Annotated in this window: 48 protein-coding genes and 1 pseudogene (2 of these 49 cut by a window edge); 17 read left to right on the forward strand and 32 right to left on the reverse strand. The window is 69.1% G+C overall.

Features of this window, described 5'->3' with window-relative positions:
• The 4 genes in view from napA to napE are tightly spaced (at most 45 nt apart) and all read right to left on the reverse strand, a layout consistent with a single transcriptional unit that may run on beyond the window.
• Positions 1-358 carry the 5' portion of a periplasmic nitrate reductase subunit alpha gene (gene napA / locus TSH58p_RS02710; RefSeq protein ID WP_109469066.1) on the reverse strand. 2,135 nt of this gene lie to the left of the window's left edge, so only the first 358 of its 2,493 coding nucleotides appear in the window; the start codon lies at positions 356-358; its stop codon lies beyond the left edge, outside the window.
• Between the two features lie 45 nt (positions 359-403).
• Positions 404-718 carry a chaperone NapD gene (locus TSH58p_RS02715; RefSeq protein WP_109469067.1) on the reverse strand — a complete coding sequence of 105 codons (315 nt, stop codon included), beginning with the start codon at positions 716-718 and terminating at the stop codon, positions 404-406.
• Positions 708-1,217 carry a ferredoxin-type protein NapF gene (gene napF / locus TSH58p_RS02720; RefSeq protein ID WP_109469068.1) on the reverse strand — a complete coding sequence of 170 codons (510 nt, stop codon included), beginning with the start codon at positions 1,215-1,217 and terminating at the stop codon, positions 708-710. The genes TSH58p_RS02715 and napF overlap by 11 nt, the downstream gene beginning before the upstream one ends.
• A 13-nt stretch (positions 1,218-1,230) precedes the next feature.
• Positions 1,231-1,464, reverse strand: a complete 234-nt coding sequence (napE, locus tag TSH58p_RS02725) for a periplasmic nitrate reductase, NapE protein (protein ID WP_109469069.1) — start codon at positions 1,462-1,464, stop codon at positions 1,231-1,233.
• Positions 1,465-2,250: 786 nt separating this feature from the next.
• On the opposite strand from napE, the gene oxlT reads away from it, so the two are divergent.
• Both oxlT and TSH58p_RS02735 read left to right on the forward strand, forming a co-directional pair.
• The gene (oxlT, locus tag TSH58p_RS02730; protein ID WP_109469070.1) at positions 2,251-3,579 is read left to right on the forward strand and encodes an oxalate/formate MFS antiporter; all 1,329 of its coding nucleotides are present in this window, start codon (positions 2,251-2,253) and stop codon (positions 3,577-3,579) included.
• 147 nt (positions 3,580-3,726) lie between these two features.
• Positions 3,727-4,218, forward strand: a complete 492-nt coding sequence (locus TSH58p_RS02735) for a hypothetical protein (protein ID WP_109469071.1) — start codon at positions 3,727-3,729, stop codon at positions 4,216-4,218.
• A gap of 72 nt (positions 4,219-4,290) precedes the next feature.
• Here TSH58p_RS02735 and TSH58p_RS02740 read toward each other — a convergent pair whose 3' ends face one another.
• Genes TSH58p_RS02740 through TSH58p_RS02750 form a run of 3 tightly spaced genes read right to left on the reverse strand, consistent with a single transcriptional unit; the run spans position 4,291 to position 6,505 of the window.
• A complete protein-coding gene (locus TSH58p_RS02740; RefSeq protein ID WP_109469072.1) occupies positions 4,291-5,013 on the reverse strand; it encodes a Bax inhibitor-1/YccA family protein in 723 nt (240 codons plus the stop codon).
• Between the two features lie 59 nt (positions 5,014-5,072).
• Positions 5,073-5,954, reverse strand: coding sequence for an anti-sigma factor (locus TSH58p_RS02745; protein ID WP_109469073.1), 882 nt, complete (start codon positions 5,952-5,954; stop codon positions 5,073-5,075).
• A gap of 2 nt (positions 5,955-5,956) precedes the next feature.
• Positions 5,957-6,505, reverse strand: a complete 549-nt coding sequence (locus TSH58p_RS02750; protein WP_109469074.1) for a sigma-70 family RNA polymerase sigma factor — start codon at positions 6,503-6,505, stop codon at positions 5,957-5,959.
• A gap of 177 nt (positions 6,506-6,682) precedes the next feature.
• Here TSH58p_RS02750 and TSH58p_RS02755 point away from each other — a divergent pair, with 177 nt between their 5' ends.
• Both TSH58p_RS02755 and TSH58p_RS02760 read left to right on the forward strand, forming a co-directional pair.
• The gene (locus TSH58p_RS02755) at positions 6,683-6,967 is read left to right on the forward strand and encodes an HU family DNA-binding protein (RefSeq protein ID WP_014241890.1); all 285 of its coding nucleotides are present in this window, start codon (positions 6,683-6,685) and stop codon (positions 6,965-6,967) included.
• Positions 6,968-7,053: 86 nt separating this feature from the next.
• The gene (locus TSH58p_RS02760; protein ID WP_109071566.1) at positions 7,054-7,236 is read left to right on the forward strand and encodes a hypothetical protein; all 183 of its coding nucleotides are present in this window, start codon (positions 7,054-7,056) and stop codon (positions 7,234-7,236) included.
• Between the two features lie 10 nt (positions 7,237-7,246).
• Here the strand turns inward: TSH58p_RS02760 and TSH58p_RS02765 are convergent, their stop codons facing one another.
• From TSH58p_RS02765 to TSH58p_RS02795, 7 genes are all read right to left on the reverse strand, one after another.
• A complete protein-coding gene (locus TSH58p_RS02765) occupies positions 7,247-7,621 on the reverse strand; it encodes a response regulator (protein ID WP_109071565.1) in 375 nt (124 codons plus the stop codon).
• A gap of 127 nt (positions 7,622-7,748) precedes the next feature.
• Complete coding sequence (locus TSH58p_RS02770) at positions 7,749-8,480, reverse strand: helix-turn-helix domain-containing protein (protein WP_109071564.1); 732 nt, start codon at positions 8,478-8,480, stop codon at positions 7,749-7,751.
• A gap of 200 nt (positions 8,481-8,680) precedes the next feature.
• Positions 8,681-9,997 carry a four-carbon acid sugar kinase family protein gene (locus tag TSH58p_RS02775; protein ID WP_109071563.1) on the reverse strand — a complete coding sequence of 439 codons (1,317 nt, stop codon included), beginning with the start codon at positions 9,995-9,997 and terminating at the stop codon, positions 8,681-8,683.
• The gene (locus tag TSH58p_RS02780; protein ID WP_109071562.1) at positions 9,994-11,265 is read right to left on the reverse strand and encodes a ribulose-bisphosphate carboxylase large subunit family protein; all 1,272 of its coding nucleotides are present in this window, start codon (positions 11,263-11,265) and stop codon (positions 9,994-9,996) included. Before TSH58p_RS02780 ends, TSH58p_RS02775 begins: the two co-directional genes overlap by 4 nt.
• Before the next feature lie 8 nt (positions 11,266-11,273).
• Positions 11,274-11,813 carry a VOC family protein gene (locus TSH58p_RS02785; protein ID WP_109071561.1) on the reverse strand — a complete coding sequence of 180 codons (540 nt, stop codon included), beginning with the start codon at positions 11,811-11,813 and terminating at the stop codon, positions 11,274-11,276.
• Between the two features lie 44 nt (positions 11,814-11,857).
• Entirely contained in the window at positions 11,858-13,708 is a 1,851-nt protein-coding gene (locus TSH58p_RS02790) for a TRAP transporter large permease subunit (RefSeq protein ID WP_109071567.1), read from the reverse strand.
• A gap of 89 nt (positions 13,709-13,797) precedes the next feature.
• Positions 13,798-14,841 (reverse strand): TRAP transporter substrate-binding protein, encoded by a 1,044-nt coding sequence (locus TSH58p_RS02795; protein WP_109071560.1) that lies wholly within the window; start codon positions 14,839-14,841, stop codon positions 13,798-13,800.
• Positions 14,842-14,975: 134 nt separating this feature from the next.
• Between TSH58p_RS02795 and TSH58p_RS02800 the strand changes: the two genes are divergently transcribed.
• Positions 14,976-16,061, forward strand: coding sequence for a LacI family DNA-binding transcriptional regulator (locus tag TSH58p_RS02800; RefSeq protein ID WP_109071559.1), 1,086 nt, complete (start codon positions 14,976-14,978; stop codon positions 16,059-16,061).
• On the opposite strand, the gene TSH58p_RS02805 is transcribed toward TSH58p_RS02800, so the two are convergent.
• The 11 genes from TSH58p_RS02805 to TSH58p_RS02855 form a co-directional block, all read right to left on the reverse strand.
• Complete coding sequence (locus tag TSH58p_RS02805; RefSeq protein ID WP_109071558.1) at positions 16,027-16,965, reverse strand: DMT family transporter; 939 nt, start codon at positions 16,963-16,965, stop codon at positions 16,027-16,029. The genes TSH58p_RS02800 and TSH58p_RS02805 overlap by 35 nt on opposite strands.
• A gap of 254 nt (positions 16,966-17,219) precedes the next feature.
• Positions 17,220-18,164 carry a 3-keto-5-aminohexanoate cleavage protein gene (locus TSH58p_RS02810; protein ID WP_109071557.1) on the reverse strand — a complete coding sequence of 315 codons (945 nt, stop codon included), beginning with the start codon at positions 18,162-18,164 and terminating at the stop codon, positions 17,220-17,222.
• 58 nt (positions 18,165-18,222) lie between these two features.
• The gene (locus TSH58p_RS02815; protein ID WP_109071556.1) at positions 18,223-19,785 is read right to left on the reverse strand and encodes an acetolactate synthase large subunit; all 1,563 of its coding nucleotides are present in this window, start codon (positions 19,783-19,785) and stop codon (positions 18,223-18,225) included.
• Positions 19,782-20,843, reverse strand: a complete 1,062-nt coding sequence (locus TSH58p_RS02820; RefSeq protein WP_109071555.1) for a histone deacetylase family protein — start codon at positions 20,841-20,843, stop codon at positions 19,782-19,784. The genes TSH58p_RS02815 and TSH58p_RS02820 overlap by 4 nt, the downstream gene beginning before the upstream one ends.
• 59 nt (positions 20,844-20,902) lie before the next feature.
• Positions 20,903-22,132, reverse strand: coding sequence for a Zn-dependent hydrolase (locus TSH58p_RS02825; protein ID WP_109071554.1), 1,230 nt, complete (start codon positions 22,130-22,132; stop codon positions 20,903-20,905).
• 27 nt (positions 22,133-22,159) lie between these two features.
• Positions 22,160-23,125, reverse strand: coding sequence for a ketopantoate reductase family protein (locus TSH58p_RS02830; RefSeq protein ID WP_109071553.1), 966 nt, complete (start codon positions 23,123-23,125; stop codon positions 22,160-22,162).
• Positions 23,126-23,135: 10 nt separating this feature from the next.
• Positions 23,136-24,800 (reverse strand): ABC transporter ATP-binding protein, encoded by a 1,665-nt coding sequence (locus TSH58p_RS02835; protein WP_109071552.1) that lies wholly within the window; start codon positions 24,798-24,800, stop codon positions 23,136-23,138.
• The gene (locus TSH58p_RS02840; RefSeq protein ID WP_109071551.1) at positions 24,800-25,672 is read right to left on the reverse strand and encodes an ABC transporter permease; all 873 of its coding nucleotides are present in this window, start codon (positions 25,670-25,672) and stop codon (positions 24,800-24,802) included. Before TSH58p_RS02840 ends, TSH58p_RS02835 begins: the two co-directional genes overlap by 1 nt.
• On the reverse strand, positions 25,669-26,649 hold the full coding sequence (locus TSH58p_RS02845; protein WP_109071550.1) for an ABC transporter permease: 981 nt from the start codon (positions 26,647-26,649) through the stop codon (positions 25,669-25,671). The genes TSH58p_RS02840 and TSH58p_RS02845 overlap by 4 nt, the downstream gene beginning before the upstream one ends.
• 124 nt (positions 26,650-26,773) lie before the next feature.
• Entirely contained in the window at positions 26,774-28,384 is a 1,611-nt protein-coding gene (locus TSH58p_RS02850; protein WP_109071549.1) for an ABC transporter substrate-binding protein, read from the reverse strand.
• A gap of 40 nt (positions 28,385-28,424) precedes the next feature.
• Positions 28,425-29,699 (reverse strand): ArgE/DapE family deacylase, encoded by a 1,275-nt coding sequence (locus TSH58p_RS02855; RefSeq protein WP_109071548.1) that lies wholly within the window; start codon positions 29,697-29,699, stop codon positions 28,425-28,427.
• A gap of 275 nt (positions 29,700-29,974) precedes the next feature.
• Here TSH58p_RS02855 and TSH58p_RS02860 point away from each other — a divergent pair, with 275 nt between their 5' ends.
• Positions 29,975-30,973 (forward strand): LysR family transcriptional regulator, encoded by a 999-nt coding sequence (locus TSH58p_RS02860; RefSeq protein ID WP_109071547.1) that lies wholly within the window; start codon positions 29,975-29,977, stop codon positions 30,971-30,973.
• Between the two features lie 24 nt (positions 30,974-30,997).
• On the opposite strand, the gene TSH58p_RS02865 is transcribed toward TSH58p_RS02860, so the two are convergent.
• Positions 30,998-31,354, reverse strand: a complete 357-nt coding sequence (locus tag TSH58p_RS02865; RefSeq protein WP_158282639.1) for a cytochrome c — start codon at positions 31,352-31,354, stop codon at positions 30,998-31,000.
• A 331-nt stretch (positions 31,355-31,685) separates the two neighbouring features.
• On the opposite strand from TSH58p_RS02865, the gene TSH58p_RS02870 reads away from it, so the two are divergent.
• Together TSH58p_RS02870 and rffA are read left to right on the forward strand one after the other, a co-directional pair.
• On the forward strand, positions 31,686-34,499 hold the full coding sequence (locus TSH58p_RS02870; RefSeq protein ID WP_109071545.1) for a carbohydrate-binding domain-containing protein: 2,814 nt from the start codon (positions 31,686-31,688) through the stop codon (positions 34,497-34,499).
• 407 nt (positions 34,500-34,906) lie between these two features.
• Positions 34,907-36,355: pseudogene (rffA, locus tag TSH58p_RS02875) on the forward strand (dTDP-4-amino-4,6-dideoxygalactose transaminase); the annotation flags it as partial.
• 268 nt (positions 36,356-36,623) lie between these two features.
• On the opposite strand, the gene TSH58p_RS02880 reads toward rffA, so the two are convergent.
• Genes TSH58p_RS02880 through TSH58p_RS02905 form a run of 6 tightly spaced genes read right to left on the reverse strand, consistent with a single transcriptional unit; the run spans position 36,624 to position 46,420 of the window.
• Complete coding sequence (locus TSH58p_RS02880) at positions 36,624-37,889, reverse strand: glycosyltransferase family 4 protein (RefSeq protein ID WP_109071543.1); 1,266 nt, start codon at positions 37,887-37,889, stop codon at positions 36,624-36,626.
• Between the two features lie 17 nt (positions 37,890-37,906).
• Positions 37,907-39,241 carry an O-antigen ligase gene (locus tag TSH58p_RS02885; RefSeq protein WP_109071542.1) on the reverse strand — a complete coding sequence of 445 codons (1,335 nt, stop codon included), beginning with the start codon at positions 39,239-39,241 and terminating at the stop codon, positions 37,907-37,909.
• Positions 39,238-40,509, reverse strand: coding sequence for a glycosyltransferase family 4 protein (locus tag TSH58p_RS02890; RefSeq protein ID WP_109071541.1), 1,272 nt, complete (start codon positions 40,507-40,509; stop codon positions 39,238-39,240). Before TSH58p_RS02890 ends, TSH58p_RS02885 begins: the two co-directional genes overlap by 4 nt.
• A complete protein-coding gene (locus tag TSH58p_RS02895; protein WP_109071540.1) occupies positions 40,496-41,761 on the reverse strand; it encodes a lipopolysaccharide biosynthesis protein in 1,266 nt (421 codons plus the stop codon). The genes TSH58p_RS02890 and TSH58p_RS02895 overlap by 14 nt, the downstream gene beginning before the upstream one ends.
• Positions 41,758-44,019: an NAD-dependent epimerase/dehydratase family protein gene (locus TSH58p_RS02900; RefSeq protein ID WP_109469075.1), complete on the reverse strand. Its 2,262-nt coding sequence runs from the start codon at positions 44,017-44,019 to the stop codon at positions 41,758-41,760. The genes TSH58p_RS02895 and TSH58p_RS02900 overlap by 4 nt, the downstream gene beginning before the upstream one ends.
• A 52-nt stretch (positions 44,020-44,071) precedes the next feature.
• Positions 44,072-46,420 (reverse strand): AAA family ATPase, encoded by a 2,349-nt coding sequence (locus tag TSH58p_RS02905; RefSeq protein WP_158282635.1) that lies wholly within the window; start codon positions 46,418-46,420, stop codon positions 44,072-44,074.
• 563 nt (positions 46,421-46,983) lie between these two features.
• Here TSH58p_RS02905 and TSH58p_RS02910 point away from each other — a divergent pair.
• The 9 genes from TSH58p_RS02910 to TSH58p_RS02950 form a co-directional block, all read left to right on the forward strand.
• Complete coding sequence (locus TSH58p_RS02910) at positions 46,984-47,931, forward strand: UDP-glucuronic acid decarboxylase family protein (RefSeq protein WP_109071281.1); 948 nt, start codon at positions 46,984-46,986, stop codon at positions 47,929-47,931.
• A gap of 76 nt (positions 47,932-48,007) precedes the next feature.
• On the forward strand, positions 48,008-49,606 hold the full coding sequence (locus TSH58p_RS02915) for an undecaprenyl-phosphate glucose phosphotransferase (RefSeq protein ID WP_109071282.1): 1,599 nt from the start codon (positions 48,008-48,010) through the stop codon (positions 49,604-49,606).
• Between the two features lie 52 nt (positions 49,607-49,658).
• The gene (locus tag TSH58p_RS02920) at positions 49,659-50,738 is read left to right on the forward strand and encodes an NAD-dependent epimerase/dehydratase family protein (protein ID WP_109071283.1); all 1,080 of its coding nucleotides are present in this window, start codon (positions 49,659-49,661) and stop codon (positions 50,736-50,738) included.
• Positions 50,735-51,541 (forward strand): WecB/TagA/CpsF family glycosyltransferase, encoded by an 807-nt coding sequence (locus TSH58p_RS02925; RefSeq protein ID WP_109071284.1) that lies wholly within the window; start codon positions 50,735-50,737, stop codon positions 51,539-51,541. Before TSH58p_RS02920 ends, TSH58p_RS02925 begins: the two co-directional genes overlap by 4 nt.
• A gap of 198 nt (positions 51,542-51,739) precedes the next feature.
• The gene (locus TSH58p_RS02930) at positions 51,740-52,984 is read left to right on the forward strand and encodes a glycosyltransferase family 4 protein (protein WP_109071285.1); all 1,245 of its coding nucleotides are present in this window, start codon (positions 51,740-51,742) and stop codon (positions 52,982-52,984) included.
• A gap of 59 nt (positions 52,985-53,043) precedes the next feature.
• On the forward strand, positions 53,044-54,123 hold the full coding sequence (locus tag TSH58p_RS02935; RefSeq protein ID WP_109071286.1) for a GDP-mannose 4,6-dehydratase: 1,080 nt from the start codon (positions 53,044-53,046) through the stop codon (positions 54,121-54,123).
• A 27-nt stretch (positions 54,124-54,150) separates the two neighbouring features.
• Positions 54,151-55,158 carry an NAD-dependent epimerase/dehydratase family protein gene (locus TSH58p_RS02940; RefSeq protein ID WP_109071287.1) on the forward strand — a complete coding sequence of 336 codons (1,008 nt, stop codon included), beginning with the start codon at positions 54,151-54,153 and terminating at the stop codon, positions 55,156-55,158.
• A gap of 64 nt (positions 55,159-55,222) precedes the next feature.
• Positions 55,223-56,659, forward strand: coding sequence for a UDP-glucose/GDP-mannose dehydrogenase family protein (locus TSH58p_RS02945; RefSeq protein WP_109071288.1), 1,437 nt, complete (start codon positions 55,223-55,225; stop codon positions 56,657-56,659).
• Between the two features lie 124 nt (positions 56,660-56,783).
• Positions 56,784-56,861, forward strand: partial view of a response regulator transcription factor gene (locus TSH58p_RS02950; RefSeq protein WP_109071289.1) — the 5' end (the start) only. 459 nt of this gene lie beyond the right edge of the window; only the first 78 of its 537 coding nucleotides appear in the window; its start codon is at positions 56,784-56,786; its stop codon lies beyond the right edge, outside the window.

Genomic DNA, 56,861 nt, shown 5'->3' on the forward strand with positions numbered 1-56,861 from the left:
AGACCGGGCGGAATTCCCCGTCCTTGTGGTATTTGCCGTCGCGCATGCGCAGCAGCGGCTGGGTCAGCCGGTCCTGCCCGTACATGATCTTGGACAGGAAATAGCCCTTCACGCAATTCAGGCCGCGGTTGACCTCCGACTGCATGTCGCCGTGGGTGGCGACGACGCGGTTGTCCTTGGTGGCGACCATGACGCTGCATCCGGTGCCGCAGAAGCGGCAGGGCGCCTTGGACCAGGTGAGCTGGGCGTCCTCGCCCGCCACCATGGATCGCTGGGCCATGGCGGGCAGGCTGATGCCCCCCGCCGTCGCGGCGGCCGCGACCGCCTGCGCCTTGATGAAATCCCGCCGGTCAAGCATGGGTTCCTCCCCCTTATTTCTTGACGAATGTGAAATTCGGACGCGTCAGCGCCGCGCCGTAGCGGCCTCCTCCGCGGTCCGGGCCGCCATCGGCTCGGCGTGGTGGAAGACCATGACCGCCGACATCACGCCGGGCATCAGGTGGATCGCGGTCATGCGGTCGGCGATGCGGCCCTCGTGGGGGCCTTCGACGGTCACCACCATCCGGCCCCGCTCCTCCGCATGGACCTCCACATCGCCCAGCGCGGCGACGGCGGCCCGCACGTCGGGGCTGCGCTCGGGCCGCAGATGGACGAGGATGGAGGCGATGTGCCATTCCGCCGGCGCTTCGTCCGGCCGGTCTTGGATGTCAGGGGGCATGGGCGGTCTCCGGTCCGGGTTGCAAGGTGACGGCGTCGGCGGGGCAGGCGGCCACACAGGCGCCGCAACCGGTGCAGGCGCCGTCCTCCACCGTGGGGACCGCGACGCCGCCCGGCGCCAGGGCGAAGCGGATGGCCGCTTCCGGGCAGGCGTCGCGGCAGCTCCGGCAGACGACGCGGTTCATGGCGAGGCAGGACGGGGCGATCCGCGCGATCAGGGTCCAGGGGCGGGCGGCGCGGTCGAAGACCGGCTCGGGGCAGGATTCGGCACAGGCCGCGCAGAAGCTGCACTCGCCCCGCCGGAAGTCGATCTCGGGGAACCCGCCGTCCCCCCGGCGGATGATGGACTCCGGGCAGGCGTCGGCGCAGGCGCCGCAGCGCGTGCACAGGTCGGTGAATTGCTTTGTCCGGGACCAGGGCGGGCGCAACGGCGCGGGCTCGGCGCGTCGCCGTCCGCGGAGAAAGCCTCGCCGTCCCAGATCGACCGACTCATCGGCCATGGCGCCGCACCCCTCAGACCGGGGGCGGACCGGGCGGACCCATGATGAGTTGCGACATCCAGACCAGGAAGCCGTAGCCGCCCACGACGGCGACGGACAGGATCGGCCAGATCACCACCGCCAGAATCAGGAACATGGCGATCTCACGCCGCTTGGCGCCGGGATCGGGCAGGGGCGGATTGGCACCGGCGCGCGACGGGAAGCGGGCTGGGTCCGGTGACGGGTCCGGGGAAAGGCGGCGGTTCATGGCGGCTCCCGTTTTTGGCGGGCAATGGCGTTGCCGACAGCCTGAGAGACGGTCGGACACCCCAACAACAGGTTGAGCGTTGCTTCTGTTCCATGTGGCCGAGCGCGCGACGGGCAGCGCGCCGGTGCGCCGCGGTTATGGCCTCCGGGATGGCCTCTGGAATGGCGTTTCAGGCGGATGATTCGCGCAGCGAACATTTTTTTGAGGGGCCTCGGGATTAAGCGGCCCGCGGGATCGTAAACTGAGTGAAGAGGGGATAAGGAGGTCGGACGGCCTTGGTGTGATTTGGGTCTCCGGATTGTTTATTTCCGATTCGTACGGAACATGCAGATTAGATCGACTATGAGGTTGCTGATGATCTGAAGTTCTGTAAGATTGGAACAGCCGTTTTTGGTGTAACGGCTTCTCCACTGTTGTGATCGTAAGTGAAGCGAACTCAATCAGAGGCCGCGCCTGCTTTGGCGCGGCCTTTTTTTCGTTTTTTCGAAGTCATAGTACGAAAGTTTTGCTCCCAGGTATCGGATTTACGTAGGGCATATCTGCGACGATAGTTGCGACAGAGGGGATTAATTGTGCTGTGATTCCTGAAACGGATGTTGTGTTCCGCTGATTGTGTGGTATACCAAGTACGGAATGCGGAACACCAAGCCTCTCCCAACGGTGGCGGTGGTGCTCCTGCCAAGATGCGAAGGGCACGCAAGCCCCAAAGAAAGGCAATGCGACAACAACCATCGGCCCCGCCCGGCTGAGTTGAGTGTTCGATCACCGCATTGGGGAGGAAGAGTAATGAGTCAGTCCATCGCTGCACCGCCTGGCGGCTCGCAGGCGCCCGTTTCCGAAGGCGCGCGTTGGATGCAGATCGTCGTCGGCATCGTCTGTATGGTGGCCGCGGCCAACATCCAGTATGCCTGGACGCTGTTCGTGCCGGAAATCCAGGCCACCCATGGCTGGACCCGCGCCTCGATCCAGACCGCCTTCACCGTCTTCGTCGTCGTCCAGACCTGGCTGACCCCCATCGAAGGCTACTTCATCGACCGCTACGGCCCCCGCGTCATCGTCGCCTTCGGCGGCGTGATGACCGGCCTCTCCTGGATCATCGACAGCTACGCCGGCTCGCTCGGCATGCTCTATGTCGGTTCGGCCATCGGCGGCGTCGGCGTCGGCTGCGTCTACGCCACCTGCGTCAACAGCGCCATCAAGTGGTTCCCGGACAAGCGCGGCCTCGCCGTCGGCCTGACCGCGGGCGGCTACGGCGCCGGTTCGGCCCTGACGATCCTGCCGATCGCCAACATGATCCACTCCTCGGGCTACCAGGCGGCCTTCTTCTGGTTCGGCCTGCTGCAGGGCACGATCATCATCATCGCCGCCTACTTCCTGCGCGCCCCGCAGAAGGATCAGGTGAAGGCCTCGACCAAGGTCCTGCAGTCCCGCCGCGACTACACGCTGAAGGAAGCGCTGCAGACGCCGGTCTTCTGGGTCATGATGGTCATGTTCATCTGCACCGTGTCCGGCGGTCTGATGGCGGTGGCCCAGCTCGGCGTGATCGCCCACGATCTGGGCGTGAAGGAAGCCCCGATCAGCCTGTTCGGCATCACCATGGCGGCTCTGCCCTTCGCGCTGATGCTCGACCGCGTGATGAACGGCATCTCCCGCCCGCTGTTCGGCTTCATCTCCGACCACATCGGCCGTGAAGCGACGATGTTCATCGCCTTCACCTTCGAAGGCATCGGCATCCTGATGCTCAGCCGCTTCGGCCACGACCCGATCATGTTCCTGATCCTGTCGGGCATGGTGTTCCTGGCCTGGGGCGAAGTGTACAGCCTGTTCAGCGCGACCTCGGCGGACACCTTCGGCACCAAGCATGCGGCGAAGATCTACGGCGTGCTCTACTGCGCCAAGGGCATCGCGGCCCTCCTGGTCCCGCTGGGCAACCTGCTGATGGAAGCCACCGGCACCTGGGCGACCGTGCTCTACATCTGCGCGACGATGGATCTGTTCGCGGCGGTCTGCGCCATCACCGTCCTGCGGCCCATGCTGCGCAAGCACCATGCCCGCAACGCCGAACTCGCCGCCCAGCAGGGCAGGGGTCCGGTCACGGCGGCGGCCAGCCCGTAACCTCCGCTTCAGCGGACCGACCGGAAGGGGACCACGCGCGTGGTCCCCTTTTCGGCGTTCCGGGCGGCCTCGCGGAGCGGGGCGGGGGTGTGGTAAGGCATGTCGGCGGCGGAGGGGGGTATGGGCAAGCGACAGCGGGGGCAGGGAATGGCAAAGGACGACGGCAGCTTCCGGCTGGTGGTCGCCTGTTCGCTGGGCGGGGTGGCGGTCAGCGTGGCCCTCGGCTCGCTGCTGCTGTCGCGATGGACGCCCCGGACGGAGAACACGGTGGTCGAACGGGCGATCCACAACATGGACCGGGAGACCTGCGAGCGGGTTCTGCACTCCTTCACGCAGCCGCAGCCGATGGGCACCCGCGTGCTGTGGCTGTGGGCGGAGGAATCGACGCCGGGCGTCTTCACCGGAGCGCCCTGGACGTCGCGGGTGACCGGACCGGGCGTGCAGACGGCGGCGGCCGGGGCCACGGCCGGGGCTGGTGCTGGAGGTGTGGCCGGCCGCTCCCCCCGTCCCTACGCCTTCGATCCGGCCTCCCAGGCGGCTCCGGAGGCGGCCTGCTCCTTCCCGAACAACTCCCTGCACATCGTGTCGGTGGAGTATCCGCCCAAGCCCGACGCCGCTCCGGGAACCGGCAGGCCGTAAAAAGGAAAAGGGCCGGCCGCTGGAAGCGGCCGGCCCTTTTCGGCAGGCGTTGCGCCGGATGGAAGCGCCGCCTTACTCCTCGCGGTTGCCCATGAGCTGGAGGAGCATCTGGAAGAGGTTGATGAAGTTGAGGTAGAGCGAGAGGGCGCCCATGACGGCGAGCTTGGTGTTGCCCTCGTGCCCGTAGCCCTCGGCGTACTCTTCCTTGATGCGCTGGGTGTCGTAGGCGGTCAGGCCGGTGAAGATCACCACGCCGATCACCGAGATGGCGAACTGCAGCGCGCTGGAGCCGACGAAGATGTTGACCAGGCTGGCGATGACGATGCCGATCAGGCCCATCATCAGGAACGAGCCCATCTTCGACAGGTCGGCCTTGGTGGTGTAGCCCCACAGGCTCATCGCCGCGAACATCGCCGCGGTGATGAAGAACACCCGCGCCACGCTGGCCCCGGTGAAGACCAGGAAGATCGACGCCATCGACACGCCCATCACCGCGCAGAAGGCCCAGAACAGCCCCTGCAGCGCGCTCGCCGACATCGCGTGGAAGCGGAAGGACAGCACCATGATGAAGGCCAGCGGCGCCAGCATCACCACCCACTTCAGCGGGGTCGTGAAGATCGGAACGTACAGCGCCGGCGTGCTCGCCACGAACAGCGCCACAAGCCCCGTCACGCCCAGGCCGAGCATCATGAAGTTGTAGACCCGCAGCATGTGCTTGCGCAGGCCCTCGTCGAACGCCGCGCCGTAGGCCGGCGCCGCGCTGCCGAATTGGTTGCCGTAGAAGGGTCCGCTCATCGTCTCACCATGTCCTTCGGATGCTTGTCGTTCAGATGCTTGTCGTTCGTGCGTCTGCTTCAGAACCACGCCATGCGGGCGTCGCGGGCGTGGGCCAGGATTTCCTTTTCCGGCTGCTCGCCGCACAGCGCGTAGACCGTCGTTCCGACCTGCCAGTAGGCGACCGAGACGTTGCCGATCCGCTCCGCCTGGGGTTCGGTGACGGCGAAGCGGTCGACCTCGCTGGCGAACAGCGTGATCAGCTGCGACCCGCCGTGGCGGTAGGCCGCCTGCACCGCGACCCCGCCGTCCCAGGCCACCGTGCGCAGCCCGTCCGGGGCCTGCCCGATGTCGAGCTGCGGGATCGGCACCGCGACTTCCGGATTGGCGGGGGCGAGCCGGTTGACCAGGGATTGGGCGGCGTCGGCGAACGGCTTGAAGTCGATCCCGCTGTGCAGCGCCTGCTGGTGGGTCTGGGCCGCGATGGTGATGTAGTGGGTGGCCGCGTGGGCCGTGGCCACCGGGTTGACCGACAGGGACGACACCGCGCTGTGCGCCGTCCAGCCGAGACCGACGAGGCAGAGCGCCGCGACGGCGCGCCGCCCGCGGCCCGAGCCGGTGGCGGCCCGTGCCCGCGCCCGGTTCATCAGCTCCGCCGCCGGGCGGCGCCACAGGGCGCCCCACTGCTTGCGGCGCGGCAGCGGCGCGCCGGCGCCGACCGCCGGCTGGGCCGGGGCGGGGGAGGCGGCCGGTTCGGGCGCGGCCAGCTCCGGCTCCGCCTTCTCAACGGCCGGACCGGCTATGAACAGGCGGATCTCGTCGCGCACCCGCATGTCGTGCATGACGCGGGCGGCCTCCTCCGGATTGGCTTCCAGATAGGCTTCCACCTCGATGCGGCGCTGCGCGTCGAGTTCGCCGTCCACATAGGCGTTCAGGTCGATGTCGCTGATCGGTTCGTTCATGGTCATTTCACCACGCGCAACGGGGGGCGCTGGACCCGGTCTGATGAGGTGCGGTCGGACTGGTCCGACGCCGGCTGGCGCCCGCCGCCCGTCTTGGCCCGCAGCGCGTCGCGCGCACGGCCCAGGCGGGACATCAGGGTGCCCACGGGGATGCCCAGGCACTCCGCGGCGTCCCGGTAGGACATGCCGTCGAGCGCCACGAGCACCAGGGCCTCCCGCTGTTCGACCGGCAGGGTCATCAGGGCCGCGATGGTCTGGCCGAGATGGACGTGGCTCAACTGCGCGGGCGGGGAGCCTTCCTCCGCCATCGAGCTGAGCTCGCCGGTCGCCTGGCGTTCGGCCTGCTGGCGCCGCCAGCGGTCCACGAATGTGTTGTGGACGATGGCGAGCAGCCACTTGCGCAGATCGCGCCCGTCCGTGAAGGACGACGCCCCCTCGATGGCCTTGACGAGCGCCTCCTGGACAAGGTCCTCCGCCTGATCGGGGTCGCGCATCAGGACCAGGGCGTAGCGCCTCAGAACGTCCAGATGCTGTCCCAGCTCGTCTCTCATCACCGTCCCGGATTGGTTCTTCACACTCGGCATACGGATCATGCCGTGGCTTAATCCGCTCCGGGGGAAAAAATCGCCACGGGATTGGCTTGCGCGCGGACGCGGGGCGGAGTAGGTCAGAAGCGCCTGGAGCCCTGGAGGATGCTGGGGTTCCGCCATGAACAAGGGGAGTAGGGAATGACGAAGGCCGATCTCATCGACGCGATCGCCGGCAAGCTGGGCGGCACCAAGGCCGACGCCGGCAAGGCGCTGGACGCGGTTCTGGAGAGCCTGCAGGACGCGCTGGTCAAGGGGGAGACGGTCAAGCTGCCGGGCTTCGGCCAGTTCGAGATCGCCGAGCGCGGCGAGCGCACGGGCCGCAACCCGCAGACCGGTGCGGAGATCAAGATCGCCGCCTCCAAGGCGCCGAAGTTCTCCGCCGGCAAGGCCCTCAAGGACGCCGTCAACGGCAAGGCCGAGTAAGCCTTCCGCAAGGACAGTCCTTGTATTGGATGAGGGGGCGGCGGCAACGCCGCCCCTTTCGTCTTTCCAAATTTCTTGGTGACGTCATGAGCAACAACAGCGTCTATCGCTGGATCAAGGTCGAAGGACGGTGGGAGCCGGCGCAGCAACTGGCCGATGGATCCTATATGCCGATCGGCGACATCGTGCCGCTGTCCGCCCGCAGCGTGAAGGTCGGCCCGGTGATCGAGCCGCCGCCCCGCAACGCCGCCCCCAAGGACGACGAGTAAACCCCGCCTCTCACTCGGAGGGCCGGGCGTGGCCGAGCATGGCGCGGACGGCGCCGATCGCGGCCTGGAAGCTGAAGGGCTTGTGCAGGACGCGCAGCCGCTCCGACTCCGGGTGCCAGAGGGCGCCGCTGTCGGCGGTCATGACGATCACCGGCAGGGTCGGCCGCCGCGCCCGGGTCCGGCGAATCAGCTCGTTTCCATCCATCACCGGCATGCGCAGGTCGGTCATCAGCAGCGACGCCGGGCCGCTTTCCAGGGCGGTGATGGCTTCCAACCCGTTGTGGGTCAGCGTGACGCGCAGCCCCTGGCCTTCCAGCGTGTCGGCAAGGGCCAGGGCTTCGAGGCGTTCATCCTCGGCGACGAGGATGTGCGGAACGGACTCCATGGTTCGGCCTGACAATGCAACGCAAAGGGAGTAAGGGGTACGTTGCGGCCGGCCGAATGGATTTCCCCTGATTGCGGAGGGTGATCGAGAAGTCGGGGATCAGGCGCAGTGGTTCAGGCGCAGTGGTTCAGGCGCAATCGGCGAGGTCGGCCAGGGCGTCGGCGTCCAGCAGCTCGACCCGGCCGCCGTCCAGGATGCGGATCAGGCGCGAGGTCTTCAGCTTGGTGAAGCCGCGGGACACCGTCTCCGTGGTCAGGCCGAGATGGTCGGCGATGTCGCAGCGGCTCATCGGCAGGGCGATGGCCCGGCCGGCACCGGCGCGGCGGCTCAGCGCCAGCAGGAAGCTGGCCAGCTTTTCCAGCGCCGACTTGCGGCCCAGCAGCAGCATCTGGTCCTGCGCCGCCACCAACTCGGAGGTGGTGACCGACAGCAGCCGGCGGGCCAGGGCGGGCTGGGAGTCCAGCAGGGAGTCGAGCTGGCAGCGCGGGATGCGCTGGACGGTGGAGGCGGTGATCGCCTCGGCCGAGTAGAGGTAGCGGTCGGCGAAGGCCAGCCCGACCATGTCGCCGGCCTGGAGGAAGCCGATGATCTGGCGGCGGCCGTCCGGCAGCAGCTTGTAGAGGCGGATCATGCCGTCCACCACGCGGAAGACGGCGTCGGCGGCCTCGCCCTCGGCGAAGATGGACTGCTCGCGGTCGAACACCCGGAACTGGGCGATGGCGGCCAGGGGGTCGGTGTCGTTGGCGGCGAAGCCGGCGGCGGGACGGGAGGGGGCGACACGCGGCATCGCCATCGCGGCGGCCTGATGGCCGGGCAGAACACGCGTCGGCTGGGCGGCGATGGCGGTGTGAGCGTGCATGTCGGGCCCCTCGGCTTTCGTGGAAGCGGCCCGTCCCCGTGGGGCAACCGCTCGATGAGCCGAAATTACGCGCTGCGGGGTACCCTGTGCAGTTCGGTCTTGTACCTAAGGGGCTTTGCGTACGTAAGACTACCTACGGGCCATTGCGGGCGCGCGGCGGGCGAGGGGCAGGCAGGGGGCAGACGGGGGCCAGACGGCCTTCACCCCCCATGCACCAGCCGTTCGAACAGGTCCTCCGACCCCATCTGTCCGCCCTTGAGCATCAGCTCGACGCCGTCGGTGGGCGGGTGCGCGCTGTGGGTCAGGCTGACCGTCACGCCGGGGCTGAGCGCCGTCCGGTAGGACAGGCCCCACAGGCCCAGCGCCTTCACCGCCTTGCTGGAGGTGTCGCCCCCGGCGATGCCCAGGCGGCGCAGCGGCACCTTGCGGGCGACCGAGGCGACGAAGTCCGCCGTCGCGTCGGCGATGGCGGCGGATTGGGCGGTGTCGGGCGCCTCGCCCTCCGCCGGGGCGGTCCACACCAGCACGTTCCGGCCCTGGCCCAGGAGGCCCGCGATCTCGCTCCGCAGCCGTTCGCGGTAGGCGTCGTCGTGGCACAGGGCGCCGGCGTCCGTCGGCATCCGGTGGAAGGAGGAGGCCGCGGCGATCTGCTTGCGCGTGACCGGCGACAGGCTGCCGGCCAGCACGAAGACCGGTCCCTCCGCCGGGGCCAGGGGCGCGTCGCCGACGGTGTCGTCGCGCTCCCATTGGGTGGCCAGAGCCTGGACCACGCCGCTCGGCCCGACCGCCAGAAGGGGGGAGCGCCGCGCCCGCTCCCAGATCAGCCGCCCGGCGGGCGCCAGATCCTCCGCCCGGGCGATGTCCAGGAGGACGGCGGGAGCACCGCCCGCCACCATCCGGTCCAGCTTTTCGTCCAGTTCCCCGGCGTCCAGCCCGTAATCCGGGTAGTGCAGGGCGCCCATCCCCTCCAGCCTCTGCGCGGCGAGATGGAGGCGCAGGTCGGCCTCCGTCATCGGGGTCACCGGATGGGCCTTCATGGTCGGGTGGCGGTCGATGCGATGGACCGTCCCGCCGGTGCCCGCCGCGGCGAACAGCGTGCTGAACAGGCAGTAGCGCCCGATGTTCGGCTGGCCGCCGACCACCGGCAGGAAGGGATTGGGGAAGAAGGGCCGCAGGGCCGCCGCCGCCGCCCCGATGCTGCCGACCCGCGGCGCGCTGTCGAAGGTGGAGCAGCATTTGTAATGCATCACCGCCACGCCGAGCCCGGCGAAGAAGCGCCCCACCGGCTCCAGCTCCGCCCGCAGGGCCTCCGGGTCCATGGTGCGCGACGCCCCGGCGATCCCCAGAGCGTCCAGCGGGCCGAGGCCGGCCAACCGCTCCGCGTCGGGGATCTCCAGCAGAAGCAGCGCCCGCTGCCCGGCCTTCGCCAGGGTGGCCAGAGTGTCCGTGGCCCCGGTGAAGTCGTCCCCGTACCAGCCCAGACGGGGGCCGGGCCGGGGCGGCGGATGCTCCGTCACTTGGCCGCTCCGAAGAACTCCAGGGCGCGCTTCAGCTCCGGCCGGGTCGCCGCGGCGTCCGGCAGGGCGACGCCCTCGCGCACCGCGGCCCAGGCCTGACGGATGCTCGCCACGCCGGCGGCGGGGCCGTCCGGATGGGCCATGATGCCGCCGCCGGACATGAACAGCAGGTCGTCCGTCCCCACCGCGTCCCAGGTGACGGGAACGGTCCCGGCCCACTGGCCGGAGGAGAAGGCCGGCATCACCACGTCGTCGCAGCCCTCGGCCAGCGGGGCGAGGCAGGACTTGGCGCCGTCGATGACCTCCGCGTCGGGCTGGGCGAACTTGCCCTGGAGACCGTGGACGTGCATGTGGTCCACCCCGGCCAGCCGCCACAGCGTCTGGTAGGCGTCGAAGCCGATGCCCAGGCTGGGGTGGCGCGACAGGGCGCCGAAGCCGTTGCGGTGCCCGTGCAGGACCAGCCCGCTGTGCCGGCGCAGCGTCTGCACGGCGGAGAAGCCGCACCAGTTCAGGCTGACCATCACGCAGCTTCCGCCCTCGCGCTCCACCAGATCGGCGTGGCGGCGCATGGCGTCCGTCTCGTCGCTGATGTTGAAGGCGACCATGACGTGCTTGCCGGTGCGGTCCTGGTGGCGGCGGACCCGGTCCATCACCGCCGGCACGCGCTGGGCCAGCGGGGCGTGGATCGGATCGGCGCAGATCTCGTCGTCCTTGATGAAGTCCAGCCCGGCGGCGCAGAGCGTGCCGACCAGCTCGCCGGTCTCCTCCGCCGACAGGCCGAGGTTCGGCTTGATGATGGAGCCGACCAGCGCCCCGCGCTCCACACCGGTCAGCCGCCGCGTGCCGGCCACGCCGTGCCGCGGCGCGTCGAACTGTTCGCGGTACGCGGCGGGCAGGCGGACGGAGTCGAGCCGCAGGCCGGTGACCTCGCCCAGGTCGAACAGGTTGCCGGCCACCGTCGCGGCCAGCGTCGGCAGGTTGGCGCCGACGTTGCCGGTGGGGAAGCTGATGGTGACACGGGCGCGCCGCCACGGTCCGGGCCGCTTCTGCCGCTCCAGCCAGCTGTTCGGCAGGCTGGGGGCGGCGGCGGGTTCCAGCTCCTCCACCCGCTCCACCACGGCGCGGGCGCGGGCGCGCAGGTCGTCCGTCTCGCCGTGGACGCGGGTGAAGGTGCCGCAGGACTGCTCCCCCGCCATGACCTCCGCCACCTTGGCGGGGTCCAGCGGGGTCTCGATCAGATAGGTCGCCTCGAAGCTGTCGGACCGCATGGCGCTGCTCACAGACGGCTGAGGTCGGGGAAGGGCCGGACCGGATCGCGGCCGTCCCAGTCGAGGGAGGCGTTGCGGATCAGGTCGAACATCTTGCCCTTCGGCCCGGCGACCTCCGACAGCTCGATCACCGTGCCGGGGTGGTACTCGGTGTCGAAATAGACGAAGCGGCCCTTCTCGCCGACCTCGCCGCTCATCACCGGCTTGAAGCCCTGGCCGGTCAGCCGCTCCAGGTCGGCGTCGTAGTCCTCGGTCCAGTAGGCGACGTGCTGGAGGCCGGTGCGGCCCGCCTTCAGGAAGTCGCGGTACATCGACGGCGCGTCGTTGCGGGTCTGGATCAGCTCCATCTGGAGCGGGCCGGAGTTGGCGAGCGCCACCGAGTTGTGAACCTCGTACCGCTCCCCGCGGTAGGTGTAGTTCCTGATCGGAACCCGCTCGTTGTAGAACCACGGGCCGATGCCCAGGGTGCGGCTCCAGTAATCCATGGCGGCCTCGATGTCGTCGACGACGTAGCCAGCCTGTCGGATCTGGCCGAAGAATCGGCTCATGAAGGAACTCCTGATTTTATCGTTATTGGGGGACCGGCAAGACTTCAGTAGGGAAGGAAGCCGGTGGAAATCCACGGAATGGCGGCGACCACGATCAGGCCCACGAGGAGGGCGGCGACGTAGCCCCAGATGTGCTTCAGACCTTCGTCCGGGCTGACCTTGCTGATGGCGCAGGCGCCGTAGTAGCCGACGCCGAAGGGCGGGGCGAACAGGCCGATGCCCATGGCGAAGATCACGACCATCGCGTAATGCACCTCGTGCACCCCGGCGTCGCGGGCGATGGGGAACAGCAGCGGGCCGAACAGGACGATGGCGGGGATGCCCTCCAGCACGCTGCCCAGGATGATGAAGGCGACGATGGAGATGGCGAGGAAGCCGTAGCCGCCGCCGGGGATGTCGGCCATCCACAGGGCCAGCGCGCGGGAGAAGCCGGACTGCGTCAGGCCCCAGGCCATGGCGGTGGCGCAGCCGACGATGAAGATGATCGCCCCGGTCAGCGACGCCGTCTCGATCAGCATCGGCTTCAGCCGCGCCCAGTCGAACTGGCGGTAGACCAGCAGGCCCATGAGGGTGGAGTAGGCGATGCCGATGGTCGACACCTCGGTCGCCGTCGCGACCCCTTCCACCACCGCGGCGCGGATGACGAAGGGCAGCAGGATGGCCGGCAGGGCGGCCACGGCCAGACGGGCGATCTCGGAGGCCGGCGGGCGGCGGATGTGGCTCAGGTCCTCGTGCCGGTAGCGCCACCAGACGACGGCGCAAAGCGCGGCACCCAGAACCACCGCCGGCAGCAGGCCGCCCGCGAACAGCGCCGCGATCGACACGCCGGTGACCGAGCCGATGGTGATGAGGACGATGGAGGGCGGGATGGTCTCGGTCTGCGCGCCGGTGGCCGACAGCAGGGCCACGAGGTCGCCCGGAGGGGCGCCGCGCTTCTTCATCTCCGGGAACAGGACCGGCGCGATGGCCGCCATGTCGGCGATCTTCGAACCGGAAATGCCCGACACCAGATACATCGCCCCGATCAGCACGTAGGACAGGCCGCCGCGCACATGGCCGAGCAGGCTGGCGAGGAACTGGATCATGGCGCGGGCCATGCCGGTCATCTCGATCAGCAGGCCGAGGAAGACGAACAGCGGCACCGCCAGCAGGATCAGGTGCGACATGCCCTCGTCCAGCCGCCCGACCATGACGAGCAGCGGGGTCGAGGTGGTCAGCGCCAGATAGCCGAAGGTGGCCAGCGCGAAGGAGAAGGCGATGGGAACGCCGCCGAACACGCAGGCGGCGACCACGCCGACGAAGAAGATGACGAGGTTGGCCTGCCCCAGCGGCTTCAGCGCCGGCCCGGCCAGCCAGAAGGCGACGGTCACCGCCGCGGTCAGGGCGACCGCCGCCAGGGTCAGCCGCAGGTTGCGCATCCGCATCAGGCGGATCAGCGCGACCACGGCCATCAGCCCCAGCCCGGTCGGCAGGGCCGCCGCGCGCCAGGCGTTGCTGATCTCCAGCGCCGGGGTGACGATGAACTGCTCCTCCATGGCGTAGTCCAGGGCGGGGTGCAGGATCATCGCCAGGAAGGCGATGGGGGCGGTGATCGCCAGCGTCTCCAGCAGGGTGCGCGCCGTCGGACCGACGCGGCTGACCAGACCGGTCATCCGCATGTGCTCCCCGCGGCGCAGCGCCACCACGGCGCCCAGCATGGACAGCCACAGGAAGAGGATGGAGGCCAGCTCGTCCGACCACACCAGCGGCGCGTGGAAGACGTAGCGCGCCGTCACCCCGGCCAGCAGGATGGCGATCTCGGCCAGAACGATGAGGGCGGCCGCGCCCTCCACCGTCGCCGCGAGGCCGCGGTCCAGCCGATCGGTCCAGGAACCGCCGGACGCGGCCCCTGGCATGGCGCCGCCCTCGTCGAGCGCCGTCGCGTGGTGAGACAAAGCCGCACCCTCCCTTCCCGTGTTGTCCACAGCTTTTCTTCAGGCCGGCGTCAGGCGAGCTTGCCGACGGCGCCTTCCAGAAGCGCCCAGGCCTCGTCGCCGAAGCGGCCCTTCCATTCGCCGTAGAAGCCGCTGTCGCGGAGCTTGGCGCGGAAGCTGTCGGGGGACGGCTGGTTGAAGGTCAGGCCCTTGGACTGGAGGTCGGTCTGCACCGACTGGTTCAGCGCCTTGATGTCCTCGCGCTGCTGGACGCCGGCGTCGTTGATCGCGGTGGAGACGATCTTCTGCAGGTCGGGGGGCAGGCCGCGCCACGCGCGCCCGTTGGCGATGAACCAGAAGCCGTCCCAGATGTGGTTGGACAGGGCGCAGTACTTCTGCACCTCGTACAGCTTGGCGACCTGGATGATCGGCAGCGGGTTCTCTTGCGCGTCGACGATGCGCGTCTGGAGCGAGGAATAGACCTCCGAGAACTGGAGGCTGGCCGGGGCGGCGGACAGCGACTTGAACATGGCGATGCTGAGCGGGCTGACCGGCACGCGGATCTTCAGCCCGTCCATGTCGGCGGCGGACTGGATCGGCTTGGCCCCGCTGGTCATCTGGCGGAAGCCGTTGTCCCACATCTTCTCGAAGGCGTGCAGGCCGACCTTGGAGATGGCGCCGCGCACATGCTCGCCCAGCTTGCCGTCCATGGCGGACCAGACCTGCCCGTAGTCGGCGAAGGCGAAGCCCACGGCGTTGATGGCGGCCACCGGAACCAGCGTGGCGATGACCAGCGCCGACGGGGTGAAGAAGGTGATGCCGCCGCTGCGCACCTGCGACAGCATGTCGGTGTCGCCGCCGAGCTGGTTGTTCGGGAAGATCTGGATATCGACGCGGCCGTTCGTCTCGCGGCGGATGCGCTCCGCCGCCTCGTGCGAGCGGACGTTCAGCGGATGGGTCAGCGGCAGGTTGTTGCCGTACTTGAAATCGAACTCGGCGGCGCGGGCGATGCGCGGCGCGCCGATCAGGGTGGCGGTGCCGGCCCCCGCGGCCAATCCGACCGCCGGGGTGGCGGCCAACGCCTTGAGCATCGTGCGGCGCGAGAGCGGGTTCATGCTTTCCTCCCAGGAAACGTTGATGTAGTTTGATGTTCGACGGTGATTGTTGGTTGGACGGTATGTGCGCGAATGGCTGGTGTCAAACGCGAATGATGATGTGATTTGATGGGATCGGAGGGTTTTGAGCCGTGATGCAGGATGATGCGGACGCCGTCGCCGCGCCCCCCGAAAATGCCCGCGGATTGCCGCGGATCGCCGACATCGCGCGGCTGTCCGGAGTCTCCACGGCCACCGTGGACCGCGTGCTGAACCACCGCCCCGGCGTGCGCCCGGCGACCGTGCAGCGCGTGATGAAGGCCGCGGCGGAACTCGATTACATCCCGGAATCGGACCTCAGCGCGGCGCTGGGACCGAAACCGGTGCGGCTGGCCTTCCTGCTGCCGGACGGGACGAACCGCTACCTGACCCGGCTCGGCCAGCTCATCCGGCAGTCGGAGGAAGCGCTGGCCCCGCTGGGCATCCGCGCGCAGGTCGAGTTCATCAAGAGCTTCAACCCCGACCTGCTGGCGCGCAGCCTGCTCCAGCACTGGCGCAAGGTCGACGGGGTCGCCTTCATGGCGCTGGAGCACCCGGCGGTGCGCGAGGCGGTGAACGAGCTGGCGGCCCGCAACGTGCCCACCGTGACGCTGATCTCCGACGTGCAGAATTGCCGGCGGGCCGCCTATGTCGGGCTCGACAACCGGGCGGCGGGGCGGACCGCGGGCTATCTGTTCGCGCGCTTCCTCGGCGGGCGGACGGGCAAGGTCGCGATGATCGCCGGCAGCCTGAGCTACCGCGCGCACGAGGACCGCGAGCTGGGATTCCTGAACGTTCTGAAGGAGATGGTCCCCGCCATCGAGGTGGTCGGGCTTCGCGAGGCCCACGACGACGAGGCCAAGAGCTACCGGCAGACGCGGACGCTGCTCAGCCACCACCCCGACCTTGCCGGAATCTACACCATCGGCGGCGGGGCGGAGGGCGTGGCCCGCGCGCTGAAGGAGGCGCGGCGGGAGCGCGAGGTGGTCTTCATCGGCCACGGCTTCACGCCGGAGACGCGCTCGCTGCTGATCGACGGCACGATGGAGGCGGTGATCACCCAGGACCCGCGCAGCGCCCTGATGAGCTGTGCGGCCGTCTTCGCCAACCTGCGCGCCGGACGCGAGGCGATGCACGGCGTGGAGCCGCCGCGCATCGAGGTCATCTTCAGGGAGAACCTGCCCTCCGCGGCTCCGCCGTGACCGGCGCCGGGGACGGGGCGGGCCGCTTGTCACGGACCATCACGACCAGCAGGACGGCGCAGAGGATCAGCGCCAGCGCGGCGTAGGTGCGCAGCGGCGGCGTCTCGCCCAGCACGACGATGGCGCCGGTCACGCCGATCACCGGCACGATCAGCGAGCTGACCGACGCCTGCGCGACGCTCAGCCGACGCACGATGGCGAACCACAGCAGATAGCCGCCGACCATCGCCACCAGGATATGGAAGACCAGCGCGACCAGCACGCGTGGCTCCAGCGCCAGCGTCGGGGCGGGGTCCAGCGCCAGCGCGAAGGGCAGCACCACCGGCAGGGAGATGGCGAACTGCCAGCCGGTGATTGCGTTCGGCCCCATGGTCCAGGCCGTCCGCTTGATGAGGACGTTGCCCAGCGCCCAACTCAGCGCGCCGGTCAACATGAAGGCGGGGCCGAGCGGCAGGGCGCCCAGCCGCAGCAGATCGGGGCCGAGCAGAACGGCCAAGCCCGTCAGCCCGCAGGCCAGCCCCATCCACTGGCGCGGGCCGGGCCGTTCGCCCAGGATCGGGATCGCCAGCAGCGTCGCCCAGGCCGGCATGGTGTAGGCGATGATGGCCGCCCCGGAGGTCGCCATGTTCATCTGCCCAAAGGCGGAGCAGATGTTGAAGCCCGCCATGTTCAGCAGGGCGACGGCGACCAGCGGCCAGCGCTGCCCGCGCGGCACGGCCAGCGACTCCCCGCGGGACCGCGCGTAGGCGAACAGCACCGCCGCGCCGACGGCGAAGCCCAGGCTGCGCAGCGTCCAGGGCTGGATCTGGGTGAGGATGATCTTGACGGCGGGCCAGTTCAGGCCCCAGCAGACGCTGATGAGGCCGACCAGCGACAGATCCAGCGCCCGAGCGCGGCTTATCATGGCATGGGATTCCGGGTGTGGGGTGGTCGGTAGCGATCGCACGTTCAGTTCCCTCTCCCCTCCGGGGAGAGGGAGGGGACCCGCCGCGAGAGCGGTGGGGAGGGTGAGGGGGCTGGTGCGCCAACGGCGCACCGCCAAGGGGCATGCTGCCCCTTGGCAATCCCCTGGCGTGGGCTTGTGGCCCACGCTGCCCCCTCACCCTAACCCTCTCCCCGGAGGGGAGAGGGAATTTCACCGAGGGGATTTCATGGGTCCTAGAACCTTACCGCGTCGCCGCCCTTCAGGGACAGCATGGCGCGGGCCTCGTCCGGCGTCGCGACCTCAAGGGCCAGCCCCTCGATCAGTTTGCGGACCATGGCGACCTGTTCGGCGTTGGAGGTGGCGAGGCGGCCCGGACCGGCCCACAGATTGTCCTCCAGCCCGACGCGCACGTTGCCGCCCAGCGCCAGCGACTGCGTGGCGATGGGCATCTGGTTGCGCCCGGCGCCCAGCACCGACCACACATACTGGTCGCCGAACAGCCGGTCGGCGGTGCGCTTCATGTGCATGACGTCTTCCGGATGCGCGCCGATGCCGCCCAGGATGCCGAACACCGACTGCACGAACAGCGGCGGCGTCACCAGCTTGCGGTCCAGGAAATGGGCCAGCGTGTAGAGGTGCGAGATGTCGTAGCACTCGAACTCGAAGCGCGTCCCGTTGCCGGAGCAGGTCTTCAGGATGTGCTCGATGTCCTTGAAGGTGTTCTTGAAGACGAGGTCCCGGCTGTTCTCCAGATAGGTGCGCTCCCAGTCGTGCTGGAATTCGCTGAAGCGGTTCAGCATGGGGAACAGACCGAAATTCATCGAGCCCATGTTGAGCGACGCGACTTCCGGCTGGAACTGAGCGGCGGGGCGCAGCCGGTCCTCCACCGTCATGGCGGCGCTGCCGCCCGTGGTGATGTTCACCACGGCCTTCGTCGCCTGCTTGATGCGCGGCAGGAAGCGCTGGAACAGATCCGGGTCCTGGGTGGGGCGGCCGGTCTCCGGGTCGCGGGCGTGCAGGTGGACGATGGCCGCCCCGGCCTCCACCGCGGCGATGGCCTCCGCCGCGATCTGGTCCGGCGTCACCGGCAGGTGCGGCGACATGCTGGGCGTGTGGATCGAGCCGGTGACCGCGCAGGTGATGATGACTTTGCGCGCGCTCTTCTTGGGCGTGGTCATGATTTCCTCCCTTGTCTCCCTCGCCCCTTGAAGGGGCGAGGGGACGATATGTTGTTCTTCAGATCACCGCTTCGATCAGGAAGGGGCCCTTGCGGGAGAAGGCGGCGGTGAGCAGGCGGTTGAAGCTCTCCGCGTCGGTGGCCTGTCCGCCCTCCACCCCCATGCCGCGGGCGAGCGCCACCCAGTCGAGGTCCGGGCGTCCCAGCTCCGTGCAGTTGCGGGCGTTCGGACCCATGTCCCGGAAGCCGAGGTTGCCCAGTTCCCATTGCAGGATGCCGTAGCGGCGGTTGGCGAAGATGATGGTCACCACGTCGGCCTGCTCGCGCGCCTGGCTCCACAGGGCCTGGAGCGTGTACATGCCGCTGCCGTCCGCCTGGACGGTCACCACCTTGCGATCCGGGCAGGCGATGGCCGCGCCGAGCGCCAGCGGCATGCCGATGCCGATGGCCCCGCCGGTGATGGTCAGCCAGTCGTGCGGACGCGCCCCGGCGCAGGCCGTGTAGACCATCGGGCTGGAGGAAATCCCCTCGTCCACCACGATGGCGCCTTCCGGCAGCAGGGCCGCCAGGGACTGCCCGACGCTGTCGGCGGTCAGTGCGCCGGTCGCCGGTTCGGGAAGGGCGAGCGGCTGCGCCGGAACGGGCGTCCCGGCGGCGTCCACCGCCTTGACCAGCCAGCGCAAGGCGGCCAGGGCGTCGCTGCCCGGCGGGGCGACGTTGTGGATCCGGCAATCCTCCGGCGCCAGACGGCTGGGCTTGTCGGGGTAGCCGAAGAAGCCGACCGGCTCCCCCGAACCGATCAGGACGACGTGCTTCGCCCCTTCCAGCGCCGCGATGCCAAGGTCGATGGGGTAGGGGAAGCGCTCCACCGTCACGCGGCCCGCCCCGCGCTCGATGCGGGTGGCGCCGGTGTGGGCGTAGAGCTTGGCGCCGGTCGCGGCGGCGATCCGGCCGGCCAGGGCCAGCCCTTCCGCCCGCGTGGCGCGGCCGTTCAGCAGGATCACCACCCGCTCCCCGCCGCGCAGGGCGTCGGCGGCGGTTTGCAGGGCGGCGGCGTCCGGAGCGGTGGGGGCGGGCGGCTCCACGACGATCGGGTCCACCGCCGCCGCGTCGTCCCAGGAGGAGTCCGAGGGCAGGATCAGCGTCGACACGCCGCCCGGCGGGGTCAGCGCGGCGCGGATGGCCTCCGCCGTGTCCGCGGCGACCGAGGCGGCGTCCGGCACCGTGCGCACCCAGGCCGACATCGGCGTCGCCAGCCCTTCCACGTCGGAGGTCAGCGGCGCGTCGACGCCGCGGTGCCACGTCGCGTGGTCGCCGACGATGTTGATCATCGGCACGCGGGCGCGCCGGGCGTTGTGCAGGTTGGCCAGCCCGTTCGCCAGCCCCGGCCCGAGATGCAGCAGGGTGGCCGCCGGGCGGTCGGTCATGCGGGCGTAGCCGTCCGCCGCCCCCGTCGCCACCCCTTCGAACAGCGTCGGCACGCAGCGCGCGCCGGGCATGGAGTCGAAGGCGGCGAGCGCGTGCAGCTCCGACGTGCCGGGGTTGGCGAAGCAGGTGTCGACGCCGTTCGCCACCAGCGTCCGGACCAGAATTTCCGCGCCTGGGATTTTTACGCCGGTCATCGTGCCGCCTCCGCGAGTCCGCCTTCGAAACCATCCAGGAAGCTGGCGAGATTCACCGCCAGCGCGTCGCAATCGTAACCGCCCTCCTGCACGACCACGGTCGGCAGGCCGGCGCCGGCGATCTTGCGGCCAAGCGTGGCGAAGCCCGGCGTCGTCACCTTGAAGAAGGCCAGCGGGTCGCCGACGTAGGTGTCGAAGCCCAGCGACAGGACCAGCGCCTCCGGCCCGAAGGCGGCGATGTGGGTCAGCGCCCCGTCCACCGCCTCAAGGAAAGTGGATTCCTCGGTGCCCATGGGCAGGGGAATGTTCAGGTTGCTGCCCAGGCCGCGGCCCTTGCCGCGCTCGTGCGCGTAGCCGGCGAACCAGGGGTAGAAGTTGTTGGGATCGCCGTGGATCGACACGACCAGCACGTCGTCGCGCTCGTAGAAGATCGCCTGCGTGCCGTTGCCGTGATGGACGTCCACGTCGAAGACGGCGACGCGCGGGGCGCGGCCCTGCTGGGCCAGCACCGGCAGCATCGCCTGGGCGGCGACGGCGGCGTTGTTGATGTAGCAGAAGCCCCCGGCCATGTCGCGGGACGCGTGGTGGCCCGGCGGGCGGCACAGCGCATAGGCCGCGCGCTCCTGTCCGCTCGCCACCATCAGCGCCGCGTGGACCGCCGTGTCGGCGCCGCCGCAGACGGCCTCCCAGGTACCGGCGCCGATCGGGCAGGCGGTGTCCGCCATGTGCCAGCCGGCCTGACCGACGATGCCCGTCGGATACTCGGCCATGTCGGTGTTGCGGTGGACGTTGGGGACGATGACCTCCGACGCGTCGGGCAGGGCCGACCAGCGGGCGTGGGCGGTTTCCAGGAAGCGCAGATAGTCGGCGGAATGGACCGCCGCGCGCGGACCGGCGCCGTAGGTTGGCGGCTCCTCCACCGTCACGCCGCGCGCCCGCAGGGAGCCGACGAGCGCCTCCGCCCGTTCCGCCTTCTCCGGCGAGGGCTTCGGCTGGCCGCGCACCAGGAAGGTCGGCGGACGATGGCGCAACTGGGCCTCGGCAAAGACGTAGCGCATGGAAAGGCTCCCGGAGTGAATTGATCCCCTCTCCCCAGAGGGGAGAGGGGGGTTATGCTTTACCCAGCCGCGGCCAGAACCGCGTCGGCCAGGACCGCGCAGCCGGACGCCGCGTGCTCGGGCTTGATGTTCTCCGCCTCGTTGTGGCTGAGGCCATTCTCGCAGGGGATGAAGATCATCGCCGTCGGCACCTTGCGGGCGACATAGACCGCGTCATGGCCCGCCCCGGACACGATGTCGCGGTGGCTCAGGCCGCGCCGCTCCACCGACCGGCGGACATGGCCGACCAGCTCCGGCGCGAAGGGCGTGGTCGGGAAGGCCCAGAAGTCGGTCAGCTCCAGCGTCAGGCCGCGCTTGTCCGCGATGGCGGCCAGCCGCTCGCGCAGCAGCGCGTCCATGCGGGCCAGCGCGTCGGGGTCCGGGTTGCGCAGGTCGATGGTGAACCAGACGCGGCCCGGAATGACGTTGCGGGAGTCCGGATGGACCTGGACGCGCCCGATGGTCGAGCAGGCGTCGCCGCCGACCTCCAGCGCGATGGCCTCCACAGCCTCCATCATCACGGCGGCACCGGCCAGCGCGTCGCGGCGCAGGCGCATGGGCGTCGGCCCGGCGTGGGATTCGCGGCCCGTCACCGTCGCCTCGTACCAGCGCTGGCCCTGCGCGCCGGTCACCACGCCGATCTCGACATTCTCGGCCTCCAGCACCGGACCCTGCTCGATGTGCGCCTCGAAATAGGCGCCCATGACGTGGCCGGTGACCGGAACCTCGCCCTTGTAGCCGATGCGCGCCAGCTCGTCGCCGAGGCGGACGCCGTCGGTGTCGCGGATGTCCAGCACATGGTCGAGCGTGAAGACGCCCATCGCCACGCCGGACCCCAGCATCGGCGGGGAGAAGCGCGCACCCTCCTCGTTGGTCCAGACGATCAGGTCGATGGGGGCGTCCGTCTCGATGCCCTGGTCGTTGAAGCTGCGGATGACCTCCAGCCCGGCCAGCACGCCGTAGATGCCGTCGAAGCGGCCGCCGGTCGGCTGGGTGTCCAGGTGGCTGCCCATGCAGACGGCGGGGCGGTCGGGGTTGCGGCCCGGACGGCGGGCGAAGATGTTGCCAACCTCGTCCACCGTCACGGTGCAGCCGGCCTCCTCGCACCAGCGCACGAAGAGGTCGCGGCCCTCCTTGTCAAGGTCGGTCAGCGCCAGCCGGCACAGGCCGCCCTTCGGCGTCGCGCCGATCGTCGCGAGGTCCATCAGGGTCCGCCACAGGCGGTCGCCGTCGATGCGCAGGTCAGACATGGTCCCTATCCCGATCCCAATTCCGAATTATTGTTGAGTGTCGGCGCGGACGGCGGTCAGCAGCCCGGTCACCGTGGGCAGGCTCAGCCCCGCCCGTTTTGCCAGTTCCAGCGGCGCGTCCAGCACCGCCTCGATCTCCGCCCGCCGGCCCGCCGCCACGTCGGCGCGCAGCGCCGGGCGGATGCGGCCCGGATGCTGGGCCATGGTCCACACATCCTCGACCTTCGCCGCCGCCGGGTGGCCGAGCGCCGCCGACAGGGCCAGCAGTTCCTCGACCACCGCGGCGAAGCCGGGCTGAAGCGCGTCGTCGTGGGCGATCTCCTGCGCCGGCTTGCCGGTGGCGAGGCCGAGCAGGCCGAAGGCGAAGGGCGCCAGCAGCGCCGTCCACACCTCCGCCCGGATGTCCGGCACGGCCAGCGCGTTGAAGCCGCCCGCCCCGAACAGAGCCGCCAGATCCCTGGCCCCCCCGTTCCCCGCCACCGGGCCGAGGGCGAGCCGCAGCCCGCCCAGATGCCGCAGATAGCCAGGCGTCCGCCGCTCCACCGCCACGCGGGCGACGGCGCCGACGATGCGGTCCGCCGGGATGGCGTCCGACAGCAGACCCTTGGGATCGACCGACGCCAGCGGGGCCGCCGCCAGGGGGCCGCCGATGGTCTCGTTCGCCGGGTACCACCAGGGGATGCCGCCGACCACCGGCACCAGCCGCGTCTTCGGCCCCAGCAGGGGAAGAAGCAGGTCCAGCACGTCGGTCAGCAGCGGCGCGGGCACCGCCAGCACCACGACGTCCTGCGGGCCGAGGGCCAGCGTGTCGTCGGTCACCAGGGGCCGCACCGTCACCGGGCGGCCCGAGGGGCCTTCGACCGTCAGCCCGTCGCGCCGCAGCGTGTCGAGCGTCCGCCGCCGGGCGACCAGCGAGGCCGGCAGCCCGGCGGCGGTCAGCCGCGCGGCGATCAATCCGCCGACCGCCCCGGCCCCGATGACGGCGACCTTCATGCCCGCCCCGTCAGGCGCTGTTGCGCAGGGCGGCCGACCGCCGCGTCACCGGAACCACGTCCTCCGGGATGGTCCAGCCCTTGCCGGGGATGGCGTCCAGCAGGGTGCGGGTGTAGGCGTGCTGCGGGTTGCCGAACACCTCCTTCGCCGGGCCGATCTCGACGATGCGGCCCTTCTGCATGACCGCGATGGTGTCGCAGATCTGGGCGGCGATGCGCAGGTCGTGGGTGATGAACAGCATCGACAGGTTCAGCCGGTGCCGCAGATCCTCCAGCAGGTCGAGCACCTGCGCCTGCACCGAGACGTCAAGCGCCGACACCGGCTCGTCGGCGATCAGCAGCTTCGGCTCCAGCGCCAGCGCGCGTGCGATGGAGATGCGCTGGCGCTGCCCGCCGGAGAACTCGTGCGGGAAACGCTCCGCCGCCGAGGCGTCGAGCCCGACGAGCTTGAGCAATGCCTTCGCCTTGTCGAGCGCCTTGTGGCGGTCCTCGCCGAAGGCCACCGGCCCCTGGGTGATGATGTCGCCCACGGTGTGGCGCGGGTTCAGCGAGGCGTAGGGGTCCTGGAAGACCATCTGGACATGCCGGCGGTAGGGCCGGAAGGCCGGGCGCGACAGCGACAGCAGGTCGACCCCTTCGAACAGGATCCTGCCCGAATCCGGCTTGATCAGCCCGACGATGGAGCGGCCCAGCGTGGACTTGCCGGAGCCGGACTCGCCGACCAGACCGACCGTCTCGCCCTGGTGGATGGTCAGCGACAGGTCGTCGCCCGCCACCACCTTGCGCCCCGGCGTGAAGAAACCGCCGCCGAGGTGGAAGGTCTTGCACACCTTCTCCGCCGTCAGCACCGGCTGGCGCGCGCGGGTGAAGTCCTCGCGGTGCTCGATCAGGTGCGGGACCGCTGCGATGAGCTGGCGGGTGTAGGGGTGGCGCGGGTGATTCAGCACCTCCTCGGCGGTGCCGATCTCGACGATCCGGCCGCGCTGCATCACCGCCACGCGGTGGGCGATCTCCGCCACCACGCCGAAGTCGTGGGTGATGAACATCACGCCCATGCGGCGCTTGGCCTGGATGTCCTGGATCAGCTCCAGGATCTGCTTCTGGGTGGTCACGTCGAGCGCGGTCGTCGGCTCGTCGGCGATCAGGATGTCCGGCTCGACCGCCAGCGCCATGGCGATCATCACGCGCTGGCGCTGGCCGCCCGACAGGCGGAACGGGTAGCTGCGGCGCAGATGGTCCGGCTCCGGCAGGCCGACGGAGGCGAGAAGCTCCACCACGCGGGCCCGGCGGGCGGCGCGGTCGAGTGTGGTGTGGTAGCGCAGCACCTCGTCGATCTGGTCGCCGACCCGCATCAGCGGGTTCAGCGCCGTCATCGGCTCCTGGAAGATCATGGCGATGCGGCCGCCGCGAAGCGCGCGCTGGTCGCGCTCCGGCAGGCTGAACACGTCGGTGCCCTGGTGGCGGATTTCGCCGGAGGAGACCTTCACCGCCTTGGGCAGCAGGCCCATCACGGCGTGCGCGGTCATCGACTTGCCCGACCCGGACTCGCCGACCACGCAGAGGATCTCCCCGTGCTCCAGCGTGAAGGTCAGGTCCTCGACCGCGTGCGGGCGGTCGGCGCCGCGCGGCAGGTCGATGGTCAGGTTGCGGACGTCGAGGAGAGGCGTCTCGGTCATCAGGAACGGCCCTTTCGCGCCAGCTTGGGATTCAGCGCGTCGTTCAGCCCCTCACCCACGAGGTTGAGGGCAAGCACGGTCAGAAGGATCGCGATGCCGGGGAAGAAGCTCATCCACCAGGCCTGACGGATCACCGTGCGGGCGGCGCCCACCATGTAGCCCCAGCTCATCAGGTTCGGATCGCCGAGCCCGAGGAAGGAGAGGGAGCTTTCCAGCAGGATCGCCGTCGCCACCATCAGCGAGGCCGACACGATGATCGGGGACAGGCTGTTGGGCAGGATCTGGCGCCAGATGATCGTCATGTTCGACTGGCCGGTGGTCACCGCGGCGTGCACGAACTCGCGGCTCCGCAGGCTCATGAACTCGCCGCGCGCCAGCCGCGCCAGCGGCGGCCAGGAGACGATGGCGATGGCCAGCACGATGGAGGTCAGCGAGGGCGTGAAGATCGCCACCAGCACCACGGCCAGCACGAAGTTCGGGATGGTCTGGAACAGCTCGGTGAAGCGCATCACCAGATCGTCGACGCGCCCGCCGTAGAAGCCGGAGACGGCCCCCAGGAACACGCCGATCAGCACGGCAACGGCGGTGGAGGTCAGGCCGATCAGCAGCGACACCCGCGCCCCGTGGGCGATGCCCGCCGCGATGTCGCGGCCCAGCGTGTCGGAGCCGAGCAGCGCGTCGTCGGACAGCGGCGGCTGGAAGGGCATCGCGGTCATGTCCCACGGGCTGGCCGGGTACAGCACGTCGGCGAAGGCCGCCATCAGGACGATCAGGGTCAGGAAGACCAGCCCGATCACCGCGCCCTTGTTGCGGGCGAAGGCGCCCCAGAAGCCGGAGCCCTTGCGGGACGGCGTGATGGCCGCGGCGGTCATGGCGCCACCTCGATGCGCGGATCGACGAGGGAATAGATCAGGTCGGTCAGCAGGTTGAACACCACCACCACCACCGAGGTCAGAAGGAAGATGCCGAGCAGGACCTGATAGTCGCGCTGCAGCACGGCCTCGAAGGCGAGGCGCCCGATGCCGGGGAGCGCGAAGACGGTCTCGATCAGGATGGAGCCGCCGATCAGGTGGCCCGCCTGGAACCCCGCCACCGTGATGACGGGCAGGATGGCGTTGCGCAGGATGTGCACCGACACGATGCGCCATTCCGGCAGGCCCTTGGCCCGCGCCGTCTTGACGAAGTCCATGTCGCGCACCTCCAGGATCGAGGCGCGGGTCAGCCGGGTGTAGACGGCCATGTAGAAGAGGCCGAGCGTGGTCACCGGCAGCACGAGGTGCTTCGCCCGGTCGAGGAAAGCGTCCCAGCCGGTGTAGCCGGCGCCGATGCTCTCCGTGCCGAAGGCGGGCAGCCAGCCGAGATTGACCGAGAAGAGAAGGATCAGCATCAGGCCGATCCAGAAGATCGGTGTGGCGTAGGCGGTCAGCCCGACCACGGTGATGGCGGTGTCCGACCAGGTGCCGGCGCGCATCGCCGCCAGCGTGCCGAGCGCCACGCCGCCCAGCAGGGCCAGCACGAAGGCGGTCAGCGTCAGCGACAGGGTGACGGGCAGGCGGTCCATCAGCAGGTCGAAGACGGGCCGCTGCTGGCGGTAGGAATAGCCGAGGTCGGCCTGCACCACCTTGGCCATGTAGGTGCCGAGCTGCTCGTACAGGGGGCGGTCGAGGCCGAACTGCTGGCGGAGCTGTTCGACGAACTTGGCATCGGCGGCCCCGGCCTCGCCCGCCATCACCGCGGCGGGGTCGCCGGGCGCTGCGTGGACCAGGAAGAAGTTGAACACGGCGATCGCCAGAATGACGAAGACCGCCTTCACCAGCCTCTGTGAGATGAATAGGGCGATGCGGGGCATGTTGTCACTCCCGGGATGCGTTTTGCCCCCTCCCTGACCCTCCCCCGCTTCGCAAGGGAGGGAATTTGACCCCCTCCCCTGCGAAGCGGGGGAGGGATGGGGTGGGGGCAACCGCTCCCTTTTCTTACTTCTTGACCATGTAGACGCTGTCGTAGCTCTCGTTCACGCCGATGGCGGTCGTGACGGCGTTCTTGAAGCGCTTGTCCACGAAGGTCGGGAACTCCATCTCCAGCAGCCAGGCCACCGGCACGTCCTCGACCAGGATCTTCTGGGCGGCGGAGTAGAGCTGCTGGCGCTCCTCGTCCTTGTTGGTCTGGGCGGCCTGGGCGAACAGCTTGTCCACCTCGGCGTTGGAATAGCCCATGGTGTTGGAGAACATCACGCCCTTGCGGATGTTTTCCGAGACGTAGGTGCGCGACACGCCGAGCGCCGGGTCGCCGTACTGGTAGACGAAGTTGAAGGTCAGGTCGTAGTCCCAGTTGGACACGCGGTTGACCCAGCCGGCGGCGTCGGTGGTCTCCAGCGTCACGTCGACGCCGACGCGCTTCATCGCCTGCTTCACATACTCGCCGAGACGGGTCCAGGTCTCGCCGTAGGGCATGACGAGCAGGCGGACCTTGGCGCGCGTGCCGTCGGAGCCCTTCTTGAAGCCGGCTTCCTCAAGCAGAGCCTCGGCCTTCTTCGGGTCGAAGTCGTACTTGCGGACGTTGGACTCGTGGAAGCGGGTGACCGAGTTCACCGGGCCGGTCGCCGGACGGCCGAGGCCGAACCAGATCTTGTCGCGGATGAACTTGCGGTCGATGGCGTGCATCATCGCCTGCCGGAAGCGCTTGTCGTCCAGCGGCTTGTTGCGCGTGTTGATCTCGATCCAGGACAGCGGCGCGAAGAACTCGTAGCCCTTGGTCGTCATCTCGACGTTGGGCAGGCCCTTCAGGCGCGGGACGTCGAAGGTCTCGATGTCGTTGAACTGGGTCTGCTGGACGGTGCCCTGCTCCACGGCGACGGCGCGCGAGGCGGCGTCGGGGATCACGCGGAAATAGATGTCGTCCAGGTAGGGCTTGCCGGCCTTCCAGTACTCGTCGTTGCGGACGAGGTGGATGTAGGAGCCCTTGTTCCACTCCTTGAACTTGAAGGGGCCGGTGCCGATCGGGGTGGCGTTGGCCGGGTTGGCCTTGAAGTCGGTGCCTTCATAGATGTGCTTCGGCATCATCGGGGCCGACGACACCTCGAAGGCCTGAAGGAACGGGCCGAACGGCTCCTTCAGCGTGAACTGGACGGTGTAGTCGTCCAGCGCCTCGATCTTCTCGCACTTGGAGAAGGTGGCGCGGGCGCGCGGGTGGGTCTCCATCAGCAGCTTGGAGGTCGAGAACACCACGTCGTGGGCGGTGAAGGGCTTGCCGTCGTGCCACTTGGCGTTCTTCACCAGCTTGAAGGTGTAGACCTTGCCGTCGGGCGAGACCTCCCAGCTTTCCGCCAGTTCCGGCTGCGGCTTCAGGTCGAAGCTGAAGGTCAGCAGGCCCTGGTAGATCTTGCCGGCGACCGTCTGCGTCGGACCCTGCTGGTTCAGGCCCAGCACCAGGATCGGCGGTTCCGGCTGGACGATGATGTTCATCGTGCCGCCGCGCTCCTGCGCCGCGGCCACGCCGGGCACGGTCAGCGCCAGCGGCGCCGCCAGGGCGGCGGCCAGCGCCGCGGCGGTCAGGGTTTGACGAAAGTGACGCAAACGATTGCTCATGTCTGAAGCCCCCTTATTGTTGATTCTCGTCACGCGACCGTTATGGATCGATGGATTCGAGGCCGCACCAGTCGGCCATGAACAGGGCGAGCACGGCGGTCACCTTCGCCATGCTGTCGAGCGAGACGGACTCGTCGATGCCGTGGATGCGCTCCGCCTCCGGGCCGTAGCAGGTGGCCGGCGTGTCGCCGTAGAGCACGAAGTTGCGGACGTCGGTGGTGCAGGTCTGGGCCAGCTTCGGCGCCGGCGTCCCGAAGATCGACCGGTGGGCGGCGTCCAGCGCCTCCAGCATCGGGTGATCGGGGTCCAGCGTGCAGCCCTCGGCCTGGAAGCCGCGGAAGATGACGCGGGCGTCGATTCCCTTGAGATCGGAGTCGCCGCGGCAGGCCTCGGCCACCGCGCGCTCGATCTCGGCGCTGACCTCGGCGGCGGCGCGGTCGGGCGGGAAGCCGAAGCGCAGCTCCATCCGGCAGCGGGTGGGAACGGAGGACGCCCACTCCCCGCCGTCGATGTGCCCGACGTTCAGGTTGTAGGGGTGGTGATGGTGCGCGTAGGCGGGATGCCGCCCGTCGGGGTGGTTCCAGGCCGACTCCAGCGCCTTCAGATGCTTCAGCACGCGGAAGGCCGCCTCGATGGCGTTCAGCCCGGCGCCGGTGTCCAGCACATGGGCGGGGCGGCCCGTCACCTCCAGCTCGCAGCGGATCACGCCGACCTGGGCGATCTGGAGCGTGTGGTTGAAGGGTTCCGGGATCACCGCGGCGTCGGCCTTGTAGCCGCGGGCGACGCAGGCGAGGGCGCCGTTGCCGGTGCATTCCTCCTCGACCACCGACTGGAGATAGACCGGGGCGGCGGGCTGGACGCCCAGGCTCCGCAGCGCCTTGAAGGCCATGACGTAGGCGGCGATGCCGGCCTTCATGTCGCCGGCCCCGCGCCCGTAGAGGCGGCCGTCGCGGACCACCGGTTCGAAGGGCGGGGCGGACCACAGCTCCTCCGGCCCGGTCGGCACCACGTCGATGTGGCCGTTCAAAATCAGCGACTTGCCGGTCGCGCGGCGGGGCTTGTGGACGCCGACGACGTTCTCGCGGCCTTCGTAGGAGATCAGCGAGGGGGACCAGCCGGGCTGGGCCTTCAGCGCCTCCTCGTCGATGGCGAAGCGGTCCACCTCCAGGCCCATGTCCCGGAAGATCCGTTCCATCAGATCCTGCGCCGGGCCTTCCTGCCCCAGCAGGCTGGGACTCCGGACCAGATCGGACAGCAAGCGCACTCCATCCTCGCGCAGCGCCGCGACCGCGCCCAGGATCGCATCCCGGTCCACGGCTGCAATGCTCCGCCCACCCTCGTCGGATGCGGGCATGACGACTCCGTTCTTACCACTCCGCCGCGCAGTCGTCCGTGTGTGTCGGCAAATCTCCGGAAAGAAACTGTGGCGATTTCGACTTTCGGACTATGACCCTGGTTTTGCCCGGTTGGGCGCCGCCGGGGATCGACCGCTGACGACAGGCGTATTACAATTCAGCTTCTCATCCTCCGCCAAATCGATAATCCTCATTGCCGACATAAGCAGGATTTATGGCGATGGGATTTCCCCCGATGACGGCGCGCGATCTGGAACGGCTGGGCCACCAGCTCGACTGGAACCTGCTGCGCACCTTCATGGTGATCGTGCAGGAGCAGGGGCTGACCCGCGCGGCGCAGCGTCTCGGGCTGACCCAGCCGGCGGTGTCCCAGGCCCTGAAGCGGCTGGAGGACCAGATGGGCCGCAGCCTGATCGAGCGCGGGCAGGGCCGCTTCCGGGTGACCGAGGCGGGCGAGATCATCTACGCCGAGGTGCTGGAGATCTACGGCAACATCTCCCGCTTCGCCGTCCTGATGCGTGACATCCGCGAGGAGATTTCCGGCCACATCCGAATCCTGCTGGCCAGCCGGATCCAGTCGCTGCTGTTCGACGCCCTGCTGGAGCGCTTCCACGCCACCCACCCGCAGGTGACCTTCCGGCTGGACGTGATGGCGAGCGCCGACGTCCACATGGCGATCCAGCAGAAGACCGGCTCGCTCGGCCTCTGCCTGATGCGGGAGCCGCCGCCGCTGGTCGAGCACGCGCTGTTCGCCCGCCAGATCTACCGGCTGTATTGCGGGCCGCGGCACCATCTGTTCGGCCGCACCGGCCTGACGCTGGGCGATCTGCGCAGCGAGGGGTTCGTCTCCTTCACCTCCGACCAGATCGGCGGCGTGCTGTCGCCGCTGGCCGTCTTCCGCGCGCAGGAGGGGATCGAGAGCCGGATCGTCGGCGCCTCGGTCAATCTGGACGAGGTGCGGCGCATGATCTCCGTCGGGCTGGGGATCGGGCCGCTGCCCCGCCATGTGGCGGAGCGCGACGTGCGCGACGGCCTGCTGTGGCCGCTGCCGCCGGAGGAGGGGGTGGCGCCGGTGGACATCCATCTGCTGTGGAACCCCGCCTCCAAGATGAACCGGGCGGAGCGCGCCTTCATCGAGCATTGCCGCGCCGCCATCGCCGGCATCCCGCTCGACCTGCGTTTCGATCCGGTGGCGGTGAGCGAGTGGATCGACCGGCAGTTCGGCGACACGTGAGCGGCACCATTCGGCCCGCCGCGATCACCGCGCCCGCGTCTTCAGCGTCATCAGATAGGCCACGATGTCGTCCGTTTCGTCGGGTGTGAGGCGGATGTTCGGCATGACCGGGTGCGAGCTGCGCAGGTAGCTGCGCAACGCCATTTCGGTCACCCCCGGATCGGACAACCGTTCGGTCAGGTCGGGCGCTTCGACGCCTTCTTCCATTGCCGGCGGTTTGGCTGCCCGTTCCGCCGATACGCGATGGCATTCCCCGCAGACCTCCTCGGCCAGCCGGCGGCCATATTCGACGCTTCCAAGCCCATCCGGGTTGGTTTGCGCCGTAAGCGGGCCGGGCGGGACCGTCAACGTCATGGCGATGAGCAGAATGCTGGCCCGCATGGCGGCGCCTCCTTCCGGACATGCCAATGTCATCAGAGGACGCTAATAAAAAGCCAGGGTAGGGCGGGCCGGCGCCGCCTGTCCATTCCTCGGACGGGGAAGGACAGAGTTTGCAAGCAAAGATTTCCGATGCGCTGCCGCCGTATTGATAAGCAAAAGAATCTCTCTTGAAAAACAGCAGCTTCCCGGAGTCTTCGCAAAAGATACACGGAATCTCACAAAAATGCCCCGCCAGGAGCCGGCTCCTAATTGGTAGCAGTGTCATATGCCAAAGGGCGAAAACGCCGAAGAAGTCATACCAGAAGATAACATCTCAAGAGAGCATTGACATATGGCCAACCTGTACGGACCGAAGACGCTGACCGCCCCCGCTGGTGCGATCGTCATAGCACCCGGCGCCAACATCCAGTCCATCGTCAATGGCGCTCCCGCCGGCGCGACCTTCTGGTTGCAGTCGGGCGAGTACCGTCTCCAGTCGATCACGCCCAAGGACAACCAGACCTTCATCGGCGCCGAGGGCGCCGTGCTGAACGGGTCGAAGCTGCTGACCGGCTTCACCCAGGACAGCGCCGGGCGCTGGGTGGTCGGCGGGCAGACTCAGCAGGGTGAGCGCCGCGCGACGGACGAGGCGACGCCCGGCGCGATGCGCGCCGGCTATCCGGAAACCGTCTATGTGGACGACAAGCCGCTGACGCCCGTGGACGCGCTGTCGAAGCTGAAGGCGGGAACCTTCTACTTCGACTACAACGCCGACAAGATCTACCTGGGCGACAACCCGGCGGGGCACAAGGTGGAGGCCGGGACGACCGCCCACGCCTTCGGCGGCACCGCGGACGGCGTGACGGTCAAGAACCTCGTCATCGAGAAATACACCCCGCCGGCGCAGGAAGGCGCCATCCAGGGCGACGTCAACTGGACCATCCAGGACAACGAGCTTCGCTTGAACTACGCGGTCGGCGCGACGGCGCAGGACGGCAGCAAGTTCATCGGCAACTACGTCCACGACAACGGCGAGATGGGGCTGGGCGGCGCTGGGGCCAAGATCCTGGTCGAAGGCAACGAGATCGCGCGCAACGGCGCCTGGTCGGGCATCGACGTGTTCTGGGAAGGCGGCGGCACCAAGTTCGCCTACACCACCGATCTGGTGGTCCGCGGCAACTACTCCCACGACAACACCGGCTTCGGCCTGTGGACCGACATCGACAATGTCGGGACGCTGTACGAGAACAACGTCCTCGTGAACAACAGCGGCGGCGGCATCACCCACGAGATCAGCTACGACGCCGTCATCCGCAACAACGTGATGGTCGGCAACGGCGCCAAGCCGCAGGCCGAGGGCTGGCTGTGGGGCGGGTCGATCCAGATCCAGAACTCGCAGAACGTCGAGGCCTACGGCAACAAGATCGACATCACCGGGGTCAAGGGCGCCAACGGCATCGTGATGATCCAGCAGGACCGCGGCACCGGGGAATTCGGGACCTGGACCACGACCAACAACAAGATCCACGACAACATCATCGTTTCCAAGGACGGCAACGGCCAGTCGGGCGGCGTGGCCGATTACAACGAAGCCGGCATGCTGAACGGCGGCAACGTGTGGGACAACAACACCTACTACATGCCGGACGGCGACCGCTGGCGCTGGGGCGACTTCCCGGAGGGCGACAACTGGTCCGCCTACATGAACGCGACGACGCAGGACGAGCATTCGACCCTGTCGCAGGCCTATCCCTCCACCGCCGGCTGGACGACCGTCACCCCCACCACCCCGACCAACCCGCCGGCTCCCACCCCGACGGACACCACGCCGCCCACGGTCAAGGTGAGCATTGCCGACAGCAGCGTGACCAAGGGTGAGGCGCCGCTCGTCACCTTCGCCTTCAGCGAGGCGGTGAAGGGCTTCGCGCTGGCCGACACCACGGTGAAGGGCGGCACGCTGAGCGGCTTCAAGACGGTGGACGCCTCCACCTACACCGCCGTCTTCACGCCCTCGACCAACACCAAGATCACCGACGCCAACGTGGCGGTGAAGGCGGGCAGCTACACCGACCTCGCCGGCAACACGGGCAAGGCTGGCTCCGCCGGCTTCGCCGTGGACACGACCACGCCCACCGTCCCGACAACCCCGACAGCCAGCGTCACGACCATCAAGGTCAACGCCTCCGGTGCCGCGGCGGGCGGGGTGAACGCGCATTTCAAGGTGCTGGTGGACGGCAAGGCCATCGGCGACGCCACGGTCGGCACGGCGGCGAAGGACTACAGCTTCACCACCAACCTGACCGCCGGGCAGCCGCACAAGGTGCAGATCCAGTACGACAACGACGGCTTCGTGAACGGCCAGGACCGCAACCTGTTCGTGAACAAGATCACCATCAACGGCACCGCCCACAACCCGACCGACAGCATCGTCAGCTACGACAAGGGCGCGCTGGACGGCAAGGACGTGGTCAAGGGCCAGTCGTCGATGTGGTGGGGCGGCACGCTGGTGGTCGACGCCCCGGCGAAGGAGTTCCCCGCGGGCGGCACTCTGCCGCAGAGCGGTCCCAGCAGCACGACGATCACCGTCAACGCCTCCGGTACGGCGGCGGGCGGGGTGAACGCCCACTTCAACCTGCTGGTGGACGGCCAGAAGGTCGGTGAGGGCGTGGCCGGCACGGCGGCGAAGGACTACAGCTTCACCACCAGCCTGACCGCCGATCAGGCGCACAAGGTGCAGATCCAGTACGACAACGACGCCGTGGTGAACGGGCAGGACCGCTCGCTGATCGTCAACAAGGTCACGATCAACGGCAAATCCGTCCTGTCCACCGACGGCAACGTCACCTACGACAAGGGCGCGTTGGACGGCAAGGACGTGGTCAAGGGCCAGGCCGGCCTGTGGTGGAACGGCACGCTGGTGGTGGACGCCGACAAGAGCTTCTTCCCCTCGGCCACCCCGGTCGGCGAGGCCGCGCCCCTGGCGCTCGACGCCGGGACGGACAGCGTGTGGAGCCACGTCGCCGCCCAGCAGGCGGCGTCCGCTCCGGCGGCCGTGGCCGACGCGGCGGTGGTGGCGAACAGCCTGTACGGGGCCATGCCCGTCGAGGCCGGCTATGATCCGCTGTTCGACCACATCGACCCGTCGCTGCTGAGCCACGCGGCCTAACGCGACCGGAACGGCGAAGGGCGGTCCAACCGACACTGGACCGCCTTTCGTCGGTTGTCGAAACCGCAAGACTTCTGCGGGCTTGGCGACGGTCCCGGCTGGTATCAATCTTCGCGTGCCCGGAACCGGGCCTTGACGGTTTCCTGCGCCAGCCAGTCCGCCCCGACGTGGCGCGGCCATGGCGCCTGCCGGGTGAAGCCGATCCGGTGCAGGTGGTTCAGCCGCTGCGCACTGGCACCCAGCGCCCGAGCATCCCGGCAATCCATTGCGCCACTTTGCGCGCCGTCCACAGGCCACGGCTGCGGATGTGAACGCTGCGTTCCGTGCCTTCCAACATGGAATCGGCCGCGCCTCATTGGGATCATTCACTTGCCGTTGGTATTACACATCGCCCCGATGTGTCTCTGATGGGTAAGCGCATCACTCTCATTCAATCTAGCTACGTGTCCTGGAAAGGGCGCTTTGATATCATCGGCTCGATAGACGGATCTCCCCTGTTCGACTGCGTGTCGTTTGCCCGGTGCGGCTGGCACAACCGCGTCACGACGGCGCGGGGTGTGCAATGGCTGACACCCCCGACCGAGACCAAGGGACGCTATCAACAGGCCATCCCGAAAACACGGATCGCCGGGTCCTGCGCGGGCGAGCGGTGGAGGGCGATCAGCCGTGCGCCATTCGCCGCGCTCGCTCCCCGACTCTGGGCGTTCTACGGCGGGTTCGAACGCGAGGTGATGCTGATGAGCGACATGAAGATTGGCTTCAACCGCCCCACGTTGGCCGGCAACGAATTGGAGTACATCCGCCAGTCCCTGGAGCAGGCGCACCTTTCCGGAGATGGAGCGTTCACCAAACGCTGTCATGCGTGGCTGGAACGGCGGCTTGGGGCACCGCAGGCCTTGCTGACCCATTCCTGCACGGCAGCGCTGGAGATGGCCGCCCTTCTGACCGACGTCGGTCCGGGGGATGAGGTCATCATGCCCTCCTACACCTTCGTGTCCACCGCGAACGCCTTCGTGCTGCGCGGAGCGGTGCCTGTCTTCGTGGACATTCGGCCGGACACGCTGAACATCGACGAGCGCCTGATCGAGGCGGCGATCACGCCCCGCACCCGCGCCATCTGCGTGGTGCATTACGCCGGCGTCGCCTGCGACATGGACGCGATCTGCGCCATCGCCGCCCGGCATGGTCTGGCGGTGATCGAGGATGCCGCGCAGGCGCTGATGTCCGCGTACCGCGGCCGTCCGCTCGGCACCTTCGGCGCCTTGTCGGCCTTCTCCTTCCACGAAACCAAGAACCTGATTTCCGGCGAGGGCGGCGCCCTGGTCGTCAACGATCCGGATTTGATCACCCGCGCCGAAATCATCCGCGAGAAGGGCACGAACCGCACGCGCTTCCTCCGTGGCGAGGTCAACAAGTACACCTGGGTGGACGTCGGTTCGTCCTATCTTCCCTCCGACATGCTGGCGGCGTTTCTTCTCGCTCAATTCGAGAATGCCGACCGGCTGGACGAGGAGCGCCATGCCATGTGGAACGCCTACCATGAGGCTCTGGCACCGCTGGAGGAACGCGGCCTGTTGCGCCGTCCGCTGATCCCGGCCGAGTGTCGGCACAATGCCCATCTGTATTACGTCCTGGCGCGCACGGCCGGTGAGCGCAATGCGTTGATCGCCCACCTCCGAACGAACGGCGTTCAGGCGCCGTTTCATTACGTGCCGCTGCACACCGCGCCGGCCGGACGGCGTTATTCCCGCGCCGCGGGGGAATTGCCCGTCACGACCGATCTCTCCGCAAGGCTGCTGCGTCTTCCGATGTGGTACGGGCTGGGTGCCGGAACCGGGCAAGTGGTCGAAGCCGTGCAGGACTTTTTCCGCACGGTCCATTCGAGGGCGGCGGCAACGACGGGCTATGCTGCCTCAAGGGCGATGGCGCGTCATTTGGCTTGGGTGCGAAGCGCATCCGGCGAGGTTCCACCAACGCCAGCTGAGGCCGCCACCGGCATGCCCCTCTCGATCAATGCGAACGCATTGAATCGAGAGGGGTCCACGGTTGGAAAGTGATGGAGGCGATCATTCTCCAACCGTATCAATCAATCGTCCCGGCATGGGCCTTTTTTCATGCTTGCTCTTACGCAGGCGCCGGCGTGTAGAGGTCCGGCGTGATCCGGCAGCTCGCGAAATCCTGGGCGCGCGCGTGGGCGGCACGGCTCATGGCGCGCAGGCGTGGGCGGTCCCGGTCCAGGGTCACGATGGCGTCGGCCAGCCCGTCGATCACCTCCGCCGCCGCGCGCCCGCGGCAGGGAACGGCGAAACCGCAGGAGGAATCGATCATGATTCCCGAGCCGCCGAGATCGAGGCAGATCACCGGCTGCGCGTTGGCCAGCGCCTCCATGATGACGTTGGCGGCGGAGTCGTGCAGGCTGGGGAACAGAAGCGCGTCGGAGCTTCGCAGCACCTCCATATAGTCGGGCTGGGACAGCCACTCGATGAAGTCGACATGCTCGGCGATGCCCAGCCGGTCGGCGAGAGTCTTCCATTCCTCCGACTGCGGACCGCTGCCGATCATCTGAAGGCGTGCCCGCGCCCCCTTCTCCAGCGCCTTGGCCAGCGCGGTCAGCGCGTAGTGGCCACCCTTCCAATAGAGGAAGCGGCCCGAGAAACGCAGCTTCAGCGGCGCTCCGGCATCGCCGCCGGTTTCGGCCTTCATCGGCACGAAGCGGTCGGGCGGGAGCGAGCAGCCGAAATGCTGGCGCGCCTTGTGGCGGTCCCCGGCGGGCAGGACGTGGCGGCTCTCATGGGTCTTCACATAGATCAGGTTGTAGCGCCGGTAGGTCAGGCGCAGGAAGGGATCGATGCGCGTCATGGCGATGGCGGCGTCGCGGACCAGCTCCGTCGCGACGGCCTTCCAGCCCAGCGGGCGGATCAGCGGCCAGGGCGCCCGCTCGCCGCCGCCGACCGGTCCGATCACCGACAGCGGCGCCAGCCCGCCGCAGAAGGCGGGAAAACGGATTCCGCCGATGGTCACGTTGTGGATGATGTCGAAGGGATGCCGGCGCACCAGCTCCTTCACCACCGCCCGGCAGCGCCATTGCCACGCGATGTAGGACAGCTGGAACCGCGTCTTGCTGTCGTGGTGCGCCATGGTGTCGGGGCGGTCGATGAACACGAAGTCGTCCGGTTCGAAGGCGGTTTCGCCGCGTTCGATCTTGCGCAGGATCTTCGGGCGCAGACGCCCCTGCGTCACCACCGTCACGCGGCAGCCCGAGCGCTTCAGCCCCTCGCCCCAGTTCCAGCCGTTGGCGGATTCCGACCCGCTGTCCGGCTCGCAGGCGAAGGCCACCAGAAGAACCGACTTTCCGGAATTGGCGGATTCGTCGGTGAACGGCACGCTCATCGTTCGTCCTCCCTCAATCAATGCGGCAGCGGGGACCGGTTTTCGAGTTCGTTGCGGTAGATCAGGCCGGCGGCGATGCCGACGCCGAACAGGACCCAGAACCAGATGCCCAGCATCGGCCCCTCCAGCGTCACGTCGAAGGAGGCGTTGATGACGATGGACAGCCAGTAGCAGAAGAGGAAGACGAACAGCCGCGCCCAGGCGCGGTCGCCGTTGCGGCGGGCCAGCAGGAAGGCGCGGATCATGAAGACCGACCAGCTTCCCAGCAGCGCCGCCCACAGCGCGAAGCCGGGCACTCCGGCGCGGGCGAGGATCGTCATGTGGGCGTTGTGCGGGCTGCGCAGCACCTGCCCGTCCTCGGCATCGACCACCTGGAACCCGTCGTCGTCGGCCAGATTGATGCCGAAGCCCTTGCCGTCCCAGAAATGGTCGCCCTGCACGGTGTAGCCGATGATCTTGTCCCACCACATGATGCGCCACTGCTTGGTGCCGTCGAGCGTGGCGGTGTCGGTGGTGCCCAGGATGCTCATCACGTTGGTGACGAGCTGGTCGACCGACAGCTTCCGCGACGAGACCTCGATCTCCAGGTTCAGGACCAGCGCCACGATGACGGTGACCGCGGCGATGCCCAGCAGCGGAGCGAGCTGCCGGCTGCGCGGCACCAGCGCCAGCGCGATGGCCAGCGGCACGACGATGGCGAGCATCCCGCCGCGGCTGTGCGCGGCGACCAGCGCCATGCCGAACACCAGCATCGCCAGTTGCAGCGGGTTCAGGCGGCGGAAGCCCAGCAGAACGAACAGGGCGACGCCCGCGAAATGCACGCCGACCTCGCCGGGGCGCAGGCTGATGAAGGGGACGCCGTAACGCGGCCAGGTGGGAATCTGCGCGTTCAGAAGCTGGAACAGCGGGTAGACGACCGGCATCACCGTGACGAAGAACGCCGCGAAGCCGCCATAGGCCAGCACGAGGCGGCGCAGCCGTTCCGGCTCGTCGTACAGCAGGGCGATGACGACGAAGGCGAGCAGGCCGTACATGACGATCACGCTGTCGCGCAGCGCGTCGAAGCTGTAGGTGCCGAAGAAGGGCAGCGTGCGCGCCAGCACCCAGACGATCAGGATCGCCAGCAGCGTTCCCGGCAGGCTGGAGACCGTGGCGAAGACCCCGCCGGTGCGCAGCATGACCAACAGGCCGGAGAGCAGCAGCACCTCGCCGATGAACAGCGGCGGCGCCCCGATGTAGGCGAAGCCGCGCCCGGCCAGGGAATAGCCCAGCAGGACGATCATCAGGAAGGTCAGGTAGTGGTCCGCGGCGCGGGTCCGGCTGCGCTTCGGCGTGGCGAGGATCGCGCTCATGACGGGCGTCCGTAGGCGGCGGCGCGCAGCCGGGCGGCGATCCGCCCCCAGTCGCCGATCGCCACCACCATGCGGTGGGCGTTGGCCGTCATGGTCCGCCAGGCGCCGGGGCCGGTCCGTTCGGCCCGCGCCAGCGCGTCGGCCACCGCCTCCGCCGTCAGGGCGGACACGCCGAAGCCGGCGCCGTGGCCTTCCACATAGGGGACGAGGCCGGTCTCCCGCGTCACGACCAGCGGCAGGCCGGACAGGGCGGCCTCCAGGCAGCCGGTGGGCATCACGTCGAAGCGGGAGGTCAGGATGAAATAATGCCAGCCCGCCATCATCGCCGCCTTTTCCGCCCCGAAGACCGGGCCGTGGATGCGGATGTGGGTGCCGAGGCCATGGGCGTTCGCACGCCGCTCCAACTCGGCGCGGGCGGGGCCGGACCCGGCCAGTTCCAGCACCCCGCGCCCGCCGGCCCGGCGGTAGGCGGCGAAGCCGTCGATCAGCAGGTCCACGCCCTTGTGTTCGATCTCGTAACGCGCGCAATAGCCGAAGGTCGGCCGTCCGCCGTCCGGCGCGGCTCTTGGGATCGGGGCGGGAAGGGCGCCGCGCCGCGCCGACCAGGCGGTGTTGGGCAGCAGACGGACGGCAGCGGTCGGGGCCACCCGGCGGACGATGGCGGCCTCCTCCTCGGTGATGGCGTGGACGAAGCGGGCGCGGGCGAAGGCCGGGCCGTCGAAGACGCGCAGCCATGCCGCGGGCAGGCGGCGGCGCACCCGCCCGGTGATGTCGTAGATGTGGGAGCACTGGCCGTGCAGCGTCACGCCATAGGCGACGCCGCGCCGGTGCAGCCCGCGGGCGAGCGCGGCGAACAGCGGCTTCACCGCGCCATGGATGTGCACCACCGTGTCCGGCCCGGCGCCGTCGAGCAGGCGGTCGAGCGTCGCGTCCGAGATGGTCAGCGACCGCCCCGACAGCCGCGGCCCGCCGAGGGGGAAGCGCTGCGCCGGGCAGTCCGCCGGGATGCCGGTCAGGGCGTCCGGATCGTCGGAGAACAGGCACAGCCGCGCGTCGTCGCCCATCGCGCGCTGCTCCGCGATCAGGCTGCGCACCACATTGTGCAGCCCGTTCGCCGAGGAGGGATGGGCGATGGCCGGCTGGATCACGACGTGCCGGAGGTCGAGCGGGCGCCGCCCGGCCCCGTCCTGGGCGAGGGCGTCCTGGGCTAAGGCGTCCTGGGCGATTGCGGCCGGGGCGAAGGCGGCGCTGCCGTCAGCGGGCGACATGGGCGGTCCTCGTCTTGGAGAGGTAATAGTGGGCGGCGCCGACGCGGAGCAGGCTGGAGAACAGCAGGGCCATGCACACCCCGGCGACCCCGTACATCGCCGCCAGCGGGCCGACCACCGCGAACACCGCCAGCGTCCCGGTGACGTTCACCACGAGCGCGAACTGGCTGCGCTGCACGCCGTAGAAATAGGAGCAGACCATCTCCGCCAGATAGCCGCTCAGCGCCCCGATGGAGAGCAGGCGCAGCGGCCATTCCTGGTCGGCGTAGGGCGACATGGCGCCATAGACGATGTGCAGCATCTGGTCGGGGAACAGCAGGCCGAGGCTGTAATAGACCAGCAGCGGTGCCGCCCCGATGACGACGTAGCCGCGGATCGCCAGCCACGCCTGCTCGTCGGGATGCAGCCCCCCCGCTTCCGTGTGCAGGGTGCTGCGCCCGCGTGCCGCGATCTGGGGGACGAGGTTGCCCATGCCGATGATGATCGGGTTGGCGATGTTCACCAGATTGACCACGGCCTGGAACGCCGCGGTCGACGCCATGCCGTCCATCGCCGCCATCAGCCAGACGAGGCTCTGCACCCGCAGCATCAGGAACAGGTTGTTGGCGAGCGCCCAATGGCCGATCGACCAGAAGCGTCGGACCACCGCCGGCAAATCCGACAGGCCGTCGAAGCGCGGGCGCAGGATCGCGAAATGGACGACTGCCCCGGCCAGCGCCGGACCGGTCATGGCGATGAACACCCGTTCCAGCGTCAGGTGGCCGCTGAGAGCCATCAGGTTCAGCACGGCGATCTGGCCCAGATAGGTGACGCTGTCGCCCCACAGCGCCTTGTCGTGCTTCAGCCCGGACATCAGCCCGCGCCGCCCGATCTCCTGCACCTGCCAGACGATGAAGTAGAGCACGGCGGGGCCGACCAGTTCCGGCATGCCCAGCCCATAGCCGACCAGCGCCACGATGCCGGACAGCGGCAGGATCGATCCGGCGGTCATGAGGATGGCGCGGCCCGCCAGCGTCCGGCGTTCGGCGCGGTCCAGCACCGCGCCCTCCACCGACAGCGGGTACTGGATCAGGCTGACGTTGACGACCTGGAGCGCCAGCAGGACCGACAGGAAGAAGACGAAGGTCCCGTATTCCTCCGACGGGAAGGTCCGGGCGAGCTGGATGTTGATGGCGAACATGCCCAGGCTGACCACGCCCTGGTCGGCGAGGGTCCAGAAGCTGCGGACGAGCGACGCCGGGATCATCCTCATGCGTTGCCGACCCGCGTCGTCTCGGTGGGGGCGGGCAGGGGCGCGGGCTGCCGGTCCTCGTTGGCGGGGCGGGCGGCGGCGGGGGCGGTGCGCGGCACGTCGCGGTAGGCCCAGCGCAGATAGGCGGCGGTCAGCGCCATCCCGTCCTCGAAGGTGAAGCGCGGCGCGTAGCCGAGCAGGCGCCGCGCCTTGCCCAGATCGATGACCGCCCTGGCCTGATAGAGCGCCAGCTTCTGCGCGTCGGGCAGCCAGAGCTGGTTGCGGCTGGCCTTCTTCTTCAGGAAGTAATGGACCATCACGAGATGGCGCAGCCGCGGCGGCAGGCTGTCGAACCCGCCCTGGAGCAGCCGGCGGGCGGGGCGCCAGCGCACGATGATCTGGATGATCTTCTTGGGGTCCTGAAGCACCATGGCGATGTCGCGCCGCAGGCTCTTCATCTCCTTGCGGATGGCCTCGGCGGGCTGGAAGCGCAGGCTGTCCACGCCCAGCGCCTCCTGGAAGCGCCCGAAGACGGCGGCCCAGGGCGGGGCGTCGGGGCCGGAGATCACGAAGCGCTCCCCGATGGCCTGCGGGCTGCGGGTCGCCGCGATCATCGCGTCCACCAGATCGTCGATGTAGACGGCGTTGCACAGGCCGCTCTCCTGCGGCAGCACCACCGTGCCGCTCAGCAGCATCTCGGCCGGGGCGTTCGTCCAGGGCTTGCAGAAGGGGCCGTAGACGATGGAGGGCTGGAGCACCACCCCCGGCAGGCCGCGCTGGCGCGCCGCGTCGAGCACCATCGCCTCCAGATCGAGCTTGTTCTGGACGTAGCTCCAGGCCCGGTCGCCGTCGCGCGTCTCCTCCGACAGCGGGCCGTCGGGCAGCGGCTCGTAGACCGAGAAGGTGCTGAGATGGACGAAGCTCTCCACCCCGTTGGCGAGGCTGGCGTCGATCAGCGCGTTCATCCCGTCGATGTTCTGGCGGCGCGACCGCACGTCGTAGGCGCAGTGGAAGACCCAGTCGGCGCCGGCCACCGCCTTGCCGATGGCCTCGCGGTCCAGCAGGTCGGCGCGGACGATCTCCACCGGGAAACGGGCCAGTCGCACCGCCTGCGCGATGTCGCGGACGATGCAGCGGACCTTCGCGCCATGCTCCAGGCACAGCCGCTCGACCAGCCGCCCCCCGATGAAGCCGGCGGCGCCCGTCACCACCACGGTCGGGCCGTCCGTGCGAGGGCCGTCCGTATGGGGAGCGGCGGCCGGCGCCGGGCCATCCACCCAGGGCAGGGCCAGCGGCTTGCGGGTGGCGTAGCAGCGTTCGATCAGCGCGGTGGAGGGCAGGGCGTCGCGCCCGCCGACGGCGGCCGGGCGCCCCTCGCGGATGGCGTCGGCGAAATCCCTCAGCTCCGCCTGGAACAGGTCGCCGAAGATCTGCGGCGGGATGTGGTTGGCCGAGAAGCCGTCATGGACGAAATCGAGGATCTGCGGCACGTCCGAGGCGATATGGTTCTCGTAGAGATGGACCTCGACGCTGCCCTTGGTGCCGTAGACGCGGATGGTGTTGCGCAGGGCGCGGGTGCGGCTCAGCTCCAGCGTTCCGCTGGCGCCGGACGCCATGGTCAGGGAGAGCCGGCAGTCGGATTCCAGACCGCCGTGGCTGTCGTCGCTGTAGTCGACCTCCGCCGCCGCGCCGAACCACCACAGCAGCAGGTCCAGCGTGTGCGACCCGGTGTCGAGCAGGACGCCGCCCCCCGCCCCGTCCCGGCGCAGCATCGACGGGGAGCTGATGCCCCAGTTGTAGACGAAGCCCTCCCGCGCCTCGAAGCGCAGGATGCGGCCGAGCTGGCCGGAATCCACCAGCGCCTTCAGCCAGCGGACGCCGTTGACGTAGCGGCGCATCAGCCCGACCGCGAGCACCCGCTGGCGCTCATCCGCGGTTTGCACCATGCGTTCGGCGTCGGCCAGCGTGACGGCCAGCGGCTTCTCCATGAAGACGTGCTTTCCGGCTTCCAGCAGGCTCTGGCCGACCGGCGCGTGGAACATCGGCGGGGCGGCGACCAGCGCCGCGTCGAAGTGGTCCGCCGCCTCCCGCCAGTCGGCCACGGCGACCGGCGCACGGTTGCGGCCCAGCAGGGCCTGCACCGCCTCCAGCCGCTCCGGCGAGGGATCGACGAGCACGTTCGGCCGCCAGCCCAGGCGGAGCAGCGCCGGCAACAGGTGGTGGCTCACGATGCTGCCGCAGCCGATGATGGCAAGCCGCGGGAACTCGGCGTTCGTCATGGAATCCTCGCTTTTGGGATTGCCTTCGCGTGGGCGCCGTCCGTCGGCGCCGTCAATGCCGCGCGGGCGCGTGCAGGGCGTAGTAGTAGGCGTCGTCCTTGTGGCCGTACTTGACGTGCTTGGACGCGACGACCCGCGACAGCACGACGCCGCCGACCGCGCTGTCGACCGATTTCAGCTTGTTGAAGCCGGCCGTCACGGTGTCCAGCGGGGTGTGCTGCCAGCGCACGACGTAGATCACGCTGTCGGCCAGGAAGGACAGGGCCAGCGCGTCGGAGAACAGCATCACCGGGGCGCTGTCGATCACCACCACGTCGTAATTGTGGCGCGCCCATTGGATCAGGTCGCTCATCGCCTGGGAGCTGATGCGGTCGTGCGCATCGGGGGTGCCGACGGTGTTGCCCAGGACGCCGAGGTTGGTGGTCTCCTGATGGATCAGGTCGTCGATGCCGGCGCGCCCGTCCAGCAGGTCGGCGATGCTGCCCTGCGGCTGGTAGCCCAGCAGCTTCGCGATGGAGGGGCGGCGGAAATCCGCGTCGATCAGCAGCGTGTTCAGCCCCAGACCGGCCAGCGACCGCGCCAGATTGGCCGCCAGCACCGACTTCCCTTCCTTGGGGATGGAGGAGGTGACGAGCAGCACCTTGGGCGGCGTCCCCCGCTTGCGCGGCATGCAGGCCATGGTGCGCACCGTCTGGATCGCCTCGCGGAAGGCCCCGATCTCGCGGGCGCGGCGGCTGTCGGAGTGGAGGGGCAGGTTCCAGGTCGCCTCGTTGCGGGGAAGCGACGGGACCATGCCGAGGCACGGCACGCCGGTCGCCCGCTCCACCTGGGTCGGCGTGCGCAGGCCGGAGCTGAGCCGCTCCAGCAGCAGCACCAGCGCCACCGCCAACGCCGTGGAGCCGACCAGCCCGACGCCCAGCGACATGCGCAGCTGCGGGAAGGCCGGGCGGATCGGCGGCAGGGCCGGGGCGCTGAGATGGGCGTCCAGCGCCCCGGTGTTCTTCAGCGCCATCGTCTGCTCGTAGCGTTCGGCGAGGCTGCGGTAGAGCGTGCGGTGCGCGTCGGCGGCGCGTTCCAGGTCGCGGAGCCGGATGCCCGTCGCCTCGATGCCCTTCTGCTGCTCCTGCAGGTCGGCGATGCCCTTCAGCAGGGTGGCCTCGCGGATGCGCGCGACCTCCAGATCGGCGTCCAGGCCCTTCTGGATCTTGCCGACCTCGTCGCGGATGCGCGCCTTCAGCTCGCCGATGCCGCGGCGGAGATTCACGATGTCCTGGTGCTTGTCGCCATAGACCTGCTGAAGCTCGGCCAGCCGGCGCTCCAGCATCGCCTCCGCCTCGCGCAGCTTCTGGATCAGCGGGGAGGCCAGCACCTCCGGGATCGCCGCGGCGTTGTTGGCGGCGCTCTGGTCACGGGCCTGGCGCACGCGGGCCTCGGCCGCCGCCTTCTGCGCCTGCGCGGCGGTCAGCTGGGTGGCGAACTCGTTCATCTGCTGCTGGACCATGTTGCGCCCGTCCGGCGGCAGTTCCAGCAGGCTGTTCTCCTTGCGGAAGCTGCGGATGGCCTCCTCCGCGCCGCGCACCGCCTCGCGCGCCTCGATGAGCCGGCCGCCGAGCCACTGGTTGACCCGCTCGGTCATGTCGCGGTTCATCTCCGTCCGGTAGTCCAGATAGGCCTGGCCGAAGGCGTTGGCGATGGCCGCGGCCTTGGCGGGATCGACCGACGACGCCTCGATGATGATGGTGAAGGACCGGTCGTCGTTGCGCGCCTCGATCCGGCGCAGCAGCGTGTCGATGGTCAGCAGGCGGGCCTGGTCCGGGTCGCGGGCGTAGGGGCTTTCATCGGCGCGGAACAGGGCGGTCGCCTGCTGCACGATCTGGCGCAGCACGTCGTTGCCTTCCGGCGGCAGCGCGCCGACGCCGGCCTTGGTCACCCGCTTCAGCCAATGGTCGTCCGCGCCGTCCGGCGCCTTGAGCGTCGGATTGAATTCGGGATCGTTCAGCAGGCCCAGCTTCTCCACCACCCGTTCCGCCAGCGCACGGGATCCGACGATGGACACCTCGCTGCGCACCGCCGGCGCCTCGGGCGTCAGGTTGGAGACCACCGACTTGAACTCCGCCAGCTCGACCCGCCGGGAATCGAGCTGCACCATCGCGGTGGCCCGGTACATCGGCTTCAGCGACTGCATGACGTAGGTGATGGTCGCCGTCCCCAGCAGGATGATGGCGAGCAGCAGCAGCTTGCGCCGCCACAGCACGGCCAGCGTGGCGAAGACGGTCGCCTCCTGGCGGCCGCGGACATCGGAGGAGTCCCCGGCGCCGGATTGCAGGAGGCTGTCCGGAAGGACGCTGGCGTGCGCTTCGTGGCCTGGAAGCGTTCCGCCTTTGCCGATCGAAGAATTCACGTCGTCGCCCCTTTCGTCTTGCTGGCTGGCGGTCCGGCCCGGAATGGGCGTGGCGGGTGGGTGCAAAGGACGCGTGGCGGCCTTTTCGTCATCTTTGGAAACAGCCGAAAATTCGGGTGCTTTTTAAAGAGCAACGCCGAATGGACGGGCCTGATGGGCAGTGATGTTCCGCTGCTGCAACCGTTGCCGGACAGACTTCGAGTATCGTGAATAGCGCCGCGCAACAATTGAAAAAAAGAAGGCCCATCCGTCGCTGTGCTTACGACGGCGACCGTCATAAATAATCATATCCGATACCCCGTCCGCGTGTTTGACGGTCAACTCCGCGCCGGTCACAGTCTGCCGGGTGCAACGGAGCCGGTTCAGGCTTCAAAACACCGCGCAATTCCAGACATAGCTGTGCATTCCCGCGCAGGGGACCAAATGTTGGTCCGTATCGTGCGGTGGAACGCCGCGCTTCGATGCTGGATTTTAAAATAATCGCGGAAGCGGTTTGGCGCGATGTCTCCGCAGTCTGCCGCCATCCGGTTCAAATTTCCCGGTCAACTCCATGGAGAGGCTCAATGACGTCCACGACTGAGCGCGTTCTTGTGACAGGTGGCGCCGGCTTCATCGGATCGCACCTGTGCGAGCGTCTTCTGGCCGCCGGGAAAGAGGTCCTGTGCGTCGACAACTATTTCACGGGTGCGCGTTCGAATATTGCGCATCTTCTCGACAACCCGAAGTTCGAGGCGGTGCGCCACGACATCACCTTCCCCCTCTATGTCGAGGTGGACGCGATCTACAACCTCGCCTGTCCGGCCTCGCCGGTGCACTACCAGTTCGACCCGGTGCAGACGACCAAGACGTCGGTGCACGGCGCCATCAACATGCTGGGGCTGGCCAAGCGGGTGAAGGCGACGATCCTCCAGGCCTCGACCAGCGAGGTCTACGGCGATCCCTTCGTCCACCCGCAGCGCGAGGACTATTGGGGCAACGTGAACCCCATCGGTCCGCGCGCCTGCTACGACGAGGGCAAGCGCTGCGCCGAGACGCTGTTCTTCGACTACAACCGGCAGCACAAGGTTCCGATCAAGGTCGCGCGCATCTTCAACACCTACGGGCCGCGCATGAATCCGAACGACGGGCGCGTGGTGTCGAACTTCATCGTCCAGGCGCTGAAGGGCGATCCGATCACGATCTACGGCGACGGGTCGCAGACGCGGTCCTTCTGCTACGTCGACGATCTGGTCGAAGGGCTGCACCGGCTGATGGAGACGGACGGGACGGTGACCGGCCCGATCAACCTCGGCAATCCCGGCGAATTCACCATTCTGGAGCTGGCGGAGACCGTCATCCGGATGACCGGATCGCGCTCCAGGGTCGAGCGGCACCCGCTGCCCCAGGACGATCCGCGGCAGCGCAAGCCCGACATCACCAAGGCCAACGCCTACCTGAAATGGATGCCGCACGTGCCGCTCGAAGAGGGGCTGGAGCGCACCATCGCCTATTTCGCCAAGACCTATTTCTGAGCGCGGCAAGGCAGCCGGCAGCGCCGCCGCATCGCTGGGGTGCGGCGGCAGGGAATGGGCCAACAGGGAACGGCGGATGTTCGAACTCCCTTCACGAAACAGCCCGGCGAAGCCGGACTACGGCGCGCGCGTGGGGATGGCCTTCCAAGGCCCGCGCCCGGCGTCCGCCTCGCCGGTCGCCGCGGCGGCCTCCGCCCCCGCCCTGCTGTGCGGGCTGGTCGTCGCGGACGCGCTGATGGTCGTCGGGACGGGGCTGGCGGCGGAGGGCATCGCCGCCCGGTTGCTGCGGGCGGCCCCCGCCGATCCGGCCCTGTTCACAGGCGTCGTCAACGCTTTCGCGGGCGTCTTCAACGCCGCGGTCGGCCCGTTGGTGGTGCTGTCGCTGATGTGCCTCTACAGCGCGGGCTGCTACCGCAACCTGCGTCCCAAGGCGGTGCGGCGGACCATCGGTTCGCACGCCGGGCCGCTGTTCGGGGCCTGGACGGCGGCCTTCCTGGTGCTCGTCCTCATGCTCGGCGTGACGGGGGACCTGCGGCGGCTGGACACGGCGGCGGCGGGGACGCTGTGGCTGTGGTACGGGCTCGGCCTGTTCGGGCTGACCGCGCTGCGCAGCCTGTTCCTCCGGCTGGCGCGCGACTGGAATCTGGCCGGCGGCCTGCGCCAACGGACCCTGCTGGTCGGCACCAACGATCTGGCCTTCGAATGGCTGGACCGGCTCCAGCGGACGGAAGGGGCGGGCTACCAGGTGATCGGCGCGGTGTCCACCGCGGCGGACCGGCCCGCATCCGTGAACGCCCCGCCCCTGACCACCGCCCGGCTGGCCGGTGTGCCGGTGCTGGGGGGCGTGACCGGGCTGGTCGAGCAGGTGCGCAAGAACCGCATCGACCTCGTGGTGGTGGCCCTGCCCTGGAGCGCCGAGGCCGAGATCACCGACATTCTGGAGCGGCTGCGCGTCCTCGCGGTCGACGTCCGCCTGCTGCCGCACCGGCTGATCGCCCGCACCGCGGGCCTGTCGGTCGATGCGACGGCGGGCATTCCACTGTTGGGCGTCATCCATCACCCGCTGGCCGGCTGGCGCGGCGTGCTGAAGCGGTCGGAGGACCTGCTGATCGGCGGCGCGGCGCTGGCGGCGCTGGCCCCGGTCCTTCTGCTGGCCGCCGCGGCGATCAAGCTGGAAAGCCCCGGCCCGGTGCTGTTCCGCCAGAAGCGCTTCGGCTTCAACAACGAAGAGTTCGAGATCTGGAAGTTCCGCACGATGCACACCGACCGCGGCGACCAGTCGGGCGCGCAGCGGACCGTGCGCAACGACCCCAGGGTGACGCGCGTCGGGCGCTTCCTGCGCCGCACGAGCATCGACGAGCTTCCGCAGCTCTTCAACGTCCTGCGCGGGGACATGTCCATCGTCGGGCCGCGGCCCCATCCCGTGGCCATGAAGGCCGGCGACGTGCTGTACCACGAGGCGGTGGAGAACTACGCCTGCCGCCACCGCGTCCGCCCCGGAATCACCGGCTGGGCGCAGGTCAACGGGCTGCGCGGCGAGATCGACAACCTCCACACCGCCGCCCGCCGCGTCGAGCACGACCTCTACTACGTCGACAACTGGTCCCTGGGGCTGGACGCCGAGATCATGGTGCGCACCGCCCTCCTCCTTTTCTGGGACCGCAACGCCTACTGACCAAAAAAGCCCCGGCTGAACCAACAAACAAACCGCGAAGGAGTTTGACGCCATGTCCGTCGCCCTTGTCACCGGTTCCTGCGGATTGATCGGGTCGGAGAGTTGCCTGCATTTCGGTGCGCTGGGAATGGACGTCGTCGGCATCGACAACGACATGCGGCGGACCTTCTTCGGCGACGAGGCCTCGACCGCGTGGCAGCGCCAGACGCTGGAGCAGACGCTGCGCCAGCGCTACCGCCACCACGCCATCGACATCCGCGACGCCGCGGCCATCGACGCGCTGTTCGAGCGGCACGGCTCCAGCATCTCCCTGATCATCCACACGGCGGCCCAGCCCTCGCACGACTGGGCGGCGCGCGATCCGCAGATGGACTTCTCGGTGAACGCCAACGGCACGCTGAATCTGCTGGAGGCGGCGCGGCGGCATTGCCCGGACGCGGTGTTCATCTTCACCTCGACCAACAAGGTCTACGGCGACACGCCGAACCGCCTGCCGCTGATCGAGACCGAAACCCGCTATGAGATCGACCCGACGCACCGCTACGCCGGCGGCATCGCCGAGGACATGTCGATCGACGCCACCCTGCACAGCCTGTTCGGCGCCTCGAAAGTGGCCGCCGACGTGTTGGTGCAGGAATACGGCCGCTATTTCGGCATGAAGACGGTGTGCTTCCGCGGCGGCTGCCTGACCGGGCCGAACCATTCGCCGACGCAGCTCCACGGCTTCCTGGCCTATCTGATGCGCTGCGCCGTCACCGGCACCCGCTACGACGTGATCGGCTACAAGGGCAAGCAGGTCCGCGACAACATCCACAGCAACGACCTGATCGCCGCCTTCCACGCCGTCCACGACGCGCCGCGCAGCGCCGAGGTCTACAACATCGGCGGCGGGCGCGCGAGCAACTGCTCCATCCTGGAGGCGGTGGCGCTGTGCGAGGAAATCACCGGGCGCCCGATGGATCTGGCCTTCAAGGAGGCCAACCGCATCGGCGACCACATCTGGTGGGTCAGCTCGCTCGACCGGTTCCGCTCCCACTACCCGTCCTGGGACATCCGGCACGACGTGCGCAACATCCTGACCGACATTCACGACAGCAACTTGCGCCGCTGGCGCGTGGAGGCCGTGGCATGATCGACCATGGGAAAAAGGAAGTCCTCGGCGTCTACGTCAACGCCGTCGATTACGAGGCCGGCGTGCGCGCCATCATCGACGCGGCGGAGCAGCAAAAGCCCTTCGCGGTCAGCGCGCTCGCCGTGCACGGGGTGATGACCGGGGCGCTCGACCCCGAGCACCGCTACCGCCTGAACGCCATCGACCTCGTGACTCCGGACGGCCAGCCGGTGCGCTGGGCGCTGAACCGGCTGCACGGCGCCGCCCTGCCGGACCGCGTCTACGGCCCGAACCTGATGCTGCGCACCTGCGCGGCGGCGGCGGCGCGGGGGCTTCCCATCTACCTCTACGGCGCCACGGCGGGGCTGCTCGCCACGCTGACCACGGCGCTGACGGAGCGTTTCCCCGGCCTGATCATCGCCGGCGCCCGCCCGTCCGCCTTCCGCACGCTGAGCGCCGAGGAGCGCGCGGCGGTGGACCGCGAGATCATCGAGTCCGGCGCGCGGATCGTCTTCGTCGGGCTGGGCTGCCCGCGCCAGGAGACCTGGGTCTACGAGCACAAGGCGGCGCTGTCGATGCCGCTGATCGCGGTCGGCGCCGCCTTCGACTTCATCGCCGGGAAACAGCCGCAGGCGCCGATGTGGATGCAGAATGCCGGTCTGGAATGGCTGTTCCGGCTGTCCACCGAGCCGCGGCGGCTGTGGCGGCGCTACGTCATGCTGAATCCGGCCTTCCTGTTCCTGCTGGCCTGCCAGGCGGTGCAGATGCCGCTGGTCCGCAGCGGCCAGGCGCGGCGTCCGAAAGGAGAGCTTCGATTTGGTTAGACGGCGTTCGTTGTTTGGTGGTTGCCAAATAAAAATGCCGTCATTAAAAATGAAAAGCCATCCGATGCTGTGACACTGCTTGCCGTTTTCAAAATGAAACGGTGCGGCATCGGCGGATTTTCCTGATCGACCTCGGAACAGCGCCGTGAACCGCGACCGACGCGGCCCGCGCTTCCATGACAGTCGAGGATTCCTGCGATGAGCCTGAAGATCCTGTCGGCGATCGTCGTGCCGCCGCATCTGGCGGTCAGCGGCGCCAGCAAGGCGGCGGAGAAGCTGAGCGTCGCGCTGCAGGCGCACGACCGCATCGACATCGCGAACATGGGCATGGCGAGCCGGGTCCCGATGGACCCCGGCAAGCCCGGCGAGCGGATCGAGGTGCGGACCTCCAGCCCCTTCGTCGGGCTCGATTCCATCCTGCCCAAGCGCGCCAAGACCCTGTTCTACCAGTCGAGCATCCCGGCGCTGATCCGCCACGGCTCCTACGATCTGGTGCACATCCACAACCCGATCCCGGCGCTGGAGATGATGCGGGTGGCCCGCGCCTGCGTGGCGAAGGGCGTGCCTTACGTGGTGTCCACCCACGGCTTCGTGGAGATCGGCAACCCGGCGGCCTTCCGGCGCATGGACGCGGCGCGGCGGCTGGCCTGGGACCTGCTGATCGACCGCCCCGTCCGCTACGTCGTCCGCAACGCCGCGGCCATCTGCGCGATCTCGCCGGTCGATCTGCCCATCGTCCGCGGCTTCGGCTTCACCGGGGACGACATCGCCGTCATTCCCTACGGCGTCGACCGCCCGAACGACTGGGGCGCGCCGACCCCGGCGGACCGCGACATCCACCGCCGGTTCGGCATCCCGGAGCGGGAGGAGGACGGCGGCCCCGTCACCGCCTTCTTCCTGGCCAACCACACGGCCAACAAGGGGCTGGGCGTGCTGCTCGACGCCTTTATCGGGCTGCCGATGCCGTTCCGCCTGATCGTCGGCGGCGAGAAGCGGGACTTCGTCGATTACGAGGCCTACCAGCGCCGCTGCGGGCCGGGCCAGACCATCCACCTCACCGGCAATCTGGCCGAGGCGGAGGTCGCCGCCATGTTCCGCCGCTCCGACCTGTTCGTCTTCCCGACCCTGGCCGACACCTTTCCCAACGTGATTCTGGAGGCGATGGCCTTCGGCGTCCCGGTTGTGACGACCCGGGTCGGCGGCATCCCGCATCAGGTCGATGACGGCTGCGCGGTGATCGTCGAGCCGGGCGACCCGCTGGCCCTGCGCGCCGCCGTGGAGCAATTGGCCGCCGACCCCGAGCGGCGGGTGCGGATGGGCCGCCATGGCCGCCTGCGCGCCACCCAGCGCTTCGACTGGGCCGCCGCCGCCGCCGACACCCACCGGCTCTACGACGCGGTGATCCGCCGCCCGGCGGGCGCCGCCGTCCTCAGGGCTGCCTGAATCCCTGCCCAACACCCCCTGCCCAACCGGTAAAAGCCGCAGCAATGGAGAAGACACCTATGGAAGGCAAGACGCTCGTGACCGGCGGGGCCGGCTTCGTCGGCTGCAATCTGGTCAAGAACCTGCTGGAGGACGGGCGCGACGTCGTCGTCCTGGACGCCCTGCTGCGGCCGGGCAGCGAGCGGAACGCGGCGTGGCTGCAAACCCTCAACGCCGGGTCCCGCCTGACCTTCATGAAGGCCGACGTGCGCGACTTCGCCGCCGTCAAATCCTGCATGGCCGGAGCGGAGGAGGTTTACCACCTCGCCGGTCAGGTCGCGGTGACCTCCTCGCTGGACGATCCGCGCACCGACTTCGACATCAACGCGCTCGGCACCTTCAACGTGCTGGAGGCGGCGCGGCGCATGAAGAACCCGCCGAAGGTGGTCTTCACCTCGACCAACAAGGTCTATGGCGGGCTGGAGCATGTGGCGGTGGAGCGGACCGGCAGCCGCTACCGCTTCGTCGACCGCCCGCTCGGCGTCTCGGAGGCGGAGCCGCTGGACTTCCATTCGCCCTACGGCTGCTCCAAGGGGGCGGCGGACCAGTATGTGCGCGACTACGCCCGCATCTACGACCTGCCGACCGTCGTCTTCCGGATGAGCTGCATCTACGGTCCGCGCCAGTTCGGCAACGAGGACCAGGGCTGGGTCGCGCATTTCATCATCTCCGCGCTGACCGGGCGGCCCATCCACATCTACGGCGACGGCATGCAGGTGCGCGACGTGCTGTTCGTCGAGGACCTCGTGCGCGCCTTCCGCCTCGCCACCGAGAAGATCGAGGTCAGCCGCGGGCAGGTCTTCAACATCGGCGGCGGGCCGGAGAACACCATCTCGGTCTGGCACGAGTTCGGGGAGATGCTGTCCACCCTGCGCGGCGCGCCGGTGGAGGCCGACTTCTCCGACTGGCGGCCCGGCGACCAGCCCTGCTACGTCAGCGACATCCGCAAGGCGGAGCAGGTCCTCGGCTGGCGCCCGCAGGTGGACCGCGACACCGGCATCCGCCGCCTGTGGGACTGGGCGGAGCGCTATCTCGCGCAGAACGGCCTGCCCACGGACCAGACCCAGTTGGAGCCGGGCCGCATCGCCCTCAGCGCGTAATCCCATTCCCGTGCGGTGGAGGAACCTATGGACGTGCTTGTAACGGGCGGGGCCGGATTCATCGGCTCCCACATCACGCACCGCCTCGTGTCGCTCGGCCACCGGGTGACGGTGATCGACAACGAGTCCACCGGGCTGCGATCCAACGTGCCGGCGGAGGTGCGCTACATCCGCGGCGACGTCACCAACCCCGCCGACCTCGACAAGGCGTTCGAGGAGCGGCCCGACGCGGTGATCCACATCGCCGGGCAGGTGTCGATCATCCGCGCCTTCAGCAACCCGGTCGGCGACCTGCGCACCAACGTGGAAGGGACGGTGAACGTCCTCCAGCAGTGCGTGGAGCGCGGGGTGAAGCGCCTTCTCTACGCCAGCTCGATGAGCGCCTACGGCAACGCGGAGACCGTGCCGACGCCGGAGGACACGCCCTGCTCCCCGGTGTCCTACTACGGGGTGACGAAATACGCGGGCGAGCGCTACGTGCATCTGACGGCGGCGCGGCCCGACCTGCCGGGCGGTCTGGCCGTCACCTCCTTCCGCATGTACAACGTCTACGGACCGCGGCAGGCGGTGGACAACCCCTACCAGGGGGTGCTGGGCATCTTCCTGGGCAACATCATCCGGGGCGAGCCGATCCGCATCTACGGCGACGGCAAGCAGACCCGCGACTTCGTCTTCATCGACGACGTGGTGGACGCCTGGGTCGGCGCGCTCGACAACCCGGCCAGCCACGGGAAGATCTTCAACCTCGGCAGCGGGCGGCAGACCAGCATCAGCGAACTGGCCGACCTCGCGCTGGGGGCGCTCGGCCGGACGCGGGCGGACCATCCCGTGCTCTACCACCCCGAACGTCCGGGCGAGCAGCGCAGCGTGCAGGCGGACGTGGCCTATGCCGGGTCGGTGCTCGGCTGGACGCCGCGCACCCGGCTGGAGCAGGGGCTGGCGGAAACCGTGCGTTGGGCGCTGCGCGAGAACGGCCGTGAGAACGGGCTGGAAAGCGGTCCGGGAAACGGCATGGCGGAGCGCGCCGTGGCCTGACGGCCAATTTTCGAGCCGGCCAGGGATGGCTTCGGCAACGCCATTAAGGAACAGGAGCGGAATAATGCGGATCGCGGTTGTGGGGACCGGCTATGTCGGCTTGGTGTCCGGCGCCTGCTTTGCCGAATTCGGCATCGACGTGTGCTGTGTGGACAAGGACGAAACGAAAATCCGGCGCCTGAGGGGCGGCGAGATCCCCATCTACGAACCCGGCCTCGACGTCCTTGTGGCGCGCAACATGGCGGCGGACCGTCTGTCCTTCACCTCCGACCTCGCGGTCGCCATGGAGGGCGCCGACGTGGTGCTGATCGCGGTCGGCACGCCCTCCCGTCCCGGCGACGGCGGGGCCGACCTGACCTACGTCCACGCCGCGGCGGCGGAGATCGCGCGGACCATGTCCCGCTACACCGTCATCGTCACCAAATCGACCGTGCCGGTCGGCACCGGGCGCCAGGTCGCCGCCATCGTGCGGGACATCAACCCGCGCTCCGAGTTCGACGTGGTGTCCAACCCGGAGTTCCTGCGCGAAGGCTCGGCCATCGGCGACTTCATGCAGCCCGACCGCGTGGTGATCGGCGCGGACACCGACCGGGCGCGGGCGGTGATGGACGCCCTCTACCAGCCGCTGATCCGCGCCGGGACGCCCTTCGTGCGCACCGGCATCGAGACGGCGGAGCTGACGAAATACTCGGCCAACGCCTTCCTCGCCTTCAAGATCACCTTCATCAACGAGGTGGCCGACCTGTGCGAGCGGGTGGGGGCCGACGTGCAGGACGTGGCGGCGGGCATGGGGCTCGACGGGCGCATCGGCCGCCCGTTCCTGAACGCCGGGCCGGGCTTCGGCGGGTCCTGCTTCCCCAAGGACACGGAGGCGCTGGTGCGCACCGGGCGGCAACACGGCGCGCCGGTCCGGCTGATCGAAACGGTGGTGGACGTGAACCGGGCGCGCAAGCGGCTGATGGCCGGGCGGATCCTCCAGGCCTGCGGGCCGGACGCGGCGGGCAAGCGGATCGCCGTGCTGGGCATCACCTTCAAGCCCGACACCAACGACATGCGCGAGGCGGCGAGCCTGGAGATCATTCCGCTGCTTCAGGAGGCCGGGGCAACGGTTCACGTCTACGATCCCGCCGGCATGGAGGAGGGGCGCCACCTGCTGCCCGGCGTGGTCTGGCATGACGACGCCTACGCCCCGCTCGCGGAGGCCGACTGCGTCGCCATCCTGACAGAATGGAACGAGTTCCGCGCGCTGGACCTGAGCCGCGTCCGCAGCCTGATGCGCCGCCCGGTCATGGTCGATCTGCGCAATGTCTACGCCCCGGCGGCCATGGCGGCGGCCGGATTCCACTATTGCTCCGTCGGGCGGCGCGACGCGCGGCCCGAAGCGGCGAAGCGGCGCAAGGCGGCGGAGGCGATGCTTCTCAGCAACAGCTTCGCGGCGGACTCCTGTGTCCTTCCCTTCTCCGGACAGCTTGCGGCGGCCGCCTCCGACCTGGCGGATTGACGCGGGCGCGACGCCGGCCGACTCCGGCCACGTACCGGTGCCCTGAACGGACCGTCCCCGCCCCGGCGGCGGCGGTCCGGCGCGGGGTGCCGGCTGGGATCTCCCGATTCCGAAAGACGCAGCCATGATTGGCTTGGACGCGCTGGCCGGCATCCGTCGAGAGTTCATGCCCCGTGCGCCTTCCGGCGCGCGGGGCGGCGCC

This window comes from Azospirillum sp. TSH58 (genome assembly GCF_003119115.1).
Taxonomy (GTDB): Bacteria; Pseudomonadota; Alphaproteobacteria; order Azospirillales; family Azospirillaceae; genus Azospirillum.

Bases quoted from the DNA above. Each gene is read 5' to 3' on its own strand.
- TSH58p_RS02920 (WP_109071283.1), top strand. From the start codon at position 49,659: ATGTCCGTCGCCCTTGTCACCGGTTCCTGCGGATTGATCGGGTCGGAG.
- TSH58p_RS02915 (WP_109071282.1), top strand. From the start codon at position 48,008: ATGTTCGAACTCCCTTCACGAAACAGCCCGGCGAAGCCGGACTACGGC.
- TSH58p_RS02780 (WP_109071562.1), bottom strand. From the start codon at position 11,265: ATGCGGTCCGACAGCTTCGAGGCGACCTATCTGATCGAGACCCCGCTG.
- TSH58p_RS02815 (WP_109071556.1), bottom strand. From the start codon at position 19,785: ATGACCGGCGTAAAAATCCCAGGCGCGGAAATTCTGGTCCGGACGCTG.
- napE (WP_109469069.1), bottom strand. From the start codon at position 1,464: ATGAACCGCCGCCTTTCCCCGGACCCGTCACCGGACCCAGCCCGCTTC.
- TSH58p_RS02825 (WP_109071554.1), bottom strand. From the start codon at position 22,132: ATGTCTGACCTGCGCATCGACGGCGACCGCCTGTGGCGGACCCTGATG.
- TSH58p_RS02945 (WP_109071288.1), top strand. From the start codon at position 55,223: ATGCGGATCGCGGTTGTGGGGACCGGCTATGTCGGCTTGGTGTCCGGC.
- TSH58p_RS02795 (WP_109071560.1), bottom strand. From the start codon at position 14,841: ATGAACCCGCTCTCGCGCCGCACGATGCTCAAGGCGTTGGCCGCCACC.
- TSH58p_RS02860 (WP_109071547.1), top strand. From the start codon at position 29,975: ATGACGGCGCGCGATCTGGAACGGCTGGGCCACCAGCTCGACTGGAAC.
- TSH58p_RS02830 (WP_109071553.1), bottom strand. From the start codon at position 23,125: ATGAAGGTCGCCGTCATCGGGGCCGGGGCGGTCGGCGGATTGATCGCC.
- TSH58p_RS02835 (WP_109071552.1), bottom strand. From the start codon at position 24,800: ATGACCGAGACGCCTCTCCTCGACGTCCGCAACCTGACCATCGACCTG.
- TSH58p_RS02890 (WP_109071541.1), bottom strand. From the start codon at position 40,509: ATGTCGCCCGCTGACGGCAGCGCCGCCTTCGCCCCGGCCGCAATCGCC.
- napF (WP_109469068.1), bottom strand. From the start codon at position 1,217: ATGGCCGATGAGTCGGTCGATCTGGGACGGCGAGGCTTTCTCCGCGGA.
- TSH58p_RS02765 (WP_109071565.1), bottom strand. From the start codon at position 7,621: ATGGAGTCCGTTCCGCACATCCTCGTCGCCGAGGATGAACGCCTCGAA.
- TSH58p_RS02745 (WP_109469073.1), bottom strand. From the start codon at position 5,954: ATGAACGAACCGATCAGCGACATCGACCTGAACGCCTATGTGGACGGC.
- TSH58p_RS02845 (WP_109071550.1), bottom strand. From the start codon at position 26,649: ATGCCCCGCATCGCCCTATTCATCTCACAGAGGCTGGTGAAGGCGGTC.
- TSH58p_RS02810 (WP_109071557.1), bottom strand. From the start codon at position 18,164: ATGACCACGCCCAAGAAGAGCGCGCGCAAAGTCATCATCACCTGCGCG.
- TSH58p_RS02925 (WP_109071284.1), top strand. From the start codon at position 50,735: ATGATCGACCATGGGAAAAAGGAAGTCCTCGGCGTCTACGTCAACGCC.
- TSH58p_RS02885 (WP_109071542.1), bottom strand. From the start codon at position 39,241: ATGAGCGCGATCCTCGCCACGCCGAAGCGCAGCCGGACCCGCGCCGCG.
- TSH58p_RS02735 (WP_109469071.1), top strand. From the start codon at position 3,727: ATGGCAAAGGACGACGGCAGCTTCCGGCTGGTGGTCGCCTGTTCGCTG.
- TSH58p_RS02930 (WP_109071285.1), top strand. From the start codon at position 51,740: ATGAGCCTGAAGATCCTGTCGGCGATCGTCGTGCCGCCGCATCTGGCG.
- TSH58p_RS02785 (WP_109071561.1), bottom strand. From the start codon at position 11,813: ATGAGCCGATTCTTCGGCCAGATCCGACAGGCTGGCTACGTCGTCGAC.
- TSH58p_RS02760 (WP_109071566.1), top strand. From the start codon at position 7,054: ATGAGCAACAACAGCGTCTATCGCTGGATCAAGGTCGAAGGACGGTGG.
- TSH58p_RS02790 (WP_109071567.1), bottom strand. From the start codon at position 13,708: ATGCCAGGGGCCGCGTCCGGCGGTTCCTGGACCGATCGGCTGGACCGC.
- TSH58p_RS02740 (WP_109469072.1), bottom strand. From the start codon at position 5,013: ATGAGCGGACCCTTCTACGGCAACCAATTCGGCAGCGCGGCGCCGGCC.
- TSH58p_RS02900 (WP_109469075.1), bottom strand. From the start codon at position 44,019: ATGACGAACGCCGAGTTCCCGCGGCTTGCCATCATCGGCTGCGGCAGC.
- TSH58p_RS02805 (WP_109071558.1), bottom strand. From the start codon at position 16,965: ATGATAAGCCGCGCTCGGGCGCTGGATCTGTCGCTGGTCGGCCTCATC.
- TSH58p_RS02820 (WP_109071555.1), bottom strand. From the start codon at position 20,843: ATGCGCTACGTCTTTGCCGAGGCCCAGTTGCGCCATCGTCCGCCGACC.
- TSH58p_RS02850 (WP_109071549.1), bottom strand. From the start codon at position 28,384: ATGAGCAATCGTTTGCGTCACTTTCGTCAAACCCTGACCGCCGCGGCG.
- TSH58p_RS02895 (WP_109071540.1), bottom strand. From the start codon at position 41,761: ATGAGGATGATCCCGGCGTCGCTCGTCCGCAGCTTCTGGACCCTCGCC.
- TSH58p_RS02910 (WP_109071281.1), top strand. From the start codon at position 46,984: ATGACGTCCACGACTGAGCGCGTTCTTGTGACAGGTGGCGCCGGCTTC.
- TSH58p_RS02935 (WP_109071286.1), top strand. From the start codon at position 53,044: ATGGAAGGCAAGACGCTCGTGACCGGCGGGGCCGGCTTCGTCGGCTGC.
- TSH58p_RS02870 (WP_109071545.1), top strand. From the start codon at position 31,686: ATGGCCAACCTGTACGGACCGAAGACGCTGACCGCCCCCGCTGGTGCG.
- TSH58p_RS02865 (WP_158282639.1), bottom strand. From the start codon at position 31,354: ATGCGGGCCAGCATTCTGCTCATCGCCATGACGTTGACGGTCCCGCCC.
- TSH58p_RS02940 (WP_109071287.1), top strand. From the start codon at position 54,151: ATGGACGTGCTTGTAACGGGCGGGGCCGGATTCATCGGCTCCCACATC.
- oxlT (WP_109469070.1), top strand. From the start codon at position 2,251: ATGAGTCAGTCCATCGCTGCACCGCCTGGCGGCTCGCAGGCGCCCGTT.
- TSH58p_RS02880 (WP_109071543.1), bottom strand. From the start codon at position 37,889: ATGAGCGTGCCGTTCACCGACGAATCCGCCAATTCCGGAAAGTCGGTT.
- TSH58p_RS02770 (WP_109071564.1), bottom strand. From the start codon at position 8,480: ATGCACGCTCACACCGCCATCGCCGCCCAGCCGACGCGTGTTCTGCCC.
- TSH58p_RS02715 (WP_109469067.1), bottom strand. From the start codon at position 718: ATGCCCCCTGACATCCAAGACCGGCCGGACGAAGCGCCGGCGGAATGG.
- TSH58p_RS02800 (WP_109071559.1), top strand. From the start codon at position 14,976: ATGCAGGATGATGCGGACGCCGTCGCCGCGCCCCCCGAAAATGCCCGC.
- TSH58p_RS02750 (WP_109469074.1), bottom strand. From the start codon at position 6,505: ATGAGAGACGAGCTGGGACAGCATCTGGACGTTCTGAGGCGCTACGCC.
- TSH58p_RS02840 (WP_109071551.1), bottom strand. From the start codon at position 25,672: ATGACCGCCGCGGCCATCACGCCGTCCCGCAAGGGCTCCGGCTTCTGG.
- TSH58p_RS02755 (WP_014241890.1), top strand. From the start codon at position 6,683: ATGACGAAGGCCGATCTCATCGACGCGATCGCCGGCAAGCTGGGCGGC.